55 protein-coding genes and 1 pseudogene (1 of these 56 running past the window's edge) are annotated in these 56,651 nt (G+C 71.7%); 22 read left to right on the top strand and 34 right to left on the bottom strand.

The window, feature by feature from the left end:
* Positions 1–220 (top strand): hypothetical protein (locus Aut01nite_RS00470; RefSeq protein WP_204037382.1); only part of this gene is annotated, 220 nt, incomplete at its 5' end.
* Positions 221–244: 24 nt separating this feature from the next.
* Here the strand turns inward: Aut01nite_RS00470 and Aut01nite_RS00475 are convergent.
* Entirely contained in the window at positions 245–670 is a 426-nt protein-coding gene (locus tag Aut01nite_RS00475) for an Hsp20/alpha crystallin family protein (protein WP_043527114.1), read from the bottom strand.
* 558 nt (positions 671–1,228) lie between these two features.
* On the opposite strand from Aut01nite_RS00475, the gene Aut01nite_RS00480 reads away from it, so the two are divergent.
* Positions 1,229–1,801 (top strand): thymidine kinase, encoded by a 573-nt coding sequence (locus Aut01nite_RS00480; RefSeq protein WP_236642793.1) that lies wholly within the window; start codon positions 1,229–1,231, stop codon positions 1,799–1,801.
* 56 nt (positions 1,802–1,857) lie between these two features.
* Here Aut01nite_RS00480 and Aut01nite_RS00485 read toward each other — a convergent pair whose 3' ends face one another.
* On the bottom strand, positions 1,858–2,523 hold the full coding sequence (locus tag Aut01nite_RS00485) for a hypothetical protein (protein ID WP_152628816.1): 666 nt from the start codon (positions 2,521–2,523) through the stop codon (positions 1,858–1,860).
* A gap of 133 nt (positions 2,524–2,656) precedes the next feature.
* Here Aut01nite_RS00485 and Aut01nite_RS00490 point away from each other — a divergent pair, with 133 nt between their 5' ends.
* Positions 2,657–3,574, top strand: coding sequence for a TAXI family TRAP transporter solute-binding subunit (locus Aut01nite_RS00490; protein ID WP_373871428.1), 918 nt, complete (start codon positions 2,657–2,659; stop codon positions 3,572–3,574).
* A gap of 28 nt (positions 3,575–3,602) precedes the next feature.
* On the opposite strand, the gene Aut01nite_RS00495 is transcribed toward Aut01nite_RS00490, so the two are convergent.
* The 6 genes from Aut01nite_RS00495 to Aut01nite_RS00520 all read right to left on the bottom strand — a co-directional run bounded on the left by Aut01nite_RS00495 (position 3,603) and on the right by Aut01nite_RS00520 (position 10,314).
* A complete protein-coding gene (locus Aut01nite_RS00495; protein WP_043527003.1) occupies positions 3,603–4,961 on the bottom strand; it encodes a sensor histidine kinase in 1,359 nt (452 codons plus the stop codon).
* Between the two features lie 26 nt (positions 4,962–4,987).
* Positions 4,988–5,647: a response regulator transcription factor gene (locus Aut01nite_RS00500; RefSeq protein ID WP_043527005.1), complete on the bottom strand. Its 660-nt coding sequence runs from the start codon at positions 5,645–5,647 to the stop codon at positions 4,988–4,990.
* A gap of 91 nt (positions 5,648–5,738) precedes the next feature.
* On the bottom strand, positions 5,739–6,893 hold the full coding sequence (locus Aut01nite_RS00505) for an SGNH/GDSL hydrolase family protein (protein WP_043527007.1): 1,155 nt from the start codon (positions 6,891–6,893) through the stop codon (positions 5,739–5,741).
* A gap of 198 nt (positions 6,894–7,091) precedes the next feature.
* On the bottom strand, positions 7,092–7,658 hold the full coding sequence (locus tag Aut01nite_RS00510; RefSeq protein WP_043527009.1) for a copper resistance CopC family protein: 567 nt from the start codon (positions 7,656–7,658) through the stop codon (positions 7,092–7,094).
* Positions 7,655–8,257 (bottom strand): copper chaperone PCu(A)C, encoded by a 603-nt coding sequence (locus tag Aut01nite_RS00515; RefSeq protein WP_043527011.1) that lies wholly within the window; start codon positions 8,255–8,257, stop codon positions 7,655–7,657. The genes Aut01nite_RS00510 and Aut01nite_RS00515 overlap by 4 nt, the downstream gene beginning before the upstream one ends.
* Before the next feature lie 80 nt (positions 8,258–8,337).
* A complete protein-coding gene (locus Aut01nite_RS00520; protein ID WP_052163963.1) occupies positions 8,338–10,314 on the bottom strand; it encodes a bifunctional copper resistance protein CopD/cytochrome c oxidase assembly protein in 1,977 nt (658 codons plus the stop codon).
* A 413-nt stretch (positions 10,315–10,727) separates the two neighbouring features.
* Between Aut01nite_RS00520 and Aut01nite_RS00525 the strand changes: the two genes are divergently transcribed.
* The 6 genes from Aut01nite_RS00525 to Aut01nite_RS00545 all read left to right on the top strand — a co-directional run bounded on the left by Aut01nite_RS00525 (position 10,728) and on the right by Aut01nite_RS00545 (position 16,097).
* Positions 10,728–11,726 (top strand): glycoside hydrolase family 26 protein, encoded by a 999-nt coding sequence (locus Aut01nite_RS00525; RefSeq protein WP_043527013.1) that lies wholly within the window; start codon positions 10,728–10,730, stop codon positions 11,724–11,726.
* 514 nt (positions 11,727–12,240) lie between these two features.
* Entirely contained in the window at positions 12,241–12,366 is a 126-nt protein-coding gene (locus Aut01nite_RS44175) for a hypothetical protein (RefSeq protein ID WP_268871714.1), read from the top strand.
* Positions 12,367–12,533: 167 nt separating this feature from the next.
* The gene (locus tag Aut01nite_RS00530; RefSeq protein ID WP_043527015.1) at positions 12,534–12,863 is read left to right on the top strand and encodes a hypothetical protein; all 330 of its coding nucleotides are present in this window, start codon (positions 12,534–12,536) and stop codon (positions 12,861–12,863) included.
* A gap of 92 nt (positions 12,864–12,955) precedes the next feature.
* On the top strand, positions 12,956–14,182 hold the full coding sequence (locus tag Aut01nite_RS00535; RefSeq protein ID WP_043527017.1) for an AGE family epimerase/isomerase: 1,227 nt from the start codon (positions 12,956–12,958) through the stop codon (positions 14,180–14,182).
* Complete coding sequence (locus tag Aut01nite_RS00540; protein ID WP_043527018.1) at positions 14,179–15,087, top strand: carbohydrate kinase family protein; 909 nt, start codon at positions 14,179–14,181, stop codon at positions 15,085–15,087. Before Aut01nite_RS00535 ends, Aut01nite_RS00540 begins: the two co-directional genes overlap by 4 nt.
* On the top strand, positions 15,084–16,097 hold the full coding sequence (locus Aut01nite_RS00545) for a CE1 family esterase (RefSeq protein ID WP_052163940.1): 1,014 nt from the start codon (positions 15,084–15,086) through the stop codon (positions 16,095–16,097). Before Aut01nite_RS00540 ends, Aut01nite_RS00545 begins: the two co-directional genes overlap by 4 nt.
* Positions 16,098–16,276: 179 nt before the next feature.
* Here the strand turns inward: Aut01nite_RS00545 and Aut01nite_RS00550 are convergent, their stop codons facing one another.
* The 10 genes from Aut01nite_RS00550 to Aut01nite_RS00595 form a co-directional block, all read right to left on the bottom strand.
* A complete protein-coding gene (locus Aut01nite_RS00550; protein WP_043527020.1) occupies positions 16,277–16,687 on the bottom strand; it encodes an arsenate reductase ArsC in 411 nt (136 codons plus the stop codon).
* A 35-nt stretch (positions 16,688–16,722) separates the two neighbouring features.
* Positions 16,723–17,451 (bottom strand): aquaporin, encoded by a 729-nt coding sequence (locus tag Aut01nite_RS00555; protein WP_043527022.1) that lies wholly within the window; start codon positions 17,449–17,451, stop codon positions 16,723–16,725.
* A 69-nt stretch (positions 17,452–17,520) separates the two neighbouring features.
* Positions 17,521–18,210, bottom strand: a complete 690-nt coding sequence (locus Aut01nite_RS00560; protein WP_043527023.1) for an arsenate reductase/protein-tyrosine-phosphatase family protein — start codon at positions 18,208–18,210, stop codon at positions 17,521–17,523.
* Between the two features lie 171 nt (positions 18,211–18,381).
* Positions 18,382–18,873, bottom strand: a complete 492-nt coding sequence (locus tag Aut01nite_RS00565; RefSeq protein WP_043527125.1) for an SRPBCC family protein — start codon at positions 18,871–18,873, stop codon at positions 18,382–18,384.
* A 267-nt stretch (positions 18,874–19,140) separates the two neighbouring features.
* Complete coding sequence (locus Aut01nite_RS00570; RefSeq protein ID WP_043527025.1) at positions 19,141–19,644, bottom strand: DUF2716 domain-containing protein; 504 nt, start codon at positions 19,642–19,644, stop codon at positions 19,141–19,143.
* A 105-nt stretch (positions 19,645–19,749) separates the two neighbouring features.
* A complete protein-coding gene (locus Aut01nite_RS00575) occupies positions 19,750–22,197 on the bottom strand; it encodes a cellulase family glycosylhydrolase (RefSeq protein ID WP_052163941.1) in 2,448 nt (815 codons plus the stop codon).
* A complete protein-coding gene (locus Aut01nite_RS00580; protein ID WP_043527027.1) occupies positions 22,194–24,629 on the bottom strand; it encodes a glycoside hydrolase family 2 protein in 2,436 nt (811 codons plus the stop codon). The genes Aut01nite_RS00575 and Aut01nite_RS00580 overlap by 4 nt, the downstream gene beginning before the upstream one ends.
* On the bottom strand, positions 24,626–25,447 hold the full coding sequence (locus tag Aut01nite_RS00585; protein WP_083999256.1) for a carbohydrate ABC transporter permease: 822 nt from the start codon (positions 25,445–25,447) through the stop codon (positions 24,626–24,628). The genes Aut01nite_RS00580 and Aut01nite_RS00585 overlap by 4 nt, the downstream gene beginning before the upstream one ends.
* A complete protein-coding gene (locus tag Aut01nite_RS00590) occupies positions 25,444–26,379 on the bottom strand; it encodes a carbohydrate ABC transporter permease (protein ID WP_043527029.1) in 936 nt (311 codons plus the stop codon). Before Aut01nite_RS00590 ends, Aut01nite_RS00585 begins: the two co-directional genes overlap by 4 nt.
* Complete coding sequence (locus tag Aut01nite_RS00595; protein ID WP_043527030.1) at positions 26,376–27,689, bottom strand: ABC transporter substrate-binding protein; 1,314 nt, start codon at positions 27,687–27,689, stop codon at positions 26,376–26,378. The genes Aut01nite_RS00590 and Aut01nite_RS00595 overlap by 4 nt, the downstream gene beginning before the upstream one ends.
* Positions 27,690–27,839: 150 nt before the next feature.
* Here Aut01nite_RS00595 and Aut01nite_RS43135 point away from each other — a divergent pair, with 150 nt between their 5' ends.
* Together Aut01nite_RS43135 and Aut01nite_RS43140 are read left to right on the top strand one after the other, a co-directional pair.
* A complete protein-coding gene (locus Aut01nite_RS43135) occupies positions 27,840–29,024 on the top strand; it encodes an ROK family protein (RefSeq protein ID WP_052163942.1) in 1,185 nt (394 codons plus the stop codon).
* Positions 29,021–29,860 carry a LacI family DNA-binding transcriptional regulator gene (locus Aut01nite_RS43140; RefSeq protein ID WP_043527032.1) on the top strand — a complete coding sequence of 280 codons (840 nt, stop codon included), beginning with the start codon at positions 29,021–29,023 and terminating at the stop codon, positions 29,858–29,860. The genes Aut01nite_RS43135 and Aut01nite_RS43140 overlap by 4 nt, the downstream gene beginning before the upstream one ends.
* Here the strand turns inward: Aut01nite_RS43140 and Aut01nite_RS00605 are convergent, their stop codons facing one another.
* The 4 genes from Aut01nite_RS00605 to Aut01nite_RS00620 form a co-directional block, all read right to left on the bottom strand.
* Positions 29,861–31,219 (bottom strand): GNAT family N-acetyltransferase, encoded by a 1,359-nt coding sequence (locus Aut01nite_RS00605; RefSeq protein WP_043527034.1) that lies wholly within the window; start codon positions 31,217–31,219, stop codon positions 29,861–29,863.
* A 19-nt stretch (positions 31,220–31,238) separates the two neighbouring features.
* Positions 31,239–31,622 carry a hypothetical protein gene (locus Aut01nite_RS00610; RefSeq protein ID WP_052163943.1) on the bottom strand — a complete coding sequence of 128 codons (384 nt, stop codon included), beginning with the start codon at positions 31,620–31,622 and terminating at the stop codon, positions 31,239–31,241.
* A complete protein-coding gene (locus Aut01nite_RS00615) occupies positions 31,615–32,091 on the bottom strand; it encodes a MarR family winged helix-turn-helix transcriptional regulator (protein ID WP_043527036.1) in 477 nt (158 codons plus the stop codon). The genes Aut01nite_RS00610 and Aut01nite_RS00615 overlap by 8 nt, the downstream gene beginning before the upstream one ends.
* 372 nt (positions 32,092–32,463) lie before the next feature.
* Positions 32,464–33,852: an SGNH/GDSL hydrolase family protein gene (locus Aut01nite_RS00620; RefSeq protein WP_161790667.1), complete on the bottom strand. Its 1,389-nt coding sequence runs from the start codon at positions 33,850–33,852 to the stop codon at positions 32,464–32,466.
* Positions 33,853–33,980: 128 nt separating this feature from the next.
* Between Aut01nite_RS00620 and Aut01nite_RS00625 the strand changes: the two genes are divergently transcribed.
* Positions 33,981–34,448 (top strand): hypothetical protein, encoded by a 468-nt coding sequence (locus Aut01nite_RS00625; RefSeq protein ID WP_043527040.1) that lies wholly within the window; start codon positions 33,981–33,983, stop codon positions 34,446–34,448.
* A gap of 6 nt (positions 34,449–34,454) precedes the next feature.
* Here the strand turns inward: Aut01nite_RS00625 and Aut01nite_RS00630 are convergent, their stop codons facing one another.
* The 6 genes from Aut01nite_RS00630 to Aut01nite_RS00655 form a co-directional block, all read right to left on the bottom strand.
* Positions 34,455–34,715, bottom strand: a complete 261-nt coding sequence (locus Aut01nite_RS00630) for a hypothetical protein (RefSeq protein WP_043527042.1) — start codon at positions 34,713–34,715, stop codon at positions 34,455–34,457.
* Between the two features lie 165 nt (positions 34,716–34,880).
* On the bottom strand, positions 34,881–36,791 hold the full coding sequence (locus Aut01nite_RS00635) for an EAL domain-containing protein (protein ID WP_052163944.1): 1,911 nt from the start codon (positions 36,789–36,791) through the stop codon (positions 34,881–34,883).
* Positions 36,778–37,401: an RNA polymerase sigma factor gene (locus Aut01nite_RS00640; RefSeq protein ID WP_236642797.1), complete on the bottom strand. Its 624-nt coding sequence runs from the start codon at positions 37,399–37,401 to the stop codon at positions 36,778–36,780. Before Aut01nite_RS00640 ends, Aut01nite_RS00635 begins: the two co-directional genes overlap by 14 nt.
* A complete protein-coding gene (locus Aut01nite_RS00645) occupies positions 37,398–37,682 on the bottom strand; it encodes a hypothetical protein (protein WP_236642798.1) in 285 nt (94 codons plus the stop codon). Before Aut01nite_RS00645 ends, Aut01nite_RS00640 begins: the two co-directional genes overlap by 4 nt.
* A 301-nt stretch (positions 37,683–37,983) precedes the next feature.
* Entirely contained in the window at positions 37,984–39,321 is a 1,338-nt protein-coding gene (locus Aut01nite_RS00650) for an FAD-binding oxidoreductase (RefSeq protein WP_052163946.1), read from the bottom strand.
* Positions 39,322–39,416: 95 nt separating this feature from the next.
* Positions 39,417–40,673 carry a PP2C family protein-serine/threonine phosphatase gene (locus Aut01nite_RS00655; RefSeq protein ID WP_043527044.1) on the bottom strand — a complete coding sequence of 419 codons (1,257 nt, stop codon included), beginning with the start codon at positions 40,671–40,673 and terminating at the stop codon, positions 39,417–39,419.
* A gap of 260 nt (positions 40,674–40,933) precedes the next feature.
* On the opposite strand from Aut01nite_RS00655, the gene cspE reads away from it, so the two are divergent.
* From cspE to Aut01nite_RS00685, 7 genes and pseudogenes are all read left to right on the top strand, one after another.
* Complete coding sequence (gene cspE / locus Aut01nite_RS00660) at positions 40,934–41,137, top strand: transcription antiterminator/RNA stability regulator CspE (RefSeq protein ID WP_014447834.1); 204 nt, start codon at positions 40,934–40,936, stop codon at positions 41,135–41,137.
* Positions 41,138–41,261: 124 nt separating this feature from the next.
* Positions 41,262–41,543: a hypothetical protein gene (locus Aut01nite_RS00665; protein ID WP_043527047.1), complete on the top strand. Its 282-nt coding sequence runs from the start codon at positions 41,262–41,264 to the stop codon at positions 41,541–41,543.
* A gap of 41 nt (positions 41,544–41,584) precedes the next feature.
* Positions 41,585–42,235: a hypothetical protein gene (locus Aut01nite_RS00670; protein ID WP_204037384.1), complete on the top strand. Its 651-nt coding sequence runs from the start codon at positions 41,585–41,587 to the stop codon at positions 42,233–42,235.
* A gap of 20 nt (positions 42,236–42,255) precedes the next feature.
* Positions 42,256–42,402, top strand: a pseudogene (locus Aut01nite_RS44705) (MmyB family transcriptional regulator); the annotation flags it as partial.
* Positions 42,403–42,586: 184 nt separating this feature from the next.
* Entirely contained in the window at positions 42,587–42,874 is a 288-nt protein-coding gene (locus Aut01nite_RS00675; protein WP_043527139.1) for a hypothetical protein, read from the top strand.
* Entirely contained in the window at positions 42,871–44,271 is a 1,401-nt protein-coding gene (locus tag Aut01nite_RS00680) for a hypothetical protein (protein ID WP_083999260.1), read from the top strand. The genes Aut01nite_RS00675 and Aut01nite_RS00680 overlap by 4 nt, the downstream gene beginning before the upstream one ends.
* A complete protein-coding gene (locus Aut01nite_RS00685) occupies positions 44,255–44,833 on the top strand; it encodes a hypothetical protein (protein ID WP_043527050.1) in 579 nt (192 codons plus the stop codon). Before Aut01nite_RS00680 ends, Aut01nite_RS00685 begins: the two co-directional genes overlap by 17 nt.
* 3 nt (positions 44,834–44,836) lie before the next feature.
* Here the strand turns inward: Aut01nite_RS00685 and Aut01nite_RS00690 are convergent, their stop codons facing one another.
* Entirely contained in the window at positions 44,837–45,535 is a 699-nt protein-coding gene (locus tag Aut01nite_RS00690; protein ID WP_152628819.1) for a VHL beta domain-containing protein, read from the bottom strand.
* Positions 45,536–46,125: 590 nt separating this feature from the next.
* Here Aut01nite_RS00690 and Aut01nite_RS00695 point away from each other — a divergent pair.
* The 3 genes from Aut01nite_RS00695 to Aut01nite_RS00705 all read left to right on the top strand — a co-directional run bounded on the left by Aut01nite_RS00695 (position 46,126) and on the right by Aut01nite_RS00705 (position 48,312).
* Positions 46,126–46,674: a hypothetical protein gene (locus tag Aut01nite_RS00695; protein ID WP_052163947.1), complete on the top strand. Its 549-nt coding sequence runs from the start codon at positions 46,126–46,128 to the stop codon at positions 46,672–46,674.
* A gap of 67 nt (positions 46,675–46,741) precedes the next feature.
* Complete coding sequence (locus tag Aut01nite_RS00700; protein WP_236642800.1) at positions 46,742–47,635, top strand: SDR family NAD(P)-dependent oxidoreductase; 894 nt, start codon at positions 46,742–46,744, stop codon at positions 47,633–47,635.
* A 74-nt stretch (positions 47,636–47,709) separates the two neighbouring features.
* Positions 47,710–48,312: a TetR/AcrR family transcriptional regulator gene (locus Aut01nite_RS00705; RefSeq protein ID WP_043527053.1), complete on the top strand. Its 603-nt coding sequence runs from the start codon at positions 47,710–47,712 to the stop codon at positions 48,310–48,312.
* A gap of 205 nt (positions 48,313–48,517) precedes the next feature.
* Here the strand turns inward: Aut01nite_RS00705 and Aut01nite_RS00710 are convergent, their stop codons facing one another.
* The 5 genes from Aut01nite_RS00710 to Aut01nite_RS00730 all read right to left on the bottom strand — a co-directional run.
* Positions 48,518–49,894, bottom strand: a complete 1,377-nt coding sequence (locus Aut01nite_RS00710; RefSeq protein ID WP_152628820.1) for a glycoside hydrolase family 43 protein — start codon at positions 49,892–49,894, stop codon at positions 48,518–48,520.
* On the bottom strand, positions 49,894–51,513 hold the full coding sequence (locus tag Aut01nite_RS00715; protein ID WP_043527057.1) for a glycoside hydrolase family 27 protein: 1,620 nt from the start codon (positions 51,511–51,513) through the stop codon (positions 49,894–49,896). Before Aut01nite_RS00715 ends, Aut01nite_RS00710 begins: the two co-directional genes overlap by 1 nt.
* A 183-nt stretch (positions 51,514–51,696) precedes the next feature.
* Positions 51,697–53,751, bottom strand: a complete 2,055-nt coding sequence (locus Aut01nite_RS00720; protein WP_204037393.1) for a family 43 glycosylhydrolase — start codon at positions 53,749–53,751, stop codon at positions 51,697–51,699.
* A 157-nt stretch (positions 53,752–53,908) separates the two neighbouring features.
* Entirely contained in the window at positions 53,909–55,588 is a 1,680-nt protein-coding gene (locus Aut01nite_RS00725; RefSeq protein WP_239124585.1) for a sigma-70 family RNA polymerase sigma factor, read from the bottom strand.
* 13 nt (positions 55,589–55,601) lie between these two features.
* Positions 55,602–56,651 carry the 3' portion of a ricin-type beta-trefoil lectin domain protein gene (locus tag Aut01nite_RS00730; protein ID WP_373871425.1) on the bottom strand. 24 nt of this gene lie beyond the right edge of the window, so only the last 1,050 of its 1,074 coding nucleotides appear in the window; its start codon lies beyond the right edge, outside the window; its stop codon occupies positions 55,602–55,604.

Genomic DNA, 56,651 nt, shown 5'->3' on the forward strand with positions numbered 1-56,651 from the left:
GGCACGGCGCGATGCGGCACGGCGCGATGCGGCACGGCGCGATGCGGCACGGCGCGATGCGGCACGGCGCGATGCGGCGCGACTGTGCGAGATGCGGGCCGGGGAGACCCTCGCGGCCGTCGACCCGGTGGTTCCGCGGCCGCAGCCGGCCGGCGAGCCGGGGTTCCGTCTGCCGCGGCCGTCCGCGCCGCTCCGGTTCCCGGCGCGGGCCACGAGGTGATCACCGGCCCGCCGGTGGCCGCGGTCAGCCCTTGATCTGCTTACGGCCGCTGTCGCCGGAGCCGATGGCGATCCGGCGGGGCTTCGCCTTGGCGGAGACGGGGATCTCGAGGGTCAACACCCCGTTGTCGTACGTGGCCTTCAGGCTCTCGCTGTCCAGGGTGTCGCCGAGGAACAGCTGGCGGCTGAACACTCCCATGGGCCGTTCGCTGATCACGGTCTCGACGCCGTCCTTGGTCAGGCGGTGGCGCTGGGCGCGGACCTGTAGCACGTTGCGCTCGACGGTGAGGTCGATCGAGCCGGGGTCGACGCCGGGCAGGTCGAAGTAGACGTAGAAGGTGTCGCCTTCGCGTTCGGCGTCGACGTGCATCACCGCGGGCCGGTTGGTGGTGCCGGTGAACTGCTCGAACATGCGGTCGAGGTCGCGGAACGGGTCGGTGCGCAGAAGCATGGTCAATCTCCTCCTCGGTGCTCCTTCACCAGGCTTGATCGTCCGGGGATCCCTTCGGCAGGGGCCGGATCCGCTACCTCCGGATTAGCACTCTCACCCGGCGAGTGCAAGAGCCGATAGCAGGATCGCTCACGTTCTGGAGGATGGCGGGGACCCGGCGATGGGCGGGCCTGGGGAAAGCGTCCGGGCGGCGGCGCCCGAACCGGTACACCGCCGCCCCGGTGCGCATTCGGGAGGCTTGGCGGCCCGCGACGGTACCGGTCGACCGCAGCCGGTCGGCTGCCGCCAGCGATTCGCACGGACCGGTCGGCCGCAGCCGGTCGGCTGCCGCCAGCGACTCGCACGGACCGACCGGCGGCAGCAGGCCCGCGCGGGCCGGCCGCGCCACCGGCGATCTGCGGGCGATGTGGCGCAGCCACGAGCCCGGGCGACCCCGGCGGGTCAGCCCGCAGCGGGCTCCGCCTACCGTGTCCCGCCGACCGCCTGGCGGCCCGCCACGGGACCTTGTGACACCCGTACCCTCGCAAGATCTTCACCCTGCGTGCCGCGGACCGGGAGGTGGATGGCAAGGTCTTCCGGGTGGACCTGACCGTGATTCTCGGCCCGATGAAGGGCGGCAAGTCGCTGGAGATGATCAGCCTGCTGTCGCCGTTGCAGCACGCCGGCATCCCGCATCGCATCTACCAGTCGACGCGGCACGGGCGCGACACCGCCGTCACCTCACGGTCCGGCGGCAGCCTGCAGACGGTGAAGGTGCAGTCGCTGGCCGGGGCCGCGGACGGGGACGTGCAGTGGATCGGCGTGGACGAGATCCACATGTTCACCGTCGACGACATCGCGGTGCTCGGGGTGGCGGTGCGGCGCGGGATCAAGGTCGTCGTCGCCGGGATCGACCTGGACCATCGGGGGCAGATGTTCGCGCCGGTGCGGGCCCTGCTGGAGCTCGCCCCGGAACGGGTCATCCACCGGCGGGCGGTGTGTGACGTCTGCTTCTCCCTCGACGCCACCCACACCCAGGTCCTGGAGCACGGCAAGCCGATGATCCGGGAGCTCGCGCCGTCGACGGCGCTGCCCGACGACGGCACCTACTCCTACGAGGCCCGCTGCCGGCGCTGCGTCGTCCTGCCCTGACGGCGAGGCAGTGCGCGCTCCGGATGGAGCGCGCACTGCGTACCCCCGAGAAACCGTCAGACCAGGGAGGAATCGCGCAACCGCAAGCGGGGCGGGGTGGCCGGGAGCATGTCGGCGGCGTCGGTGGGGACCGTGACGATCACGCAGGAGCTGCGCCGGGTCACGTCGGCGGTGACGCCGAGCAGCCGGGCCGCGCGGACCAGCACCGCCGCGATCTCCTGGTCACGGATCGTCACCGACAGCACGTGCCGGCGGCGGCGGTGACCGGCGGCGAGCATCGCCGCCCGCCAGGCCGCCTGCGCCATGGTGAGCCGCTGGGTGTGCCGGGGCGAGGAGGCGCCGAGCGGTTCGGCGCCGAGCAGCGCCTGCCGGCCCTGCCGCCAGGCGGCGTCCAGCATCCGGGTGGTGGCCAGGCGCTGCGACTCGTGCACGTGGACCCGCTGCACGTGGTAGCGGCGGCGTTCCCCGCCGGAGCGGGTGTCCCGCCAGGTCATGCAGCCGAGGCCGGTGAGCAGGAACTCCAGGCGCTCGGCCGGGTCCTCACGGTCGAACTCGGCGAGCGCCTCACCGGCGCGCGGCACCGGGCGGATCTCGGAGGGGCGCTGGGCGCGGACGGTGTCCACGCATTCGACGAGGCAGGCGGATTCGAAGGCGGCCGGCAGGGCGCCGGCGAGCACGACGCCGCGGGCCGCGGCGGGGTCGAGCGTCGCAGTGCGGTCCATCGGCTTCTCCCCTTTCACAGGTATCCCGACAACTTCGCCGATCGGCCGTTCGGCCGGTACACCCACGGCGCAGACTTGAGGGAAACTTGCGCGGACCGGGCCGTCCCGCGTGGGGAAAACTAGGGTGACGCGAATCAGCCGCCGTGCCGCACTCGCCGGGCTGACCGCATCACTGCTGGTCACCGGCTGTGGTGACGGCACTGCGCAGCGCCGCCGGGTGCGGATCGCCACCGGCAGCCCGACCGCCGTCTACTACGCGATCGGCACCGCGCTGGGCCGGATCATCGAGGAGGAGCTGCCGGACGTCGACGTCGATGTGCTGGCGACGGCGGCGTCGGCGGAGAACCTGTTCCTGGTCGAGCAGAAGGCCGCGGAGATCGGTTTCAGTCAGGCGGACGTGCTGGTGACCGCCGGCATCGCGAAGCCCCGGGTGGCGGCGTTGGCCCGGGTCTACGACGACCTGCTGCACCTGGTGGTCCGCGCGGACAGCCCGATCCTGTCGCTGGAGGACCTGCGGGGGCGGCGGGTGTCGGTCGGCGCCCGCGGTTCCGGCACCACGGTGACCGTCGACCGGCTGCTGGCGGTGGCCGCGATGGGTCAGGCGGTGCAGCGGCGCCACCTCAGCCTCGACGATTCGATCGCGGCGTTGAAGACCCGGCAGATCGACGCGTTCTTCTTCTCCGGCGGGCTGCCGGTCGCCGGGATCGAGCGGTTGCGCACCGTCGTCGGCACCCGCCTGGTGGACCTGTCGAAATGGGTGGGTGACCTGCGGCGCGTCTACAGCGACGTGTACGTGGTCCGGGACGTTCCGACCTCGGCGTACACGCTGCCGGCGGTGGCCACCGTCGCGGTGCCGAACCTGCTCGTCGCGCCGGAGTCGATGGCCGAGGACCTGGCCTACGATCTGACCCGGCTGCTGATGGAACGGCGGGCGGTGCTGGCGTCCGCGCACCCGGCGGCGGAACGACTGGACCCGCGGACGGCGATCGCCACCCTGCCGGTGCCGCTGCACCCGGGTGCGGCCCGCTATTACCGCTCGGTCAAGCCGTGAACCAGAGGGCCGCGTCCAGGCCGCTCGGTCAAGCCGTGAACCAGAGGGCCGCGTCCAGGCCGCCGGCCGGGGCGGGGGCCAGGGTGAACCGGCCGCCGGACGCCTCCACCAGCGCCGTCACGATGGACAGGCCCAGGCCGGCGCCGTCGACGTTCTGCGCGTCGGGGGCGCGCCAGAACCGGGCGGTGGCCTGACGGCATTGCTCCTCGGTCATGCCGGGGCCGGTGTCGCGGACCGTCACCTCGACGCCGTCGTCGCGGGCGGTGACCGTCACCTCCACCTGCCCGCCGGCGGGGGTGAACTTGAGCGCGTTGTCGATCAGCGCGTCCAGCGCCTGATCGAGAGCGGTCGCCACGAACCGGGCGGGCAGCGGCCCGTCCGGCAGCCGGCTCAGCAGTTTCACCTCGCGCCGCTCGGCCAGCGGCCGCCACGCCTCCACCCGCGCCCGGGTCACCTCGACGGTGTCGGCCCGGCGCATCGTGTGCCGGCCGCGTTCGGCCTGGGCCAGGGCGAGCAGCCCGTCGAGGACGTCGGCGAGCCGGTCGGTCTCCTCCAGGGCGGTCTCCCGGTCGACGCGCAGCTCCTCGTCGTCGATGCGGCTGCCCAGGTCCTCGATGCGCAGCCGCAGCACGGTCAGCGGGTTGCGCAGCTGGTGGCTGGCGTGCGCGACGAACGAGCGCTGCCGTTCCATCGCCTCGGCGACCGCGTCGGCCATCTCGTTGAAACTCGCCGACATGCGCCGCAGCTCCGGCGGGCCCATGCCGGGCGGGACGCGGGCGGCGCTGTCGCCCGCCGCGATCTCGTGGGCGGCCGCGTCGAGCCGGGTCACCGGTCTGAGCACCCAGCCGGCGAGGCGGTGGGCGGTGGTCACGCAGGCCGCCACCGCGAGCATCCCGCCCATGGCGAGGATCAGCCACACCGACAGGACGGCGCGCCGGTTGCGGTCGGCCGGGGAGACGGTGAGGACCACGCCGAGTACGGCTCCGCCGTCACTGACCGGCACCGCGACCACCAGCGGATCGTCCGTCCACGGCCACAGGGTCCGCGGCATGCCGACCTGGTGCCCGGCCATCGCCCCGCGGATCGCCGGTCCGGGGTTCTCCGGGGCGTCGCCGTGGATGCTCAGCGGCCGCTGGTCCTGGTCGACGAGCATCGAGCCGATCCCGTACAGCTCGTGGTAGCGGCTCAGTTCATCGGCGACGGTGGCCAGGTCACCGCTGCGGACGGCGGCCGCGGCCAGGGACGCGAACCGGGTCGCGTCGGCGAGCCGGTCGGCGACGGCCCGGTCGGTCTCCCGGCTGGCGACGGTGACGGCCAGGGGCACCTCGAGGGCGAGCAGCACCATGCACAGCAGCAGCAGGTAGGTGATGACCAGCCGCCTCTGCACGGCACCTCCCCGTCACGTCGCCGAAATCAGCCGGCGCGCAAACGGTAGCCCACCCCCCGGACGGTTTGAACCAGGCCGGGGTCGCCGAGCTTGGTGCGCAGCGACGCCACGTGCACTTCCAGGGTGTGTTTTCCCGACCAGGTGGTCTGCCAGACGTCCAGCATGATGCGTTCCCGGCTGAGCGCGACTCCCGGCTGGCGGGCCAGCGAGGCGAGGATGTCGAACTCCTTGCGGGTCAGGTTCGCCGCCACGCCGGAGACCTCCACGGTCCGCGCGGCGAGATCGATGCGCAGCGGCCCGACCTCGGTGACGGACGCGGGCACCGGCGTCTGGCGCACGGTCCGGCGCAGCAGCGCCTCGATCCGGGCGTGCAGCTCCGCCATCGAGAACGGTTTGACCACGTAGTCGTCGGCGCCGGTGCGCAGGCCGGTGACCCGGTCGAGCTCCTCGCCGCGGGCGGTCACCGCGATGATGCCGAGATGTTCGTTGCGGGCCCGCAGCGCCCGGCACACGTCGAGGCCGTCACCGTCGGGCAGGTTCAGATCGAGCAGCACGAGATCGCAGGGGGCCGCCTCGAGCGCCGCGGTGGCGGTGGCCGCGTGCTCCACCGCGTAACCGCGTTTCTGCAGCATCGTGGTCATCACCGCGCTCACCCGGCGGTCGTCCTCCACGAGCAGTATCCGCATCCGGTCATCCGCCCATTCGCTTGATCGACGGCAGAACGGTAGTCGGCGAATGTTTCCACCGTCCACTTCTCCCAGATTGGCCCTTGACGCCTCAGGGCGCAATGAAGCCGGCCAGGGCGTCGGCGGTGAACGCGGCGCCCTTGTCGGTGGTGTGCAGCAGGTCGTCGCAGTACAGGCCGTGAGCGTTGTCGATCGACGGGGGCAACTGGCAGGCCGCCAGGTCGAAGTAGGCCACCCCGCTGCCGCCGCCCGGACCGCCGGTGTCCTGCGCCGCGATCTCCTGCCAGGCCCGGGTGAACACGGCGAAATCCTGCTCGGGCTGCCCGGCGACCACCCGGGGCGAACCGTAGACGACGAACGACGGATCGGTGCCGGCCGACGACCGTACCGCGTCGATGATCTTCTTGAGGTTGTCCTTCATCTCCGCGGCCGGCACGTCGATGCGCCAGTCGTTGACGCCCAGCTGCAGGATCACCAGGTGCGGCCGGATCGACGCCAGCCGCGGCGCCCACCCCGGCACGTGCCTGGCGAAGTCGCCGCTGGTGCGGCCACCCTGCCCGCCGTTGAAGACCTGGATGCCGCGGTCCTCGTCACCGTCGAACGTCGCGAACCCGTGCACCGCGCTGGTCCCGGTGACGTTGGTGACCACGATCCGGTGCTCGCCGCGGGCCAGGGTCCCCGACGTCCACCGGGCGTCCCGGTCCACCTTCCCGGCGGCGGTGGCGACCACCGGCGCCACCGTCGTGCCGTCGATCTCCACGGCGAACGAGCCGCCACCCGGCACGGCCGAGAACCACACCTGCACGCTGGTGCCGGTGAACGTGTGAGCGGCGCTCTGCCCGGCCCGGTCCATCGCCCACGTCTTCAGGCCCCAGCCGGCGGTCTTCACCCTCGTCCCGCCGCCGGTCAGAGTGACCGGCCAGTCCCGCGGCACGCCCCACGCCGCCACGTAGTTGCCGCCGCCGGGCGCGCCGGCCACCGGGAACGCGGCCCGCAGGTTGTCGGCGAGCACCTCCGGGTAGCCGCGGCCGTGGCGGGTCACGCCGACACCCTCGCTGGTGGAGGATCCCAGCACGGCCACCACGGCCGGGGCGTAACGCCGGTTGGCCAGCGCGGCGTGCCAGGTCAGCAGGGGGACGACGGCGGACGGGCCGGCGGCGCGCGCCGACTCGGCCGCGACCGCGGCGACGGCGACGCCGCCGGCCAGAAGGCCACCCGCCCGGATGAAGGTACGGCGATCGGTCACGGCTACCCCTCTGACACGAGTACGGCAGGTCCCCCGCCCGCCTGCCGTCATGCTGGCACCTGAGGTCCAGCGTGACCGATCGCGCCGTCACCATGCGGGTGACGCATCCACGGGTGACGCTCGGTCAGGGGGTTCGGTCCAGCATGCTCATCGCCAGCGCGGGCGCGCAGGTGAGGATTGCCGCACGCGCCTATCTGATCAGTGGCTCGCCCGGCCGGCGGGCCGGCGGCCGGCGAGATACCGCCGGCCGGCCACCGTGACCAGGACCACTCCCCCGGCGCCGGCGCCGAGCAGCAGTCCGGTCGAACCGCCGCCGGTGGACGCCGAAGCGTCCGCCGCGGCGGTGGACGTCGGCGCCGGAGCGGCGGCGGGCAGGTTCGGGTCGGCCAGGGTGAACGGGTACGAGCCCTGGACCGTGTGCCCGTCGACCGACACCACCCGGTACGCCACCGTGTAGACGCCGTTGGTCAGCGGCGCGGTGAGCGTGACCGTGCCGCGCACGTCGTCGACGGCCACCGGGGTGGCGGCGACCCGCTGCCGGTCCGGGCCGCTGACGACGATCGTGGTGAAGTCCGGGCTGAGCCGCTCGCTGAACTTCAGCGTCACGGTGGCCGGCGCGACGGTCAGGACGGCGCCGCCGGCCGGTTCGGCGAAGGTGAGCCGCGCGTGCGCCCAGGCCGGGGTGCCCGTCCCCAGGACCATCAGGGCGGCCGCGACCGCGACGAGCAGGCGGCGCCCGCCCGTCGCGGGAGACTGCGAGGTCACGGCTTGCCGCTGCCCATCGGCATGCCGGAGGCCGGCATCTCCGAACCGTGGCCCGGGGCGTAGCTCTCACCGGCGCCGGCGAACGGCTTGGCGATCGCGGTGAACGTCACCGGCGCGCCGGCGGCGAGCGTGAGGGTGAACGTCACCTCGTCACCGGCCTTGATCTCGGCGGCCGGCTTCATCAGCATCAGGTGGTCGCCGCCGGGAGCCAACTCGTGGGTGCCGCCCTCCGCGATGACGAGGCCACCCTCCTTCTCCCGCATGACCATCTTGCCGTCCTGCACGGCCATCTCGTGCAACTCCATCGGCGACACCGGCGACGCGACGCCGGTCACCGTGACGTCGGCGCCGGTGCCGTTGACGAGCGTCCCGAACGCGGCAGTCATCTCGCCCGCCTTGCCGGCCTTGACCCACGGGTCCTTGATCGTCAGCGTCGCGGCCGCGGTGGCCGACGGCGCCGGGCCCGGTGCCGTCGCGCTGCCGGTGGTGGTGGTCCCGTCGCCGCCGCACCCGGTCAGCGTGCCGGCGGCCAGGGCGCCGGCCAGCAGGATCGACGCCACGGTGCGCCGACGGGAACCGGAGAGGAAGGTGAGTCGCATGATTCTCGTTTCGTTCGAGGGTCGGATGTGCACCGGTCCGGCCCGCAGGCCCGGCCGGTTCCCGGCGACGCCGGAAGTCCTCATCTCTTCCGCGCCGCGGCGAGGAAGGCGTTGTAGCGGGCCAGATCGTCCTCGTCGCCGTGCCGGTCGGCGCGGTCGGCGGCCCGATCCAGGCGAGCCTGTTCGCGCTCGTCGGAGCGGATCCACTGGCGGACCAGCACCAACATGACGATCACCGCGGGGATCTCGCCGAACGCCCAGGCCAGGGCGGCGCCGAGCCGCTGATCGGCGAGCAGCGGCCCGGCCCACGGCGGATGGACGGCGGTGTACCAGCCGGCGGCGATCACGGTGGTGGACTGCAGCAGCACGAACCCGAAGAAGGCGTGCGACACCATCGCCAGGAAGTGCACGACCGTCAGCATCGCCGGAGGGATCCGGCGGCGGCCCGGGTCGGCGCCGATCAGCACCCAGAACAGCAGGTATCCGGCGAGCACGAAGTGCACCAGCATGGCCAGATGACCGAGGTGGTAGCGCATCAGCGTGCCGAGCAGGTCGCCCATGTAGAGGCCGTACAGGCTGGACACGTAGATGCCGAGAGCGACCAGCGGGTGACTGAGCAGCCGCACGGCACGGCTGTGCAGGACCAGCAGCAGCCACTCCCGGGCGCCGCGGACCTGCGGGTCGGCCGGGCGGCGCAGCGCACGCAGCGCGAGAGTCACCGGGGCGCCGCCGACGAGCAGGATCGGCACCACCATCGACAGGACCATGTGCTGCACCATGTGGACGCTGAACAGCACGTAGGCGTACCGGGCCACGCCCAGGCCGGTGATCGCGGCCAGCAGCAGCATCCCGGCGACCCACGAGAGCGTCCGGCTGACCGGCCAGCCGTGCCCGGCCCGGCGCATCCGGCGGACCCCCGCCAGGTAGACGAGGACCCCGACGGCGACGACGGTCAGGAAGAACATGTCCGGCAGCGGCCCGCCGAGCAGCCGGGCGGCGGTCATCGGGGCCGGCATGCCGAAACCGAGCAGCTCCACCAGCGGATCCGGCCCGGCCACCTCCCGCGGCACCGGGGTGGGGCTGCGCGACAACGCCACCGCCAGCCCGGCGGCCGCGGCGAGGACGATCAGCTCACCGGCGGCCAGCCGCAGGAAGGCCCACGGCGCTCCGGCACGCAGCGCCGGCAGGGTGCGGGTGCGATGCGCCACCCCGATCACCCCGACGATCACGAGCGCGAGAACCTTGAGGAGTACGAGTACGCCGTACCGTGAACCGGACAACGCCGGGAGGCCGCCCAGCCGCACCGCCGCGCTGACCGCGCCACTGATCGCCGTCGCCGTGAAACACGCCAGCGCCAGCCGGCTGTAACGGGCGGCCGTGTCGGCGAAGCGCCGGTGCCGGCGCACCAGCAACAGACCCGCCAGCCCGCCCGTCCACAGGGACGCCGCCAGGATGTGCAGTGCCAGCCCGGTCACCGCGACCTGATGGTCACCGGCGCCGGCGGCGTGCCCGGTGAACGCCGGCGGCAGCAGGGCCGCGGCCGCCAGTACGGCGGTGACGGCGGCCAGGCCGCGTGACACCCCGGCCCGGCTCAGGATCGCCACCGTCACCGCCGGCCCGGCCTGCAGCAGCAGCGCCTGCCCCTGGTCGATCGAGAGCGCGAAGCTGAGGACCGCCTGGCCGCTGAGCCGCCGCACCGGCAGGCCCAGCACGTCGGAGACGGTGAACACGATCAGCATGGCCGACGCGGCCGCCCAGGCCAGGGCCAGGACGGTGACCCGGCGCAGCAGCAGCCAGCCGTGCGCGGACACGCTGCGGCCGTCGCCGGGCAGCAGGAACGCCGCGGTCACGGTCAGTCCGGCGGTCAGCACGCCGAGCAGGTTCGCCAGCATCCGCACGACCGGCAGCGCCCACCCGGTGAACGCGCCCGGGCCCGGGATGCCCGGCAGCGTGGTGCTGTCGACGGCGCCGCCGAACCGTGACGCCGCCACCAGGGCCAGCACTGCCGTGGCCGCGGCGGTCAGCGCCAGGGCCGGGGTTCTCAGGGCACTTCGCACATGATGATCAGTCGGCCGCCGGGCCGCTGTGGTTCCCGGCGTGATCGGCGCCTCCGCCACGGCCACCCGGATCCGGACCACGACCCGGGCGACTACAGTGCCGGCGCCGCGGTGCCCGGGAAAGCCGATGCGAGACCGGCCCCGCCACCGCTGCCGTCCGCCCACGGGCCCGCCGTGCGGAGCGGCCCCTTGCTGCTCCGGTCCCTGGCCGTCCTGCCCCGCGGGGCTGGGCGAGGTCGGCACCGGCCCTCCGCAACGCTGAAGTCAGCTTTATTCTGTTCTTAGATTATTAATCTAATGTTGACACGTCGGCTCGGGTGCTCTCATGCTGGGCGGGACATCACGCTCCGTCATCCACCTCCACCGATGGAGGGCGGGGCGCCCACCGGAATCCGTCCCCCACGGAGGCCCACGTGAAACCGTCCCGCCCGACCTGGGCTCTCGGCGCCGCGCTCGTCCTGCTCGGCGCCGCCGTCGCCCACCATCCCGCGAAAGCCGAGGCGTTCCCGCCGAGCTCCCGGTCAGCCGTGATCAACTATCTGCGGTCGATCACCGGCGCCTCGATCGTGTCCGGCCAGCACAACAAGGAGCCGGCCACCGCACCGGACCAGTACACCGGGCAGGCGTACTCGGTGACCGGCCAGTGGCCCGGCCTCTGGGGCGGCGAGATGATGTTCCGTGCCGCCGACCAGGCCGGCCGGCAGCGCGTCGTCGACCAGGCGAAGGCCCAGTGGGCGGCCGGTTCGCTGGTCGCGCTGACCTGGCACGCCTGCTCCCCCACCGTCGCCGCCACCTGCGAGTTCGAGGGCGGCGTCAAGACCCGGATCAGTGACGCCCAGTTCCAGCAGGTCGTCACGGGCGGCACCGCGCTCAACAGCACCTGGCGCAGCCGGATGGCCGCGGTCGTGCCCTACCTGCGCCAGCTCAAGGACGCGGGCGTGCCGGTGCTGTGGCGCCCGTTCCACGAGATGAACGAGACGTGGAACTGGTGGGGCGGCCGGCCCGGCGCGAACGGCGGTGCGAAGATCTTCCAGCAGATGAAGGACTACTTCGACAGCCAGGGCCTGGACAACCTGATCTGGGTGTGGAACGTGCAGGACAACCCGGCCGGTGGATGGTCGGCCTACTACCCCGGCGCCGGATACGCCGACGTCGTGAGCCTCGACGTCTGGTACAAGAGCCACCCGTCGTCGTCGGACTACTCCCAGATGCAGTCGATCGCGGGCGGCAAGCCGATCGCGATCGCCGAGATGGGCAAGGTGCCGAACGCCTCCCTGCTGACCGGCCAGCCGCGGTGGGCGTACTTCATGGTCTGGTCCGAGCAGTTGCGCGGCAACAACTCCAACGCCGAGATCCAGGCGGCGTACTTCCACGCCCGCGTGCTGAACCGCGGCGAGGTCCGCGTCGGCTGACCACCGCCGCCGGGCCGGACGAATCGGGCCCGGCGGCCGCTACACCCCCGCAAGGGATCCGGGATCCGCGCGAGGCAGCCGCGGATCTGCCGTGACGACCCGGTCCGGACCCGCGCGGGGTAGCCGCGGATCGCCGCAACCGCGCGCTCGGTGCCGGCGTCACGATCGGGTCGTCAGTACTGCTACGGCGGATCCCGGCGTGGCGCGGGTCCGTGCCGGTTCGGTTCGTCCGGCTGGTCGTGGGTGCTGTCTCAGCAGCGCTGAGCCAGCACCCACGACCAGCCGAGGGGTGACCGCAACGGCATGCATGAGTGGCACCGGGGGCGGTCGTGAGGCGACGCCTGCCGTGGCCGCCGCGAGTCACGGGACCCCACGTGGCCCGTACCGAAGCAGGGTGTGAGAGAACCTCCGCGGACCGGAAGCAGACAACCGCCGTAGCGGTGTCAGGCGACATCGTGGCTCTTCTGCTCGGCTTCACCCGCATGCCGGCCCGGCCCGCGGTGGAACCGCACCGGTGAAGCCGACATGGCTGCCCGCCATAGCCTCCGGCGAGAACGAGGACGAGGACGGCCTGGGGAACCCGGCCCGCCACCAGGATCGCCTGCGTGACCAGCGCCCCACTGACGGCGAGGTCGGGTAGGGAGCCGCGGAATCGATCTTGAGAGTGCGCCCGGGACGCCGTAAGCTCTGTTTTGAGCGACTGCTCAAAACGGATACTTCGAGCAGGATCGGCGGCACGGGCGCATGACGGTCAGCAGAACGCGGAACCCTCGAACCCGGCTGATGGTGGGCGGGCCGCGACGTGCGATGGCGGCGCTGGCGCCCGCCTACGGTGTCGTCTTCGGGGCAGCGCTGATCCTGAAGCTCGGCGAGCCATGGTGGGCCGCCATCGCCGTCCCGTTCGTGCTGGTCAGCGCCATCCCGCTGCTGACTCGCGGTTCACGGGCGTTCAACGGCGCCTGCTATACGGCGATCGCGCTGCTGGCCTGCGCCGGCTGCTTCGGCGGGGTGCTGTTCCTGCCGGCAGCGCTGCCGCTGCTGTTCGCCACGCCGCCCGCACTGGGCGCGCCGCTACCGCAAGCATGCGTGGCCGCGGTTCTCGCCGTCACGGGCGTCACGGTTCTGAACCTCTTCTGATGCTCCACGCCCACCCCTTCGATCCCCCTGGATTAAATTAATTAAGTAATCTAGGGTCGCTCTGACGTCATCGTACGAAGGAGCATCCGTCCTTGAGTCCCTGGGCCGCACCCCCCACCGACGCCACCTGGCTCGCCGAGGAGACCGATCGCCTGTTCGCGTTCGGCCGGCGCTTCCCCCACCCGCTCGGCGGCGCCGCCTGGCTCACCACCGACGGCACACCCGACCTGGGCAAGCCGCGCCACACCTGGATCACCGCGCGGATGGCCCACGTCTACAGCCTCGGCCACCTGCTCGGCGTACCCGGCGCCGGCCACCTGGCCGACGTGGCCCTGGCCGGTCTCACCGGCGTGCTGCACGACCCGGACCACGGCGGCTGGCACCCCGCGATCACCTCCGACGGCCGTCCGGAGCCCGGCAAGTCCTGCTACGACCACACCTTCGTGGTCCTCGCCGCGTCGTCGGCCACGCTCGCCGGCCGGCCCGGGGCGCCGGAGCTGCTCACCGACGCCCTCGACGTTCTCGACAAGCGGTTCTGGAACCACGACGACGAGATGTTCGCCGACCGGTGGGACACCCCGTGGAGCCGGCTCGACGACTATCGCGGGCTCAACGCCAACATGCACGCGGTCGAGGCGATGCTCGCCGCCCACGACGCCACCGGAGACGCCGAACACCTGCGGCGGGCCCTCGCCGTCACGAAACGCGCCGTCGTCTGGGGACGGCAGCACGGCTGGCGGCTCCCGGAACACTTCGACGCCGGCTGGCAGCCCCGGCCGGACTACCACCACGACCGGCGGCACGATCCGTTCCAACCGTTCGGCGCCACCGTCGGGCACGCCCTGGAATGGTCGCGGCTCATCCTGCACCTCGAGGCGGCCCTCGGCCCGGACGCCGGCGACTGGCTGCTGCCGGCCGCGAAAGCCCTGTTCGACCGGGCCGTCCAGGACGGCTGGGCGGTCGACGGCGCGCCGGGGTTCGTCTACACCACCGACTGGGACGGCGCCCCGGTCGTACGCCAGCGCATGCACTGGGTCGCCGCCGAGGCGATCGCCGCAGCCGCCGCCCTGCACGCCCGCACCGGCGACGAGCGCTACACCGCATGGTTCCGGATCTGGTGCGCCTACGTCCGCGAGCATGTCGCCGACCCGGCACACGGCTCCTGGTGGCACGAACTCGACCCGGCCAACCAGCCCGCCGCCACCACCTGGCCCGGGAAACCCGACCTGTACCACGCCGTCCAGGCGATGCTGCTGCCCCGCGTCCCGCTGGCGCCCGGCCTCGCCGCGTCCTGCGCCCGGATCGGAGCAGCCCGGTGACCCGTTTCCTGGTGGTCGGCGAGACCATCCTCGACGTCATCGGCACTCCCCCGGAGCAGCGTGAACTGCCCGGCGGCAGTCCCGCCAACGTGGCCGTCGGGCTCGGCCGGCTCGGCCACGACGTGGCCCTGTGGACCCACGTCGGCGCCGACCCGGCCGGCGCCCTGCTGCGCGGCCACCTCACCGCCTCCCGGGTCACGCTGCCGGCCGCCGCCGCCGGAGTGAGCTCGCGGGCGATCGCCGAACTCGCCGCCGACGGCTCGGCACGCTACGAGTTCGCCGTCGAGTGGCCCCGCTGGCCGGACGGCCCGGCACCGGACGCCGACGCCGACCATCTGCACACCGGCTCGATCGCCGCGCTGATGCCGCCGGGCGCCGACGACGTCGTCGCCCTGGTACGCGAACGCCGCCCCGGCACGACCGTCAGCTACGACCCGAACATCCGGCCGTCGCTGGTCGGCCCGGCAGGCGAATGCCGTACCCGGGTGGAGGAGATCGTCGCCGCCGCCGACGTCGTCAAGGCGAGCGACGAGGACCTCGCCTGGCTCTACCCCGGCGCCTCCCCCGCCGACATCGCACGGCGATGGCTCGCCCTCGGTCCCGCCCTGGTCGCGGTGACCCTCGGCGCGGACGGCGCCTTCGCCGTCGCCGGCGGCCGGCACGTGACGGTGGCACCCGTCCCGGTCACCGTCGCCGACACCGTCGGTGCCGGTGACGCGTTCATGTCCGGCCTGCTCGACGGGCTGCACCGCCGGGACCTCCTCGGCGCGGCGGCACGGCCGGACCTGTACGCCATCGGCGCCCCCCGACTGCACGAGGTGCTCTCGCATGCGGCCCTGATCGCGGCGATCACCGTGTCGCGTCCCGGCGCCGCCCCACCCACCAGAGAGGAACTGCCCGCATGAGACGGCTGTCCCGAACCGTGATCGGCGCGCTCACCGCGCTGTCGGCCTGCGCCGTGGCCACCCCGGCGTCGGCCGCGCCCGCCTCCTGCAGCCGTGCCGTGGGACCCGGCGAGCACACCGTGCCGGTCACCTTCGAGGGCCGGGAGTATCCGGTGAACGTCTACGTCCCCGCCGGCGCCCGCGCCACCGAGCGGCTCCCGATCGTCCTGAACCTGCACGGCACACAGAGCACCGGCAGCGGCCAGCTCGCCTACAGCGGCATGCGACCGGCCGCCGACGCCGGACGCTATCTGGTGGTCGCCCCGGACGGCGCCATCCCGGCCGCCGCCGGGTTCGCCTGGAACGTACCGGGCGTGGGCACCCCACCCGTCGGCGCCCGCGACGACGTCGCCTACCTCGACCACGTCATCGGCACCGCCGCCGGAACACTGTGCGGCGACCCCGCCCGGATCTACGGCACCGGGTACTCCGGCGGAGGCCGGATGCTGTCGGCGTTCGCCTGTCACCGCCCGCAAGCCCTGGCCGCGATCGCCCCGGTGGCCGGTCTGCGCGCCGGGCGCCCGGACCCTTCCGACCCCACCGGACCAGACCCCTCCTCCTGTACGCCGGCCCGCGGCGTCCCCGTGCTCACCTTCCACGGCGAGCAGGACCGGACCAACCCGTACCAGGGCGGCGGCTCCGCGTACTGGGGCTACTCCGTGCCGGCCGCCCAGCAGCGCTGGGCCCGGATCGACGACTGCCTGCCCCGGCCGCTGACCATCCGGATCAGCCGAACCGTCACGAAGACCTCCTACCTGGGCTGCTCCGGCGGCGCCGCAGTGACCCTTTACACCGTCGCCGACGGCGGCCACACCTGGCCCGGAACCACGATCGACAACGGCAACGGCACGGTCACCCACGACATCAGCGCCAACCAGGTGATGTGGCGCTTCTTCCAGCAATACCGGATCCCCCGCCGGCCTACCGCGTGGCGGCATGCTGTACCGGATGCCGATGCTGGACGCCGCTGACCGGCGGGCCGCCGGGGAGGTCGACACGATGTACGCCGAGCTTCGCAGGCATCTGCGAAGCAAGCCCCGAGGGGAGGGCCAGCCGCGACGGAGCCTGTTCGCCGCAGCGATCCAGGGCTCCAACACCATCGAGAACATCACGATCAGCAGTGCGGACGCCCGGGCCCTGGCGGCGACGGTCAGGAGGCCGGGAGCAGATCGGCGACCAGAGCCTCGATGCGGGTCCTGATCTCGTCACGGATCGGGCGGACCGCGTCGACGCCCTGGCCGGCCGGGTCGTCGAGTTTCCAGTCCTCGTACCGTTTGCCGGGGAAGACCGGGCAGGCGTCGCCGCAGCCCATGGTGATGATCACGTCGGACTCCTCGGCAGCGTCCCAGGTGAGCTTGGTGGGGGTCTGGCCGGTGATGTCGATGCCGACCTCCTTCATCGCCTCGACCGCGGCGGGATTGATCGTCTCGGCCGGCGCGGAGCCGGCGGAGCGGACCTCGACGCGGTCGCCGGCGAGGTGCCGCAGCCAGCCGGCGGCCATCTGGGAACGGCCGGCGTTGTGGACGCAGACGAACAGGACGGTGGGCTTGATGTCGCTCATGGGGTTCCTCGCGAGGTAGGGCGGATACGCGGTGGTCAGGTGGTGGCGGCGGGATGCTCGACGACGATGTCGTCCGCTGCCTGTCCGGTGCCGGGGTACAGAGCGGTGACCAGGCCGACGCCGACGAGCAGGCCGACGATCTGGAAGGCGACGAAGCCGGGGACCGAGGCCGGGGCGATGCCGGCGAAGGTGTCGGTGAAGGCACGGCCGACGGTGACGGCCGGGTTGGCGAAGCTGGTGCTGCTGGTGAACCAGTAGGCGGCGCCGATGTAGGCGCCGACCGCGGCCGGCGCCACCGAGGCGCGGCCGGACCGGCCGAGCGCGAAGATCAGCAGCAGCAGTCCGGTGGTGGCGACGACCTCGCCGAGCCACAGGTGGCCGGCGGCACGATCCTTGGTGGCGAGGGTGACCGGGGCGAGGTCGAACATCAGGTTCGCCAGGATCGAGCCGCTGATCGCGCCCAGCGTCTGCGCGACGGCGTATCCGGCCAGTTCGGCACCGCTGAGACCGGTGCGGGTGCGCCGCCCGAGCCACCAGTCGGCGGCGGAGACGACCGGGTTGAAGTGGGCGCCGGAGACCGGCCCGAAGGTGAGGATCAGCGCGGCGAGCGCGAGAGCGGTGGCGACCGAGTTCTCCAGCAACTGCAGGCCGACGTCGTCCGGCGACAGGGTGGCGGCCATGATGCCGGAGCCGACGACGGTGGTGACCAGCAGCGCGGTGCCGAGGAACTCGGCCAGCAGCCGCCGGGGTGCGGGGATGGGCATGGGGTACGGCTCCGGTCGTGGAAGGCGGGCAGGACGGGGTCCTGCCCGGGCGGGAGGGTCCGGGTCCGGTCAGCTCCGGCCGGGGACCGGCGGCACGATCGGGGCGATCCGTTCGATGCGGCCGGCCAGGTCGGTGTACGCGGCTTCGAACGCGTCGTCGGTGTCCACGCGTGCCGGGTCGGGCACCGACCAGTGCAGCTCGGGCCGGACCGGGCCGGTGAGGTCCTCGTGTGCGCTGTCGCAGACCGCGATGACCAGGTCGCCGGCGTGCACGACGTCGCTGACGTGCGCGGTGCCCGCCGGGTCGAGGCGCAGCCCGTGCCGGTGGGCGACGGCGACGGCACGGGGATGCACGCGGGCGGCGGGCCTGGTCCCGGCGGAGGCGGCCCGCCTGCCGATCCGGTCCCGCCACAGCGCGGCGGCCAGTTGGGAGCGGGCCGAGTTGTGGGTGCAGACGAAAACCACGCGCCCGGTGTCACGCAGCGGTGGCGGTGTCAGCGCGGTCAGGGCGCCGGGCCGCAGTCGAAGGTAGGTGCGGCGCCGGTCGCCCTCGGAGCGGATCCGCACGATCAGGCCGGCTTCGTGCAGAACCTTCACGTGGTGGGCCACCAGGTTGGTGGGCATGCCCAGGTCGGCGCCGATCTCGCCGGGCGAGGCGTCGCCGAGGGTGAGCGCGTCGACGATCGCCAGCCGGGCCGGGTCGCCGAGCGCGGCGTGGATGCGTGCCCTCGCCCGCACCGAGGAAGTCTCGACGTTCATTGACTCAATACTTGCTGACCTTTCATGCCGCGTCAAATCCGCCGCCGGCTCCTCGACGGCCGGCAGCGCGGAGAGCCGGCGCATTCTCGCCGCCCGGGGCGGACGCGATCATCGACTGCAGGCGGGTGCGGGCCGGTTCAGATCTGCGCCGCACGGCGGGCGCGGGCCGGTTCAGCTCTGCGCGTCGCGGACGTCGATGCTCTGCTCGGCGAACGCCTTGAAGTCCTGCATGTGCTGTGACGACTGCTTACGGAAGGCGCCGGGCATCACGAGGCCCATCAGCCGCATCAGCACGCCGCTGAACCGGTATTCGTTCTCGCTGACCCAGAGCGTCGACTCCGGGCCGGCTTCCGTCAGCCGCTCACGCGCCGCGCTCCACATGCCCTTGGCGACGATCTCCCGCTCGAAGAAGACGACGCTCTCCGCCGGAATCCCGTGCAGGTCCGCCGGTTCCCGGCGGGTGATGGTCTCGGTGCCCTCCATCTCCTGCCCTCCCGTCCGCATCACGACGCGCGACCGGGTGCCGACCTGTCCGTGCATTCCGTTCAGCGGCTCGTGCAGCACCAGGCCGCGCAACCACTTCGGCAGGTGAACCGGATCGGCGAGCAGTTGAGCCACCCGCTCCCGCGGCTGGGCGATCTCGATGGAGACGGTGTATCTCATGGCACTCCAGATCTCCCGGGTGACCGACAGGCCCATGTTGTCACGCCGCGAAGGCCCAGGAGCCGCCAGCGGAGCGGCCGATCTTGCCCGGCTGGCTCTCCCTGCCGCCTCAAGCCCGTCCGTGAGAACCAGCCGGGGTCATCCGGCTGGTTGGCAGGGACGTCTCAACTGCCTGAGAGAGCAGTGAGGACCAGCCGGAAGTAGCCGGTGCCGGGGCTGCCCGCTCGTCGAGGGAGAAGCCCGGGCACCATTCCCGCTGCGGGGCTGTCATGAGGCGGAACGGCGGATCGGGAGCCAGCCGGCGAGCAACGGAACCAACCGCGGCATCAACCGTGGGCCGAAGACGCAGAGCGTTCGCTCCCAGGGATGCCCGAAGGTGCCTTCGGTCATGTCCTCGGTGAGGAAGACGTAGAAGTCCCCGTTGGGGAAGACATCGATGGGTGGGATCTCGTCCTCGGCGACAGCGCGGCGGTGCGGCCAGTACCAATGGCTGACGTGCTGCCAGTCCAGCGCCAGCAGCCGCTCGCCGGCGGGAAACGCCTGGGTCATCGCGAAGAGGGCGACGGCGTTGACGGCGGCCTGCCCGGCCGCGAACGTCACCGGGGAATCGGTGAACAGTGGACTGAGGTCGAAGGTGACGGAGGGAATCGGTTCCAGGATCCGCGACCCGGGTTTCTGGTGCCGCGCCCCGAACTCGAATCTGGCGTCGAAGGGACCCCAGAAATCCTCGTAGCGCTCGTTGGCGATCTCTTCCCAGACCGGTTCATTCACTACCGGATCTTATCGACGAGGGTCGGTTCAGGCCGCCGCCTCGGGAGACGGCAGCCCGCGCCGGGAGACGGCAGCCTGAACCGGGAGACGGCGGCCCGTAACGGGTCAGGGAGCGGGGTACGCCCGGACGGTGTGGACGATCAGGGCGCCGTCGGTTGCGCCGCCCAGGTAGAAGGAGAGCTGGGTGAACCTCCGCAGGTCGAGGACGCCACTGCCGGCCCACGGGGGTGGCGCGAAGGCCGTGAACGGGATCCGGACGACGCCGGACGGGCCTCCGGCGGGGAGGGTGTGTTCCCAGTAGGCGCCGTCGGCGACGAACTGGACGGTGACGGTGGCCTCGGTTCCGGAACGGTCCAGCCGGACTTCGATGCCGTGCTGCCCCCACAGGTCCAGGGGCGTGGTGAAGGTACGGGTGACGCCGGCGTAACCGGACGCGCCGGCGGTGACGTCGAGGTGCATCCCGCCGTCCACCAGCGAGGGGACGATCAGGTCACCGCCCGGGTTGCGGACGTAGGCGGCGCTGAGCGCGGCGCTGTCGGCGTAGCCGGAGAAGTCGTCGATCACGGCCGGGGCGGTGGGCAGCGCCCGGGTGGTGAAGGTGGCGACCGGGGTGCTGGTGGCGCCACGGGCGTTGGTGGCCCGTACCGCCCAGAAGTAGGTCGTCGCGGGGTCGAGGTTCTCGGTCGTGGTGTAGGTGGTGGCGGTCAGCCCGGTTGCGGTGATCACCGGATCGCTCAGGTCGGCCTGCTCCGACACGGTGATCGTGTAGTAGCCGGTGCCGGCAGCGGAAGCCCAGGTGAAGGTGTGGGCGCCGATCACGCCGGTGGCGCCGGCCGCCGGGGTCAGCGTCGTGAACGCGGCGGGTGCTCCGCTGACCGGCGCCGGGTCGGCGGACCGCAGGGTCGCCTGGCGGATGCCGGTGTGGCGGCCGTTCCAGACGACGCGCACATGATCGGCGGCCGGGGTGACGGCGGTGATCGTGGAGCCGTCGGTACGGACGCGGATCGTGCGCCACACCGTTCCATCGGCGGAGACCTGCACGGTGACGTCGCCACGGTGGGCCGCCTGCACCTCGAGACGCACCGTGCGCAGGCCCGCCCGGTGCCAGCTGATCGAGGCGGGACCGTTCGCTGCGGCGCGAACGACGGCGTCGGGCTGGATCTCGGCGTTGGTGTGGCCGGACGTGAGAGCGAAGTCCTCCAGCGGGTCGGTGAGGACGACCTCGCGGCTACCGATGTGGACCGGCTCGGACGCGGCGCCGCCGGCCGGCACGACCCGGTACCAGAGGTCGCCGGGTGCGGCCGCATCGATCCACGGGGTGTCGCCGTCGGTGAGCAGGCCGTCGTGGGCGGGCCGCCAGGGGCCGCGTTCGGTGCGGGCGCGTTCCACCCGGTAGCCGGCGGCGGCGGCCGCGCCCCGCCACGCCACGACGTCGAAGCCGCCGCGCTTGCTGATCTCGGTGATCAGCGGGACGCCGACGGGGCGGCGGGCGATCGGGGCGCCGAGGGCTTCGGCGTACGCGATCTGCGCCCGAACCGCCGCGGCCATCCGCTCGCCGTCGCCGGGATAGTGGAACGTGAACCCGTCGTCGTGCTGGACGAACCCGTGGCGGTCGTGGTGGCCGAACAGTGACCAGGACAGCATCCCGGTGACGTTGCGGTCGGCGACCAGCGGGGTGAGCAGGTCGCCGCCGGCCGCGGTGGACGCGTACTCGCCGGCGATGTAGACCTTCCCGGCCGCGGTGACGGTGGCCGCGTCCGCCTGCACCTTCGCCACGGTCGGCGGGTAGTAGTGCACGTCGACGATGTCGACGTCGGGGGCGGCCAGGGTGTCGGGGTCGATGTCGAAGCGGCGGCCCGCGGCGATCAGCTGGCGGGGCGCCCACCCGGAGAACATCGCGGCGTTCGTGGTGATCCAGTCGAGTGTCATGCCTTCGAGCTCGTTGCCGAGTTCCCACGCCATGATGGTCGGGTCGTCGATGTAGCGCTTGCCGGTGAGCGGGTTGACATGACTCATCACATGCCAGACGTACGCCTGGAAGTCGGCGATGGCCCGCGGGTCGGTGTAGAAGGCGGCGTCGGGCAGCCCGTACGGCTTGGTGAAGTCGGCGTGCCCGCCGTGATAGTAGGCCCAGTTGTCGGTGAGCGGCAGGATCAGCCGGACGCCGATCCGGCCGGCGTGCGCGATCGCGTAGTCGATGGTGTGGAACGCGTCGTCGTTGTACCCGGCCTCCTTCGACGGCAGCAGCGTCTTCGGGTGCCCGGTGGAGGTGAGCATGTGCGACCGGACCACGGTCAGGCCCATCGCTTCCGCGGTGTCCAGGGCGTTGCCGATCCGGAAGTACGTCGGGTAGTCGATGCCGCCGACGTTCTCGTCCAGGCCCAGCCAGTACAGGTTGGTGCCGGCGAAGCGGAACGGTCGGCCGCCGAGCAGCAGCCGGGCGCCGTCGCGGGTGACGAAACGGCGGGCGTCGCCGGAGGCGAGAGCCGGGGTGGGCAGGGCTGCGGACGCGGCGGCGAGGGAGAAGGCGGCTATCGCGGTTCTGCGTCTCATGAGGGTCGGTTCTCCCGGAGGACGGAGGCGAGGTCGGTGAGGACCCACGGATCCTTGACCGAGCGGGGGTCGAGGTCGATCGGGGCGCGGACGTGCAGGGTGGTGGACTCGCCGGGCAGCAGGGTGACGAAACCCTGGTCGGTGACCGCGTCGGGGTGGATGCGGTCGGCTTGCAGCAGGATGTCGCGGGCCAGGCCGGCGGCGTTCACGTGGACGTCCAGGCCGCCGGGGACCGATGAAGCGGTGACGGTCAGGTCGGGGTCGCCGAGGTGGTGGTCGGCGGCGAACCAGAGGGCCCGCCGACCGTCGAGGGTCGCCACCAGCACGTCGCCGCCGTTGATCGGGACCAGGGTCACCGACCGGGGCGCGACCTCGACCTCTTCCGCACCGATGTGCAGCAGCGTGCCGGAGGAGTCACGGGACTCCACGGAAAGGGATCCGGTCCACGGTTCCGGGTGGTCGTTCAGGACGGCCACGACGAGGCGGCCGTCGCGGGGCTGGATGGTCAGGGCCCGGTCGGCGTGCACGTCTCGCAGCGCGAAGTAGAGCGGCTTGTACCGGCCGGCGCCGTCGATGGCGGCCCACGAGGTGACCGGCCACAGGTCGTTGAGCTGCCAGAGGATGGTGCCGGCGGTGTGCGGCCAGTGTGAGCGCCAGTGCTCGACGCCGGTACGGATGGCGCGGACCTGGTTGAGCTGGGTCAGATAATGCCAGGCCTCGGTGGACGCCGGCGCCGGGAAGTGGGGTTCCAGGCCGCGGGCGAGTTTGCCGTTGCCGTCCTCGGCCTTCTGGTGGTGCAGCACGCCGGGTGAGTCCGGCAGCATCGGGTCGTCGGAGACGGCGTCACGCAGCGTGGTCCAGGCGGGTGGCGCCTGCCAGCCGAACTCGGACACGAACCGTGGCGCCGAGTCGCGGTAGTTGCCGTAGTCCTCCCGGTTCCACACCTCCCAGGAGTGGAAGGTCTGATGGTCGGGGCTGTTCGGGGCGTGCTCCCACGAGCCGGACCAGGGGCTGCCGGCCTGGTAGGGGCGGGTCGGGTCGAGCTCGGCGACGATCGCGGGCAGCGTCTGGAGGTAGTACTTCTCGCCCCAGCTCTCGCCACCGCCGGGCTCGGCGGCCCAGTTCATGGCGTCGTGCAGCCACAGGTTCTCGTTGTTGCCGTTCCAGGTGATCAGGCTGGGGTGCGGGGACAGGCGGGTCACGTTCTCCCGGGCCTCGGCGACCACCTCGGAGAAGATCGGCTCGTCCTCGGGGTAGCAGGCGCAGGCGAACAGGAAGTCCTGCCACACCAGCAGGCCGAGCTCGTCGCACAGCTCGTAGAAGGCGCGGTCCTCGTAGATGCCGCCGCCCCAGACGCGGACCAGGTTGACCCCGGCGGCGACGGCTTCGCGCAGCCGCTTCTCGTAGCGGGCGCGGGTCATCCGGGACGGGAAGATGTCGTCGGGGATCCAGTTGACGCCCTTGGCCAGGACCGGTTCGCCGTTGACCTCGATGACGAAGCGGGTGCCGGCGTCGTCGGCGCCGCGATCGATGGTGACGGTGCGGAATCCGGTGTGCCGACGCCAGCGGTCCAGCTCCTGATCGCCGTCGAGAAGCACGACCGTCAGCTCGTACAGGGCGGGAGGACCGTAGCCGCGGGGCGACCACGCGGCGATGCCGTCGACGGGGATCCGGGCACGGAGGGAGGTCTGATCGGCGGGCACGTCGACGACGGTCAGCTCACGGCCGTCGAGGAGGACCTGCGCGCGGAGCGCGCGGTCACGGGTGCGTTCGACATCGACGGTCAGGTCCAGGTCTCCCCCACCATCGCGGTACGTGGCCAGCGGTCGTACCGTGGCGAGCCGGGCGGTGCTCCACCCCTCGAGGCGCACCGGCCGCCAGATACCGGCCGTGACCAGGGTGGGTCCCCAGTCCCAGCCGAAGCTGCACGCCATCTTGCGCACGAACGGGAACGGCTCCGGGTAGCAGTTCGGCTTCGGCCCGACCAGCGCCTCGACCCGGGCCGCCTCGGTGTAGGCGGAGGTGAGGTAGACGCTGAGCGGCAGCGACGCCCCGGCAGTAGCGTCGGCCGGGTCCCTGTCAGCGGCAGCGGTGCCGAGCTGGGAGGTCACGTCGAAGCGGTAGGAGCGGTGCATGTTGCGGGTCTCGCCGAGCACCCGGCCGCCGAGCTCGACACGGGCGACCGTGTCGAGGCCGTCGAAGACCAGGTCGATGCGGTCGTGGGCGGGCCCGTCCCAGGTGAGGTCGCGCTGGTAGGTCCAGTCCTGGCGGCCCACCCAGGCGACGGCGTGCTCGTTGTCGCCGAAGAACGGGTCGGGGATCCGGCCGGCGGCGAGCAGGTCGGTGTGCACGCACCCGGGGACCTCGGCGGGGAGGTCGACGTCGGTGCCGCGCAGGTTCCACGTACCGGAGAGGTCCTGGATGTCGATCATTTCGTTGCTCCCGCGGTGATGCCGTTGTAGATGAAGCGCTGCAAGAACAGGAAGATCACCACGGTGGGAATGATGACGATCATGGTGCAGGCGGCGATGGTCTCCCACTGCGCCCCGAACGGGCCCTTGAACTTGAACAGGGCCGTGGAGACGACGTTGAGCTCTGGTGATCGCATGTAGAGGAAGGGGATGTAGAACTCGTTGTAGACCGCGATCCCCTTGATGATCACGACCGTGGCGATGGCCGGCTTCATCAGCGGCAGGATCACCCGGCGGTAGATGGTGAACCGGGAGGCGCCGTCGATCATCGCGGCCTGGTCCAGGCTGGCCGGGATCGACTGCATGAACTGCAGGAAGATGTAGATCGAGATGATGTCGGTGCCCATGAACAGCACGATCGCCGACCACGGGGTGTTGACCAGGCCCATCGACTTGACGATCTGATAGGTCGCCACCTGGGTGGTGACGCCCGGCACCAGCGCCGCGACCAGGAACGCGCCCAGGATCAGGCGCTTGAAACGAAATGCGAAACGATTGATGGCGTACGCCGCCAGCGTGCCCACCAGGACCGTGCCGGCTAGAGACACGGCGAGGATCAGCGTGGTGTTCAGGAACCCGCGCAGCATCTGCCCGTCGGTCCAGGCGGTGGCGAAGTTGGCGAGGTTGAGCCAGTTCTCCGGCGGGGTGAGGGGGCCGGTGGCGTCGTACTCCTGGCGGGTCTTGAACGAGGCGAACAGGACCACCAGGAGCGGGATGAGCACCATCACCGACGCGCCCACCAGGGAGGCGTACTTGGCGGTGCGGGCCACGAGTCTCATGTCAGGCTCACCTCTTCGTCGGGCAGGACCTTGCGCTGGATCCAGGTGAGGATGAGGACGAACACCAGCAGGGCGACCGCCATGGCCGAGGCCAGGCCGATCTGCCGGAACTGGAAGGCCGTCTCGTAGGCCTGGACGACGAACGTGCGGGTGCCGTTCGCACCGCCGGTCATGATGAACGGGATCTCGAAGACGGCGAGACTGCCGGAGATCGCCAGGATGAAGGAGAGGCTGATGATCCGCCGGATGCCCGGCGCGATGATGTGCCGGAACTGGTGCCACCGGTTCGCGCCGTCGATCTCCGCGGCCTCGTAGATCTCGCCCGGGATCGACTGGATCGCGCCGAGGAACAGCACGAAGTTGAGGCCGGTGAACCGCCACACCGACGTACCCGCCAGGGAGATGTTGGCGATGTCCGGGTCGCCGAGCCAGTGCCGGGTGTGCTCACCGAGCCCGACCAGCCGCAGCACCGTGTCGAGGGTGCCGTCGGGCTGGAACAGGTAGAGGAACACGAAGCCGACGGCGACGCTGTTGAGCAGGTACGGGAAGAACAGGATGCCCTTGAACAGGTTCCGGAAGCGGGTGTCGAACGACAGGATCACCGCGAAGTACAGGGCGATCGCGATCTGGGCGAACGACGCGGCGAAGTAGTAGAGGCTGATCAGGAAGACCCGCCGGTACCGCTCGTCGGTGAACACCCGCACGTAGTTGTCGAGGCCGGCCGGCTCCATCGTCGGGGACAGGCCGTCCCACCGGTGGAAGCTGTAGAAGATCATGTTGCCGACCGGCACGTACGTGAACGTGACGAGCAGGATCAGCGCGGGCGCGACGTACAGCCAGGGGCTCTGCCAGAACCGGCGGCGGGTGAGCCGGCCGGTCGCCCGGCGCGCCGCGCTGGCGGGCCGGGCGCCGTCGATGACCTGACTGGTCACTTCATGACCCGCTGCTGCGCCTCGCTCCACCGCTTGTTGAGCTCGGCGAAGTACGAGTCCTTGGTGCCCTTGGCCGCGCCGCGGGCGATGTCGACCAGCTTCTGCCGGTAGATGTCGCCCTTCAGGTCGATCTCGGACTCCTTGATGATCTGGTCCTCCTTGCCGGCGTTCGTGACGGCGGCCGGGGCCTCGATCAGCTCGACGCCGGCGTCGGTGAACCTCTGCAGGCCCGGGGGCAGCGGCTGGTTCAGGGCGGCCGGGATGGCCTGCTGGCCGGCGGACCAGCCGGACTCGTTGACGTACCAGTCCAGGAAGGCCTTGGCGGTGGCCTTGTTCTTCGAGGCCTTGCTGACCGCGGCGAGCTTGTCGCCGTCGGTGGCGGCGTGGAACCTGCCGCCGACCTGGTACGGGAACGGCCAGAACGCGATGTCGTCCGGGTTCACGCCGGCCGTCCTGGCGGCGTCCTGGACCTGCGGGACCGCCCAGGAGCCGAGCAGCATGCTGGCCGTCTTGCCGGTCGCCAGCATCGGCTTGGAGGACTCCCAGTTGGTGGTCAGCGGGTCCGGCTCACTGAGCTTCCGGTTCACCACGTCGAACAGCAGGCCGTCGGTGAGGTACTGGATCTTGCCGGGCTGCCACGGGTTCGCGTCGGCCGGGAACTTCTCGTTGATCTCCGGGTCGGCGAGGACGGCGCGGTGGGTGTTCCACTCGCTCAGCGGCCAGCCGTCCTTGTAGTTGGTGTAGTACGGGATCGCGTCGGTCTTCTCGGCCACCGCCGTGAGCCCGGCCAGGAACTCCTCCGGGGTCTTCGGCGGCACGGTGATGCCGGCCTGCGCCCAGATCCGCTTGTTGACGACGAAGCCCTTGGCGACGCCGCCCAACGACAGCCCGTACCCCTTGCCCTCGAAGACGCCGGGGGCGGTGAACCGGTACTCGGCCTTGAGCTCCTCGGCGGTGCCGAGCGGCTCGAAGAACCGCGGGTACTGGTCGAGGGCGACGGCGGTGGGGATCAGCAGCACGTCGCCGTAGTCGCCGCTGCCGAGCTGGGTGGTGACGTCCTCCTCGTAGTTGGTCACGCCCTCGAAGGTGACCTTCGTGCCCGGGTACTTGGCCTCGAACTTCTTGGCCAGCTCCGGCAGCGTGGTGTTGACCAGGTCGGTCCGGTTGGTCAGAACCGTGATGTCGCCCTTGACCTCGCCGGAGAAGTCGCCGGACGCCGCGGTGTCGCCGCCGGCGCCACCGGTGCAACCGGCCAGCAGAGCAAGCGCCGTAACCGCGCCGACGCCGAGGAAACGCCTTCTATTGATCATGGAAGCACCTGTTCGATAGATCGACTGCGGTGAGCTCGTTGAGGCCACAGCATGGTGCTGCCGTTACGGCAGTGTCAAGGTTAGATTACTAATTTATTTTAGGTATGCTGCTGGTGAAGCGACCCCGGACGAGGCGGAGACACCAGCGGCATGGCACGTCGAGAAACCCCCGCGGCAGGCCCCGGAAGCCGCGCCCTGATCGTCGACGTCGTGCGGTCCGCGGTGACCATCAGCCGCGGCGAACTCGCCGCGCTGACCGGCCTCACCCAGCCGTCCATCTCCAACATCGTGCGCGACCTGATGACCGACGGCATCGTCCACGAGATCGGCCAGGCCGGCTCCGCCCACGGCCGGCCCCGCAGACTCATCGCCATCAACCCGGCCAGCCGGTTCGGCGTCGGTTTCCACCTCGGCCCGGAGACGCTCACCTGCGTCGCCGTCGACGTCACCGGCGGCGTGGTGGGCCGCGAGGTCGTGCCCCGCGCGCCGGGCGAGATCCGGCCCGCCGACCGGCTCGCCCGGCGGTTCACCGACTTCACCCGCTGCCTCGACCTGCCGCCCGAGCGCGTCGAGGGCCTCGCGATCGTCGCGCCGACCGTGGTGCCCGGCCGGCCCGACACCGCCGCCGCGCTGACCGGGCTGCGCGCCGAAGTGGCCGAACGGATCGGCGTTCCCGTCCTGGTGGAGAACGACGCCGCGGCGGCCGCCCTCGGCGAGTTCTGGAGCCGCCGGGTGTCCCGCGAGCAGGCTTTCGGCTGCGTGTACCTGTCCACCGGCATCGGCGCCGGCATCGTCTTCGGCGGCGCGCTGTACCGCGGGGCGAGCTTCGACGCCGGCGAACTCAGCCACGTCTCCATCGACTACGCCGGCCGCCCCTGCCCGTGCGGCAACCTCGGCTGCGTCGAGCAGTACGCGTCGACGGCCGCCACCGTGACCGCGGCCCGCGACGACCCCGGGCTGCGGGCACGGCTCTCCCTCGACGGCAGCGAGGCTGCTGCGTACGACGCGATCGCCCGGGCCGCGGTCAACGGCGACCCGGAGGCGTACGCCGTCCTCGACCGGGCCGCCGAACACCTCAGCATGGCCGCCACCTCCATGGTCAACCTGCTGGACCTGGGCCGGCTGGTGCTCACCGGCCCCGGCGTCGCCCTGGCCGGCTCGATCTACGCCCGCCGGATGCGCGCCCACCTGGAACGCACGGCCCACGCCCGGCACCGGCACACCCTGACCGTGGAACTGTCCGCCCAGCCCCGCGACGCCGCCGGCATCGGCGCCGCCGTCCTCGTCGTCCAGGCCGCGGTCGCCCCCGACCACACCCCCGGAGGAGACCGGTGACCCAGGAACCGCAGCGCGTCGGGCTGGTGCTGACCCGGCCGTCGCAGGTGCTCGGCGAAGAGCCCTTCTACCACGAGTTCATCGAGGGACTCGAACGCGTACTCACCCCGGCCGGTGTGTCCCTGCTGGTCAAAGTGGTCACCGATCGGGCCGCCGAGAGCGCCACCTACGAGTCGTGGGCCGCCCGGGAACTGGTCGGCGGCGTGATCCTCGTCGACCTCGTGCCCGGCGACGACCGGGTCGCCCAGGTGAGCCGGCTCGGCATCCCGGCAGTCGTCCTCGGCGACCCGTCCACCGCCGACGGGCTGCCGACCGTCTGGACCGACGACGCCGGATTCGGCCGTGACGCGGTCCGGTACCTGGCCGGCCGCGGCCACACCGTCATCGGGCACGTCACCGGGACGATGACGTTCGCCCACACCCAACTGCGCCGCGGCGGGATCGAAGCCGAAGCCGCCGACCGCGGCCTCACCCTGATCACCGCCGAAGGCGACTACTCGCAGGAGTCGGGGTGGGCGGCCACCGCGGCCGTGCTGGCCGCCCGCCCCGGCCGGCCCACCGCGATCGTCTACGACAACGACATCATGGCGGTCGCCGGCCTCGCGGCGATCAGGGAGCACGGGGTACGTGTTCCGGCGGACGTGGGCGTGGTGGCCTGGGACGACTCCGCCCAGTGCCAGCTCACCGTCCCGGCCCTGTCGGCGATGAGCCACGACGTCGGCCGCATCGGCGAACTCAGCGGCAACGCCGTCCTCGCCGCGATGCGCGACCCGACCGCCCACACCGTCTACGAGGCGCCGAAGGCCCAGATCGTCGAACGCGACAGCACCCGGTAGTCAGGTCCGTGGCCACAGCGCGACCGGGACCCGCGGAAACGCCGCCGTCAGGAAGTGCCCGGTGAGGTGGTCCCGCGGCAGAAGGTCCGGCCAGGTCTCCAGCGCCTCCGGCAGGCTCCGGTGACCGAACGCCAACTGCAGCAGCGCGCCCGGCGGGATCGCGGCGTGCGTCCGCGGGTCGGTGGACGGGCTGACCGCGCCGGGCACGGCCGTCACGGACGTGAGCCGGCCACCGCGGAACTCCAGCCGGGCGGCGCGGCCGTACATGTCGATCGTCATCACCGGCTCGGGCCAGCGCAAGCCCGCGGCATCCCATCGGTCGCGCAGCAGCGGCCGCAGCCGCGCCAGCAGGCCGGCCGGGTCGCCGGTGCGGAGGTACCAGCCGCGGGGCCGCCTCGGCGTCCCGGGCGGCCCGAGTCGCACCAGCGGGTGACGGGGATCGAGCAGCGGCCGCACCGCGGTGAACGGCCGCTCCGGTGGCGCCGCGTGCTGCCGGCCGACATGGCCCAGATGGGCGTACATGACCGGGGCGGCGCGCACCCAGTCGGCCGGTTCCCGGCAGGCGGCCGCCACCACGATCAACTCCCCCGCCGCGGACAGCCGCGCACCGTGCACCAGGTAGCCACCCACCCGCCCGTCCCGGACGACGACCGCGACCGTACGCCGGGCGATGTCCGCGTCCCGCCGGCCGCCGATCTCGTAGCGCCACACCGCCGCGTCCCTCGGGCAACTCCAGGCGTCGCCGCCGGTGAGCCGGCCGTCGATGGCGGCGAGGGCGTCCGTGTCGGCGACGGTCGCCGGCCGCGCCGTCCACCCGCCGGGCTGATCGTGCGCCACCGCGGCGACCTCCGGCGCGGTGGCGGGCACCGTCGCGGCGACCTCCGGCGCGACCGCGGTGACCGTCGCGGCGCCGTCGCCGGCCAGCGCGTACTCGTAGCCCAGGCGCCGGTAGAAGTACGGGATGCCCTCGATCATCTGCACCGGCACGCCGTCCGCCGCGTATCGCTGATGAAGTGCGGCGAACAGCCTCTCGGTGAGCCGGTTCCCGCGATGCGGCGGCGCCGTGCCGACCAGTTCCACCTGGGCGACCGGCAGCCGCAGACCCGCCAGGCTCCAATCCTGGCGCAGCCCGGCCAGGCCGGCCACCACCCGGCCGGTGGCCGCGTCCTCGGCGACCAGGAAATCGCCGGGCGTGACGCTCGGGTGACCGTCCATCAGATCCTCGACCCAGGCAGCGATACCCGGGTGCGGGCTGCCACCGGTGGCCGGTTGCAGCTGCACCGAAGCTTGCAGACGGGCGACCTCGACGATGTCGGAGGCCCGTCCGGACCGGATCGTGTAGCGGCCGTCGTCGCTCATGCCTGTTCTCATCGCCTCGTCAGCCGTGGTGGCGGGTGTGCTCGCCGGCGGGAGACGCCGACGGGGCCGGGTGGGGATGTTGCGGCTCGCCCGCGCCGGAGCGTAGTGCCGGGCCGATGAGCAGCGTGGACACCGCGAACATGGCGGCGAACGCGGCGATCGCGAGGCCCGGAGCCGCCCAGCCGCCGAACCGGCGGCGCAGCCGCAGCAGCATGGGCAGCATCGCGGCCAGCCCGAGCGCACCGAACAGCACGGCGCCGCCGAGCCCGGCCAGCAAGGCCGTGCCGGCGAACAGTCCGGCATGGTGCAGCAGGTGCGGCGCCGCGCCCGTCGCGGCGCCGAGCACCGCTCCGAGGCTCCAGCGGCGCCGACCGGCCGGCTCGCCGCCACGGACCTCAACCACGTGCCGTCTCGTTGACCTCGAGCGGCGTGGGCTGCCCGGCGGCCTCGACCAGGGTGGTCAGCGCCTCGATGACCTGCGGACGTTTCTCCGCCGGGATGTTGCGCAGCAGCGCGGTGAACCGGGCCGCGCGGGCCACCGCCAGCTCGCCGGCGGCACGGCTGCCGTCCGCGGTCAGCTCCAGCCACACCAGCCGGGCGTCACCGGCGCGGTCGGCGCGCCGCACCCAGCCCCGGCCGATCAACTGGTTCACCATCCGGCTGACCGTGCTCTTCTCCAGCCGCAGCCGCTTCCCCAGCTCCCCCTGGGTCAGCGGGCCGTCCCGGTCCAGCTCGCTGACGGCATGCGCCTCCGACGCGGGAACCGGTGTGCCGCAAGGCGTGCGGTCCGGCTGGTGCAATCCGAACGCCCGCACGAAAGCGGCGATCCGTCCCTGCAGCACGAGCGCCTGATCGAAGTCGTCTCCCCGCATGGTTCGACCATACAACCAATTGGTTCGATCATACAACCATGTCGAGCCGGCGCCGCCTCGACCTCGGCCGCCGGGCCCACCCGCTTCAGCACCTCTCGACTTCGACCGGCGGTGCCGCCCGCCTCAACGCCCCTCAACTTCGGACCGGCCGGCCCCGCCCGCTCCAGCGCCCGCTCGACCTCGGACCGGCCGGCCCCGCCCGCTCGACCTCGGACCGCCGGCCCCCGCTCCAGCGCATCCAACGGCGAGCCCGCCCCGTACCGGCTGTCGCCGCTGACCTTGTACGGGCCGGGTGGGCCGAACCGAGCGCCGGCTCGGCACCATCCACGCGGGGAGGTGAACCGGAGTCGGCCGCCCCCGGCCCCTGCCTGATTAGAGCCAGGCACGGACTCCGGCCGCCGGTTTCGGAGTCTCGCCGCCGTACCGGGAGGCCGTCACGAAGTAGTTCTTGCACGGCTCGAAGATGAACTCCTGCGTCCAGCTCGTCTTGCCGCCGAGCATGAACTGCTGGAGGGTGTACGACGAGATGGCCGGTGGGACGCTGCCGCAGCCCGAGGCACCGTAGACGTTGTAGTCGTCGGCTCCCGCGACCGCATCCCAGTGGACGGTCACCGTGTACGGCTCGGCGGGGTTGGTCGTCACCCAGAACCGCGGGGCGGTAAGCGCCCGGACGGTGGCCGTCGCGGTCGCCGACGCGCCGCTGGTGTGGCTGTCGCCTCGCCGGGTGCGCACGTAGAACTGCATGGTGTGCCCGGCCGGCAGCAGGTCGGCGGTCCAGCTGTCCGCGCCGATGTTGTAGATGCCCTTGGTGAACGGCGCGCCGGCGGTCGCGTCCCGCTGCCAGAACTCGTAGTCGGTGGCGCCGAAGACGTGCGACCAGCTCACCTTGATCTTGTCGCCGACCGGCACGGCGGTGATCGACGTGGGCGCGCCCGGCTTGAGCGGCGCGGGCAGGCTGGTGGGGATCGGGGCCGGGGCGCCGCCCAACCCGAAGGAGCTGTTGAGGGTGGCCGCGAACGCGTTCGCGATCACGTACTCCCCGCGGATGTTGGGGTGCAGACCGTCGTAGGCGTCCCGGTTCTCGTCGAACGGGCTGTCGATGTCCACCACCCGGATCGGTGAGATGTCGCTGGACAGCTGCGGCACCCGGGCGGCGAGCATCGCGTTGTAGTTGGTGATCTTCTGTGGCAGGTCCGGGTGCACCTCCAGTGGGGTGCGGTGCAGGACGTTGGCGACCAGGATGCGGACGTCCGGCTTCGCCGCGCGGGCGTGGTAGACGAACCACTCGAAGTCGTTGAGCAGCCCGGCCGGTTCGTTGACACCCCAGCCGAGGTCGTTGAAGCCGAGCTCGACCAGCAGGTAGTCCGGCTGGTAGGTGGACACGTGACCGCCCACCACGTCCTTGGCCTGGTGCATCTGCCAGCCCCACTGGGCCAGGTTGGCGCTGTCGAAACTGATGCCGGGACGGTACGCGCCGGTATGCGAGCCGCCGCCGTCGAACTCGGCCGGCACCTTCGTGGTGCCGGTCCACGGTCCGACGAAATCGGCCCCCGTCCCGCTCAGATGGGTGGCCAGCCGGTACCGCCAGGTGTAGTCGCCCTCGATCCCCTGGCTGATGGAGTCCCCCACCACCATCAGCTTGGGCGCCGCCGCCTGCGCCGCGCTGCCGTGGACCAGCACCAGCAGGTTGGCCAGCAACGTCATCGCGACGAGCGCCACCAGGGAGCGCGCCGGCCGCCTCCCCCGTTTGTCAAAGCTCATGCGCCCGAGGATGCCAGTGAGATTCATTCATGTAAACAAATGATTTCGGGTACGCCGTGCGCGCCCGATCCCGGAGCCATCTACGATCTTCACCGACCGTGTACGGCGTCCCGGGTGGAGGATCAGCGATGGCGCAGGAGACCGTCGGCACACCCCGTGCCGTGCAGATGGTCGCGGCCGGTGTGGCGCTGCTCGGCATCCTCAACATCGTCCGGCTCGTCGTGCAGACCGCGCTGACGTTCACCGGCGGCGGGTGGCCCACCGGCGGACGCACCATGTTCCTGGCGCTCAACGCGATCCCGTTGGCGCTCTCGGTGTTCTACGTGTTCCTGGCCTTTCAACTGACCCGGGGCCGGTCGTGGGCCTGGATCGCGGCGATCGTGCTGGCCACGCTCACCACGGTCGTCGGCGCGTTCATGCTGCTCATCGCGCTGCTCGGCGGCAGCTCCCCGCTCCTCGGGCTGGCCATGTTCGCCGTACCCCTCGCCGTTCTGCTGGGTTTGACCGTGCCCCGCCCGGTGCGCGCCTTCTTCGCCCGCAAACCGGCACCCGCGCCGCGTCCCCCGCACCCCGCGCCCGGCCCCTGGACGCCCTGACGTCCCCTACCGGGTGCGGATCGTCTCGGCGAGATGGGTCTCCAACCTACTCGCGGCCCCCCACAGGTAGAAGGACGGGCGACCCCGATGGAGGCCGTCACGGTAGCGGCCGACACCGTCGACGGTGCGGCGGTCGCCGAGAAGCGGCATCTGCAGTTCGGCGGCCTTCCGCATCAGCTCGACGGCCGGCAGCCGGGTCCGGTCCTCGGCGCTGACGCGGACGGCCCTCCTGGTACCGGCGCCCGGCCCGAACGCGCGCAGGTACACCTCGGGGGCGGCGAGAACGGACCGGTCCGTCGCGAACGCCGCCGCGAACGAGGTCAGGTCGGTTGCGGTCGACGGCCAGGCGATCCCTGATCGGCGTACGACGGCGAAGCGTCAGGAACGACCTTCGCCCGGTCGAGGCCGTCGACCGGGCTGAGGAAGCGCTGCTCACCCCAGGGCCGTACGCGGTTCCGGTAGCCACAGTTCCATCTCGATCGTGTTCTCCGGCGCCTGGAGGCTCGCCGCGAACGGGACCGGCCGGCCGAGTCGGTAGCCCTGCGCGAAGTCCACTCCGTACTCGCGCAGCAAGTCGATCGTCCGCTGATCCGGGACGCATTCGGCGGCGACACGGATGCCGAGGGCGTGGCACAGTTCCACGAGTTTGGAGACGAGGGCCTGGTCCGGCGGCGACTGGCTCAGGTCGACGACGAAGACGCCGTCGATCTTGACCAGGTCCACCGGCAGGTGCTTGAGGTAGGCGAGGGCGGCGTACCCGGTGCCGAAGTCGTCGAGCGCGAGTTGGCAGCCGATCTCACGGATGCCCGTGGCGAACGCCAGGGCCTCGTTGCGGTTCTCGATCAGCGCGGTCTCGGTGATCTCGAACGTCAGGCACTCGGGATCCACCTGGTGCCGGTGGATCGCCTCGGTCACGAAGGCGAGCAGGCCGGGGTCGGCGAGGGACTTCCCGGAAAGGTTGATCTGGTAGTGGGATGTCTGCGCGCCTTGGCCGATCAGCTCGAGGGCGTGGTCGACGACCCACTTGTCCACAGCGAGGATCTCACCGAAACGCTCAGCGACATCGAGGAACCCCCACGGGGCGACCGGGTCGCCGGTATGTCCCCGTACCCGGAGCAGGATCTCGTGCCGGGTGATCTGGTTGAGGCCGAGGTCGACGATGGGCTGGGCGTAGAGCAGGAACGAGTTGGCCGCCACCGCTCGCTGGACCCGCGTTCGGCAGCGGGCCGCCCGTTCCCGGCTCTGCTCCGGCCGGCGCATGACATTGACGGCGTCGCCTCTGCGGCGTGCCTCTCGAGCCGCGTCCTCGGCATCGACCAGCAGCTCGAATCCGGTGGCGGTCGCACCGGCGCCGAAGCGGACGATGCCGGCCCAGGCGTTGAGGCGCAGGGCGGTCTCCTGAGCGGTGAACAGGTGGCGGCGCAGTCGCTCGACGATCCGTGCCACGAGCGATTCGGCCGGCGCCGTGCCGTCCCACGGCGAGGTGATGAGCACACCCCAGAGGCCGGGTCCGACGATGCCGCAGGGCACGTCCGTTCCGGCCGCGATGCGCAGCAGGGCAGCGATGTCGGAGTTCAGCCGGTCGTTGGCCTCGTCGGTGACGGCGCCGACAAGGCGGGTGGCGGGTTGGGTCGCCACGACGACGAGAGCACCGTCGGTCGTACGCCTCGCCCTGTCGATCTCCTCGGTGAAGTAACCGCGTGTCGGCAGGCCGGTCAGGAAGTCCCGTGCGGCGAGATCGGCGCGCATCATCTCGTTGCGGGTGGCGAGTCGACGACGTTCCTGGCGAGCCAGCTCCAGGGCGGTGACGTCCTCGCCGGTGGCGGCGATGCCCGACGGGACCCCGGCCGTCGTCAGGATCTCGATGTGGCAGTGCACGTAGCGGATACTGCCGCCCGGGTGGACGACCCGGAAGGTGACCTCGCCGGGACGCTGCTGCGCCCACGCCGTCTCCACGGCGTCGCGAACCGTCGCGACGTCGCCCGGATGCACCAGCTCAGCCAGCGTCTCCACCGGCGTCAGGTGCAGCATCCCCGGCGCGTATCCGAAGATCATGGCCATTTCGTCGGACCATGCGAGGAGGTCGGCGCCGCCACCCGCACCCGTGGTCCAGGTGATGGTGCCCCGCTTCGCCAGTTGTGCGGCCCGCGCGATCCGGGTCACTTCGTCGACTCGGCCGGTGAGCGGGTCGGTGGGGTCGGTGTCGACGAGAATCGGGTAGCCCTCGGCGAGTGAGAGGTCGTACTCGGCCTGGACTCTCCGGGCCAGTCGCCGGGCACGCGCGAGCTCCAGCGGACTCGGCTGATGGGTCCCGGCCAGCTGCAGGATGTCATCGAGGTCCATGAGCACCTCCTGGACGCCGGCCGGTGTCCGGGTGCACGAACCCGGCGGCTTCGGCGAGCTGCCGCAGCCTGCTCTTGGCCGCGGCCTTGTAGCTGCGGACACTGATGTCGGCCAGGCCGAGGAGGCGGGCGATGTCCTCGTTGGAGAAGCCCTCACGGTCCATCTGGAACACTTCCGCGTGCCGCGGCGGCAGCTGGTGCAGCCAGCCGCGCAGGAGGTCCTGGGCCTCCCATGCGTCGGCGGGGCCGGGTTGCGGCACGGGCGGCAGATTCTCGGGCGCTCCCGCCGCTTCCCGCTGACGCCTGCTCTGCTCGTTGAGAATCTTGTTCCGCGCGACGATCACGATCCAGCCCGCCGGTTCGACGTAGTCCCTGATCTTCGGCCACTGCACCCTGCCCTGCAGGTAGGCCTCGTGCAGGGCGTCCTCGACCAGTTCCCGGTCGAAGCACCACGCGCGCAGGCCTCGTTCCACGATGTGGTAGCTGTTCTCGGTGAAGACGAGGAACTCCTCGGCGTACATCGCCTGGAGACGCGCCTCCTCCGCCTTCGCCGCCTCGTGCTCGTCAGCAGGCTCCGGCATCAGGGCCGCGGAGCCGTTCGTCACGCTCACGCCGCCTCCTCACCGTCGTTGCCGAGCAGCGGCTCCCGGCCGCCGAACTCCACTTCGCGGTGCCCGTCACGGTCACGCTCCACGATGCGAACGACGCCACGGTGCCGCTCCGCGAGCCCCATCAGCCCCGTGGCACGGGCGGCGACCCGTGCGGAGGCTTCGCGCTCGGCGTGCAACCGCGTCCGGTGGGCGAGATAAGCCCGAATCAGTCCCGCCAGCACCCCCGCCGCCACCACCATGGCGATGATCAGCGCTCCGTAGTCGGATGGTGGTCCCGCCATCACTTCGCTCATTGCATCCCCCAGTCGGTACCAGCTTGGCGATTGACTGTCCGTGAGGGAACCCGAATGTAGATGGCACACTGTCCACATTCTTCACCATGATCGTTGATCAAGCTTTTCATCGGCTCATACGCCTGAAAGTAGTGCCTGACACACAGAGTGCGAGCACAGAGATCAAACAACCGTACGAACCCGAACGGCTACGCTGTGTACAGTGCGGCCTGGGATCGGGGCTCATGACGGCACCTCGACAAAAGGTGACTATCGGTGAGATCTACCGAGGCGCGAGCGGACGCGGCGGTCAGTCGACGAGGGCGGGGACGGCCGAGAACACGTTGTCGGGGTCGTACCGTCGCTTGAGGGTCAGCAGACGGCCGAGGTTCGGGCCGTAGGAATCCCGGGCCCGCTCGTCCTCCGCGGGGCCCAGCAGGTTCGGGTAGCCGCCGGGCAGCGCGCCCTCGTCGAGCGCCGCCGCCACCGTGTCGGCCCACCCCGCGCAACGGTCCGCCTTCTGGCCGGGCGGCCACACCGCGATGATCTCCGCCACCTGATGCGGGGTGCGCAGCGCGAACGCTGTCGCCGCGGGATCGACCCGGGCCGCCGCGCCGTGGAACCTGTTGACGATCAGCGCCGAGTACGGCGACGGCAGCGCCTCCGCGCCGGCCATGAGGGCCCGCACGACAGCGGGGTCGACCGTGCGGAACCAGCGGCTGCGCAGCAGGTAGTGGTTGCGGTCGGAGACGTTGCCGTCGAACATGGCGAGAGCCGACGGGTACGGCATCGGGCCGACCTGATCGACCACCGGATGACCCAGCGACCGCAGCCGCGTCACCCAGCGCTCCCCCGCGGACAGGTCGGTGCCGCAGTAGAACGGGCAGAGGAACGGTGTCGCCCGCCCGTCCGGGCCGGGCAGGAACCCGGTCATCACGGTCAGCTCGTCCGGGGCGTCGGCCACCACCTCGGCGTACCCGGACAGCACCGCGGCCGCCTCCGCCGGCGGGAACATGAGCATGCCGGCGAGGATGAGCGGAAGCTCGTACAGGCGGAAACGCATTCGGGTGACCACCCCGAAGTTGCCGCCCCCGCCGCGCAGCGCCCACAAGAGATCGGGTCCCGCCGTCACGGTGCTGCCGTCGGCGAGGATCACCTCCGCACCGAGCAGGTTGTCCAGAGCCAGACCGGCACTGCCGATCAGCGCGCCGTACCCACCGGCGGAGGTGAGCCCGGCCAGCCCGACCGAACTGACCACCCCGGTCGCGGCGGCCAGACCGCGCGGGGTCGCGGCGGCCAGCAGGTCGGCGGTGAGCGCGCCGCCCTGGACGGTCGCCTCCCGCGCGGCCGGGTCGACACGCACACCGCGCATCCGGGTCAGATCGACGACCAGGCCGCCGTCACGGATGGCCCGGCCGGCCCAGTCGTGCCCGCCGACGCGTACCGACAGAGGCAGACCGGCGTCCCGCGCCGCGCCGACCGCACGTGCCACCTCCGTCGCGTCGGCGCAGACCGCGACCATCGCCGGCCGGCGATCCACGTCGGCGTTCCAGACCCGCCGGGCGGCGGGATAGTCGTCGTCCCGCGGCGTCAGCAGACGCTTGCCGAGGTACGGGCGCAGCAGGTCGGCAGCGGTTTCGGCGCGCATGGCGGGCTCCTGCGGAGACGAGGCTATGGCCCGGCGACCGTACCCCCGACGGCAGGTGAGACGCCGTCACCAATACGACTTCTTCATCGGTGTGGTCAGCGGCAGTCGGCGGAGGTGGCGGCGGACACGTCGGCGCCCCCGTCACTGCGACGAGGCCGGCCGTGGTGGCCGTGCCAGTCGATGATCAGCAGGGTGGCGTCGTCCTCGAGAGTGGGCCCGGCCACGGCGAGGACCCCGTCGGCCAGGGCCCGTACGGCCTCGCGCGGATGCAGGGCGTGCAGTCCCCGGAGGCGGGCCGTCAGGTCGAGGGCGGCGGCCCGGCGTTCGTGCATGCCGTCGGTGACGATCACCAGCCGGTCGCCGGGCCGCAGCGTGACCGCGCCCCCACGGGCCCTCCGGCCGGGGAACATGCCGAGAGCGAGGCTGCGGGGCAGGGCCAGCTCCCGGGGGCTGCCGTCGCGGATCAGGATGGGCGGCACGTGCCCGGCGTTGACCATGTCGCATGTCCCGGTGTTCAGGTCGAGGCGGCCGAGGACGGCGGTCAGGAACGCCCCGCGGACCGGGGCGTGCTCGGCGATCGCGGCGCCGGCCCGGTCGGCCTGTTCGGTGAGGCTGTGCCCGGCCCGGCGGGAGTTGCGCAGGCTCCCCACGCCGAGGGTGGCGATCAGGGCGCTGGTCACGCCGTGGCCCATGGCGTCGGTGACGCTGAAATGCAGGGTGTCGCGGGCCAGGCTGTAGTCGAAGGTGTCCCCGCCGATGCTCGCCGACGGTTCCAGCCAGCCGGACAGGGTGAACGAGCCGCCTTCGCAGGTGAAGGCGGCCGGCAGCAGCCGGCGCTGGATCTCGGCGGAGAGGCTGAACGGGGTGGTGCGCTGTCCCCACTCGAACAGGTCGGTGTGGCGGCGGTTGGCGATCACCACGAACGCCAGCGCATGAGCGGTCCGTACGATCTCGGCCAGCGCCTGCGGTGTCGGCTCCGCGGGCATCGTTATCTCCAGCAGGCCGATCACCTCCCCGCGTTCGGTGACCGGGGCCAGGACGGTCCAGGTCGTGTCGCCGCTCACCACCTGGACGGTCTGGGTGCGGAGCGCCTCCTCCTGAGGGCCGCCGTCGAAGGGGACCACTGTCGCGACCTCGCCGCCGTCCCGCCGGCCGTTCGCCGCACTGTCGAACGGGACGTGCGCGAGCCGGACCAGGGCCCGGCCGCTGAGGTCGGTGATGAGGAAGGAGATGGTGCGGGCGTGCAGGGCGGCGCCGAGTTCCCTGGTCACGGCCTCGACAGCGTTCACGGGCGTCGCGTCCTCGGCCGCCGCCAGCATCCCGGACAGCGCCACTTCGACCGACGGATCCATACCGGGCAGCATACGAAATCGCGGGTGTGGCCTCGCGACACCGACCGGGTACCCGACCACTGTCGGGACGGCCGGCCGATCACGTGCTATGTTGGTCCCGTTGCAGTTTTGATTTCCGTAGACGTTTTCGGGCGCCTGATGGGTTTGTCAAACCATCCAGGCGCTTTTTCGTTTTTCGTGTCGTTTCGACGCGGGTGATCAACGCGGCGGCATATGAGTCCGCACAGTGCGGTCTCGGAACGGCCTGCGAAGGAGCAGACATGACTACTGGCACCGTGAAGTGGTTCAACGCCGACAAGGGTTTCGGCTTCATCAGCCCGGACGACGGCGGCGCTGACGTCTTCGCCCACTTCTCCGCGATCGCGACGAGCGGCTACCGCAGTCTCGAGGAGAACCAGAAGGTCGAGTTCGACATCACCCAGGGCCAGAAGGGCCCGCAGGCGGAGAACATCCGCCCGCTCTGATGGACGCGCGCCGAACGGCCGTCCGCTGATCTCAGCGGACTGCCGTTCGGCGTTACCCACGCCGCCGCCAGGCTCGACAGCCGCAGCCACGGTCACACCGTGCGGCACCCTGGAGGAGATCACCATGACAACCACCTATTCGGGTCCCGCGAAGCTGATCCTGATCGACGGCGCATGCATCTCGGGCATGGCCTCGCTCAGCACCAACCAGCGTGGCGGGATCAACGGCTGGGGCGGCACGTTCCGTCCCGACGAGATCACGACGGACCTTCGCAACGCGGGCGAAGGGCTGCAGCTGGAACTGCCCTATGATCGCGTCGGAGCGGTCGCGGTCACCGGCATGCGCAAGCTTCTCGCCACGCAGCTGCTGATGTCCTTGAAGGGCGACGGCCCCGTGCCGTTCTGATGCGGCGCGAGTCGAGCATTCCGCTCTCACCACGTTCATCGATGTGGCGCGATGTCTTCGTTCCCGGCCACATGGTGGCCAGCGACGGATTCACTGCCGAGGTCGGTGGCATGGTCGAGATGCCTCTGTCGCTGTACTGCCGGTACCGCACCCGGCTGAGCGCAGATGACGACCGCCGGCCGGCGGCGAGTTCCATCCCCGGTGATCACCGGCACCCGGAGACCCGCAGCGTCCATGACCTCGTCGGCCGGGCTGTCGCCATGGAGAGCACCGTCTGGACCGCCGGGTGGATGCTCGACGTCGACGGGCTCGGCATCTATGTCAGCGAGGCGGACACCGGGCCGTCGCCCGGTTCGTCGGCCTTCGAGGTGTACCGGGAAGCCGGCTCGGATCCGGCCGCGCCCGTTCCCGAGCCGGGCACGTGGACGCGTGTGCGTGGCCAGCTCAGCATCGCTGAACCGTACGAGACCGGGGCCTACGAACCCGAGGCGGAACTGCTGCGCCACGCCGTACGGACATGGCTCGTCCACCGCATCGTCCGTCTGGACGGCAGATCCGGCAGCGGCGGTCTCCCCCAGGGGCGAGGCGAGGACGTCACGGTCGTCCAGCACACCGGCCTCCGCTACAGCGCCGCCTGGAGCACCCTCGGCTACCTCCTCGACCTGGAACACGCCGACCACGAAGGACCATGATCGCCTTCTGAAGCGGTGACATCGTCCGTGGCCGGCGCCTCCGACAGCGTCCTGGACGCCCTGGCACGCGCACCGGGGTCAAGCAGTTCCGCCACCCGGTCGTCGGCGAGTTCGGCCTGAATTTCGAGACGATGCAGCTGACGGCCGACCCCGGCCTGTCGATGACCCTGCTCAGCGCCCCGGGGATCCGCAGCCGGCGATGCCGTGCGGCTGTTGGCGAGTTGGCCCGCGCCCAGGCTCCGGCGTCCTCCGAGCCCCGGTCACGCCGTCACCGCCCGGATCGGTGCAGCGGCCTCTGCGGATCTTTAGTACCGTGCCGGATGGCCGATGTGGAGGGTGGCGATCACGGACGTGAGCGGATTCGAGCTTCAGATCGGTCAGCTGCGGCGTGCCGCCGAGGCGGCGGGATCCGCGGCGGACCAGGCCCGGACGGTGCACCCGGGCGCCGGCCTGGGGGCGATCGCGACGGCGTTGCCGGGTGGGGTGGCGGCGACCGGCGCGCCCGCGCTGGCGTCGGTGTTCGACGAGCGTGCGGGGAAGTGGGCCGGCGACATCGACCGGTGGAGCGCATCGGTCGTGGCGGCCGCGACGGACTACTCCGCCAGTGACGACGCCGCGAAGAAGGCGTTCGGCGGATGACGGCGGGTTACGACGACGTCCGCAGGTGGAACGCCGGGCCGTTGGATTCGCTGGCCACCGATCTGCGTGCCCGGCAGGACGAGCTCGTCGGGCTGCAGGACGAGCTCGACGATGCGGGACGGTTGCCGGACTGGCACGGGCCCGCGGGTGAGAGCGCCCGCCGTTCGCTGGCCGGCACCCGTGAGGAGGCGGAGATCCTGGTCGCGGAGCTGTCCGCCGTCGAACGGGCTCTGCACACCGCGGCCGACGACGTGCTGGCGCTGACCCGGCGGGTCGCCGACAACGACTCCCTCGCCGGCACCTATCAGTTCCACATCACCGGCAGCGGTGCGATCGTGGACCACAAGCCCGCCGACCCGCCGCCGACGTCCCGGTTCGAGGCTGAGGAACGCATCGAGGCGCACCGTCACCGCGAAGGTGTCAGGGCCCGGCTGGAGCAGGAGACCGCGGCGATCCTCACCGCGGCGAACCGCATCGACACCTCCTTGGCCCGGGTGCTGCAACTCGCCCGGGACCGCAAGATCAGCGACCATGAGGCGACCACCCTGGCCGGCGCCAGGAAGGGCGGCGCGATCGACGCCGGGGTGGTCGAGATGGAGCAGGCGCTGCGCGACGCCGGCCTGCTGACCGGGCCCGCCCCGACCGGTTTCTACCGGCAGTGGCTGGAGAACGCGGTGCGCCGGGGCGTGCCGGTCGAGACGATCACGACGATCGCCGCCGATCATCACGTCACGCCGGAGGCTTTCACGGTCCTCGACGGGATGGAGGAGATCCGCGAGGACGAGGACGGCGACGGGATCTTCAAGTCGTACTTCCTGATGCCCACCGACGTCAGCGGGGACGACGCGGCCCAGGCGGTGCGGATGACCTACCTGCTGAACGCGGGCACCGACTACGGCGCCGGAGGCGAGAAGACCGATTTCACCCCGACGCCGTACGGGTCGGGCGAACTGCAGCGGATCATCGACCGGCAGAAGGCGAACTCCTGGAGCTACGACGAGGATGTGGGGTTCGTCCACGGCAACGGCGGGCGGCTGGTGACCACACCGAACGGCATGATGATGGGCCTGGGCGGCAACATCGTGCAGGACCCGTTCAGCCAGAAGGGCGGGACGGCGTGGGGCGACACGTTCATGGTCAACATCGACGACCCGGACGACGCCGCGCAGCAGCTCCGCACGATGGTGACGTCGGGCCACGCCTGGTACTCCGGCGACGACGGCCCCCACCAGGGAAGACTCGACCTGGATCGGCTGCTGCACCACGAGGAGCGCCACTCCGGGCAGTGGGCGCGTGAGGGCCATGCCGGCTACATCTCCTCCTACCTGTGGGAGCAGATCACCGGTGGCAACGAGACCGAGGAAGACGCGGGGCTTTCCGATGGCGGATATCACTAGAGGGGTACGCGCCGCCTGCGCCGCCCTGCTCGTGGCGACGGCGGCCGCGGCCTGCGACACCGAGGCGCCGTTCGCGCCACCGCTGCCGGTGGCGGCCGGGTTCCGGGTCGACGACGGCGTCCTGAGACTGTGGACGGGCACCCCGTGCCAGGGCGTCATCCGCCTGCGGCTGGTCTTCGACGTCGGCACCGCGGAGAGCGCGGAGCAGGTGTGGACGGCGCCGCAGCCGGGCGTGCCGGTGGAGCGCATGGACCTGCTGACCGCCGGCGGGGGTTCCGCTCCGGACACCGGCGGGCCTCTCCGGGTGGAGACACCACTGCCCGCGGCGTACGACTGGACCAAGGCCGCATGGATCAACTTCTCCGTCGACGGGCCGCAGGCGTACGGGGCCCGGGTGGACGTCGCCGAGGTGCTGCGCGAGTCTGCGGAGCATCCGCCGGAGAGCTACCTGTTCGGTCAGAGCGGCTGGATGAGCCCGGCGGACGTGCGGCGCGAGAACCAGCGATCGTTCCTGACCGTCTGCGCCCCGGTCACGGCTGCCTCGGCGCCGCCGACGAGGTGAGAGTCAGGTGATCGTCGCCTGGGCGGGCCGGCTCGCGGGCAGGACGATGGTCAGGGCGCGGCCCGTCAGGTCGGTGATCACCCACGGGTGGCTGACGAACGTCGGCTGCCGGCGTGAGGCGCCGCTGCCGAGGACCGCATAACGCTCCCTGGTCCCCTGGTAGTCGAGCCAGTAGAGGACGACGGGTTCGTCGCGGCCGTTGACGAATTGGATCGCGGTGCCGTGGTCGTGGACGAGGGACCGCACCTCGCCTTCCTGCTGTGCCGGGACGACGGTGACGTGGACCGTGGCGGACGGGCTCGGCCGGGTTCCGAGCGTCGCGGCGGCGGACAGTCGCTGCAACGGCTCCGGCGGGCGTGTGGTGGCCGCGGCGTCCACCGAGGGGGTCGCGGACCCGGCGGTGGGCCCGGCGGGCCGGCTAGGCTCCGGCACGGCGGGTGATGCCGCATCGGCGCGGAACTCGGCCGGACGGGCGCCGGGCTGCAGCAGGATCGTGACGACCAGGAGGGACGCGGCGCCGGTGAGGCCCATGGCGACCAGCCGGCGCCGCGACGACCGGAGGACCCGGCGCCGGGGCTCCGCCGGCCCGCCGACGGTTTCCGGCTCCCGGGCGGCGACCGCCGGCTCGCGGTGAGCCGGCACGACCGGGCCGGTCCGGTGGCGCAGTCCCGGGCGGGGCTTCGTGTCCGGTATGTCGGGCACCCATCGGCCGATACGCAGCCCGGGATCACGCGTGGAATCGTCGGCGGGCGTCACGATGCGTACTCGAACAAGATGGACCTCGGGTCGATGTCAGCGGACGGGCTCTGCATTAAGTCACACGGTCGACAGAATCGTCAACGGGGGTATCTCGTGGATTGTCGCCGACCGCGACGAAAAGGCCGCGAAGTTCGTTTTGATCGATTCAAACGAACGGCCTTCCCCACCATACTCCGAACCGATGCCCATTCTCTGTCACGCACACCACGGCATGCCTGCCGACGGCGTTGATCCGGAGTCCTGCCCACCGCGTTATTCCTGTTGGTGGGGCTGACAGCAGCGACAACCGCCGTTCCGCGCCCCCGTTCGCCGAGGTCACCCGACCGGGGCACGACGACCTTTCCGCACACGATCCGGGAGCCACGACAGTGAAGCCGAGGACCGACACCCGCGACAGTGACGAAACCGTCGGTTCGCAACGCGCGGGAACGCGTACATCGCATATCAAAAAGAAAGCTTCATTTAACGCGACAGATATTCGTGACGTGGTTTTCAGTCCGGCGACTTACCGTCGGCGCGGCTATGACGGCGACGTGGTCGACGCATTCCTGTCCGCGGCGCACGCGGAATTCGCCCGCCTGCAGGCGGAGAACCGGACGATGCGGGAGCGACTGCGGCCGGACGGTCCCTCGGTGGACGACCTCGCTGAGCGACTCGAGCGGCTCACCTCGGAACTGACGGCGAGCGAGCGGCGCCGTCGCGACCTCCGGGCGGAGCCGGCCCACGCCCGGGCCGCGCCACCGGCCACGGCGCCGGGAGAGTTCGTCGCCATCGCGCAGCAGTTCGCCGACTCCTACGTCGGTGATGCCGCGCGCGAGGCCGGCGCGCTGCGGAACACCGCCCGCGGCACAGCGGACCGGATCCTCAGCGAGGCCCACCTGCCGGCCTCGACCATCGACAGTGACGCGCGGGCAGGCCATCACGAGGCGATCGGCAGACTCTCGGGCGACCGGGCCGCCGCGCTGGTGGAGATCGAGCGACTCAACGAGCAGGTGGACGTCCTCCACGATGCGCTCCGGGTGCGGATGACGCGGGAGGTGCCCCGGATCCCTCCCGCTCCGGACGCTGGGCAGCAGCCCTGACACTGGCTTTTCGCGACAGAACGTCGTAATGTTTACGACAGGTAGTCGCATAAAGGAGTATGACGTCGTGACGAAGCAGGCAAGGAACACGGGTACAGGCGGCGAGACCCAGAAGCTGGTCGTCGTCACCGGAGCCTCCACGGGCATGGGCGCGGCAGCCGCCCGCGAACTGGCTCGCCGGGGATTCCACGTGCTGGCCGGGGTGCGACGCGATCGCGACGGCGACGCCATCCGGGCGGCCGGCATCGAACCGGTCATCCTCGACATCACCGAGTCCGAGCACGTGAGCGCACTCGCCGCCCGGGTCGCCGCGGACCCCCGCGAGTTGCACGCGCTCGTCAACAACGCCGGCATCCAGGTGAACGGGCCGGTCGAAGCCTTGCCCCTGGAGCAGTGGCGGTGGGTGTTCGAAGTCAACCTGTTCGGCCACATCGCCGTCACGCAGGCACTCCTGCCGGCCCTGTTGCGCGGTAGGGGCCGAGTGATCAACATCAGCTCGATCGGTGGCCGGGCCGCCATGGCCACCTACGGCGCGTACGCCGGCGCGAAATTCGCCCTGGAAGCGGTCAGCGACTCGTTGCGCCGGGAGGTCGCGCCGCTGGGCGTACGCGTGGTCGTGGTCGAGCCCGGCGGCGTCCGCACGGAGATGGCCGCCCGCGGGGTCGCGGCGGCGAACGACGTGGCCGCGCGGATGACACCGGAACAGGCCGAGCGCTACGGCGGTCTGGTCCAGGCGAACAACGCCTTGATGACCTCGGGCACCGCATCGGGCCTGACCGCCGATGCCGCCGCCCGGGTCATCGTGAAGGCCGTGACGACCCGCAGGCCGCGCGCCCGCTACACCGCCGGCCGGGACGCCGCCATGATCATCCCCCTGACCCGGATACTGTCCGACCGCACGCTCGACCGGATTCTCGCCGCCAACCTGCGCCGCCATTACCCGAAGCAAGCCACCGCGTAGTCACCGACCGCCCTTGCGCGCCAGGGCACGACACGCCCGGCGGGCACGGAACCCCATCGAAGGAGGATGATCGGATGCCGCGTATCCGGGGAGTCAACCTCGAGGAGCACCACGAACTGGTGTGGGCCGACCTCGCCGAGGCGATACGGCAATTGCTGCTCGAACGCGACTACGACTCGATCAACATGGGCCACATCGCCGCCCGGGCCGGCCTCGCGCGCAACACCCTGTACAACTATGCGCCCGACAAGAGCACCCTGGTCATGGCGTTGACCGAGCGTAGAGGCCGGCCCACGGTCGAGCGGGTGACCGCCATCGCCGCGCGTTCCGCGGAGCCGGCAGCGCAGCGCATGCTGAAGATCATCCAGGAGGTGTTGGCGGCGTTCACGGACCCGGCCATGCACTTGATGTTCCGGCCGGGCACCCGCATGCCGGCCGCCGACGGGCCCCGGAAACCGGACAACCCGTTCCACGCCATCGTGGTCGGAGTGGAACACGTCGTCCGGGACGGGATTGCGCGCGGCGAATTCCGCGACGTCGGCGACCCGCACCTCACCGTGGAACTGCTGTCCGGTGTCATGCGCGCCGGCGCGGAACGTATCGGCCGGGATCCGGCCGCCTTCGCGGTCACGGTCCGCGCCGCACAAGAGATGATCCTCGCCTCCCTGGCCGCTTAGCCAGACGGTCGAGGTGATCGCGACAGCAGCATCAGATCGGCCCCCGGAAGCATGTGCACCACCGATCGTGTTCGCGGGCGGGCCGACGACGCCACCATCCTGGCCGGGCTCGTCGCCCCCACCACGGTCAGGCCGATCAGGTTGACGGCGCTCATCCGCGTTCGGCCGCCTTCACCAGCACCGGCGGCGCCGGGCCGGGAGGCGGTCAGGACGTCTCCTTGCCGACGGCGGCTCCGGCGAACTGCCACCAGTCGACGTTGAACAGGTAGCCGCTGCCGCCGGTGAAGCGCAGGTACAGGTCCCGGGTGCCGGTGGCGCCACTGACCGGGCAGGTGACGGTGGTCCAGTTCTGCCAGCCGCCGGTGCCCGGGGCCGTGCACGTTCCGGCGACCGGGCCGGTGAGGCTGCCGAGCCGCAGTTCGATGCGGCCGCCGGCGGCCGCGGACGCGACCCGGGCCGAGAACGAGGTCGCTCCGGCGCCGAAGGCGACCCCCTTGACCTTGATGTAGTCACCGTTGTCGAGGTAGCCGACGTTCATGCCGCCGGCGCCGGACCGCTCCGTCTCCACGCCGGAGCTCCAGGCGATGGTCTCGGCCTCCTGCCGCACGTACGGATGGAGCGTTCCGGTCTGCGGCGCCCCGGCGCTGGTCATGGTGATCGTCGGCAGGGTGCCGTCGGCGTTGTAGGTGAACTTCTCCACGGCGACCGAGCGGGTGAATCCGCCGCCGCCGGGCAGCGCGCCGTTGTGGTAGAAGAAGTACGATCCGCCGTTGAAGTCGATGACGCCGGCGTGGTTGGTGAAGCTGCCGCCCTGGGTGGGCATGACGGTTCCGCGGTACGTCCACGGGCCGGTCGGTGTCGGCGCGGTGGAGTAACCGATGAACTCCGAGCAGCACCGGGCGGCGAACACGTTGTAGTAGAGCCCGTTGCGTTTGTAGACCCAGGGGCCTTCCTCGTACAGCGTGGGCCGGTTGGGGTCGCCCGTGCGGGCGCCGAATCCGGCGGTGGTCAGCGGGATCCGGTTGACGCCGCCGGAGTAGCTGATCATGTCGGGGTTCAGCCGCACGTACCAGAGGTTGGGGTTGCCCCAGTAGAGGTAGGCCTGGCCGTCGTCGTCGACGAGCACGTGCGGGTCGATCTCGCCGTTCTCGGCCAGCGGCCGGCCGAGCGCGTCGGTGAACGGCCCGGTCGGGCTGGTGGCGACGCCGACGCCGATGGCCATCCGCCCGGTGGACCGGTTCTTGACCGGTACGTACCAGTAGAACTTCCCGTTGCGTGCGACCACGTGTCCGGCCCACGCGTCGGCACTGGCCCAACTGAAGGTGGCCAGGCTCATCGGGGAGCCGTGGTCGGTCCAGTTGACCATGTCGGCCGACGAGTAGACCCGCCATTCCCTCATCGTGAAGTAGGTGGAGTCGTCCTCGTCGTGGCCGGTGTAGAGGTACACGCGCCCGTTGTGGACCATCGGCGCGGGGTCGGCGGTGTAGATGGTCTGCACGATCGGGTTGTCGGCCTGCGCGGCGGACGGGACGGCCAGGCCGGCGCACACCAGCGCGGCGGCCCACAGGAGTCTTCTCAGCATCAGACCCGGCTCCATCGCTGGTTGGCGGCGCCGGTGCAGGTCCACAGCAGGACGACCGTGCCGTTGGCGGTCAGGTTGCGGTCGACGTCCAGGCAGAGACCGGAGGCGGCGCCGCGGACCGTGCCGTCGCCGTTGAGCGTCCACTGCTGGTTGGCGCCGCCGTTGCAGTCCCAGAGCTGCGCCTTGGAGCCGGCTGTCGCGCCGAGCGGCGCGTCCAGGCACTTGCCCACCGCCTGCAGGGTCTGCCCGGCACGGGTCCAGCGCTGGTTGGCGCCGCCGTTGCAGTCCCAGACGACCGGCTGGGTGCCGTTGGCGGTGGCCCCGTTCGGGACGTCGAGGCAGCGGCTCGAGGCGGCGCTGACGAACGTGGTGGTGGCCGGTGGCGTGCTGGTTCCCCCGCTGACCCGGTGGACCACGGTGCCGTGGGCGGGGACGGCGGCGCTGATGGCGCCGGTCGTGGTCGTCGTCGCACCGGTCCAGGCGTCCTGCAGGGTGAAGGAGCCGCCGGACTTGCCGATCGCCGCGGCGGTGGTCGACATCGTCGTGGTGGAGCCGCCCGCATTGAACAGGGCGACCGCCACGTCACCGTTGGCGAGCCGCTTGGCCAGCACCCGGCGCGTCCCGTCGTACGAGATCTGGGTCGCCTGCAGGCCGAGGGTGTCCTGGTTGACGGCGATGAGCCGGGGGTTCTTCAGGATGGTCTGGGTGGCCGCGCTCATCGAGCGCAGGTCGTTGCCGGCGATCAGCGGGGAGGCCATCATCGCCCACAGCGCGAAGTGGCTGCGCTGTTCGGTGTCGGTCATGCCGGTGCGGCCGACCTCCATCATGTCGGGGTCGTTGAAGGCTCCGGGCCGGGCGTACCCGGCCAGCGGCACGGTGACGTCGACGATGTTCTTGACGCCCATCGGGTAGCCGTTGGTCTGCCCGGTGTCCCAGGCGTTGGTGATGTCCTCGGTGGTGCGCCACATGTTCGCCACGTCGCCCCAGTCGCGCTGCGGGCCGGTCTTCTCGTGGATGCTGTTCGAGTTGATGCTGTAGACGATCGGGCGGCCGGTGGCGGCGAGCGCGTCACGCATCCGGGCGAACGTGGCGACCTGGTCGTTGATCGTGCCGGTCGGGGAACACCAGTCGTACTTGAGGAAGTCGACGCCCCACGCGGCGAACTGCCGGGCGTCCTGCGCCTCGTGGCCCTGGCTGCCGGTGGCCCCGGGGTAGCTGCCGAAGTACTGCGCGCAGGTCCGGTCGAGCGGCGCCTGATAGATGCCGAACTTCAGGCCGCGGGCGTGGATGTAGTCGCCGAGGGCCCGCATGCCGCTGGGGAACCGGGTCGGATCGCCCTGCAGGTTGCCGGCGGCGTCCCGGTTGGGGTTCATCCAGCAGTCGTCGACGACGACGTACTGGTAGCCCAGGTCCCGCATACCGCTGGTGACCATGGCGTCGGCCATGCCGCGGATCAGTGTCTCGTTGATGTTGCAGCCGAAGGTGTTCCAGCTGTTCCAGCCCATCGGTGGGGTACGGGCCGTGCCGTTGTCCAGCGCCTGCGCGGCGGTACCCGGCAGGACGGTCGCGGTGCCGGCCATCAGGAGGACCGCTGCGATCAGGGACTTCAGTCTCTTCATTTTCGCCTCATCCAGGGCTGGTGGGGATGGTTCGGGGGACGCGTACGGAGAGAGGAGAGGGTCGTGCCGGCCCGGTGTGCTCGCCCCCAGAACGAGCGCACCGGGCCGGCTCCCCACCGCCGGATCAGGTTCGTGGGCCGCCCGTCACCGCCGGCGGGGCGAGCAGGCCGTGGGCTTCCACGGTCAGGGGGTGGTCAGGTCGAAGCGGCTGATCGTGACGGCGCCGCCCAGCGCCCGGGTGGCGTGGTTGAAGATGCCGAAGCGGTAGCCCATGAAGAACTGCCAGGCGTTGTTGAGGGTGAACGCCGGTCCGAGCCTGGTGAACGTGCTGCCGTCGGTGCTGTAGGAGAACGTCGCGGTCCGTCCCGCGCCGGGCCGGATGTCGGCGCTGACCCGCAGCCAGATCCGGCCGCCGCCGACGGGCGCGCCGGCGGCCTCGGTGCCGGTGCCGGTGGTGGCCCAGGCGGTGTTCATGGTGAGCCCGTTGGTCATCGACACCCGGGTGGCGCCGTTGTCCTTGCGGATGCCGATCCAGGCCGAGGAGTCACGCAGCATGGCCAGGCCGGCCCGGTCGCCGTCGGCCATCCGGGAGTAGTCCAGCTCGATGGTGGCGGTGGAGGACGGCCCCTGGATGCGGTGGGTGAGCGTGTTGCGGGCGTTGTACAGGTCGTCAGTCACCGTCGCGGTGGACAGCCGCAGTCCGTTGCCGACGCTGAACCGGCTGGTGTCGGGGTTGTGGTTCCACTCCCAGCGCGGTCCGAGCGGGCCGGCGGTGAAGGTGTCCGGGCCGGTCATCGGCCGGACGGTCTTCGCGGTGGTGATGTTCGGCTTCGGGTACGTGCTCCCCCACCGACCGGCGACGGTGGTCAGCACCGGCCAGTCGTTGCTCCAGGTGATCGGGGCCAGGGTCGGCACCCGGCCGCCGGGGTAGGCGTCGGTGAACGCCATGTACCACCAGTCGCCGTTCTGGGTCTGCACGAGCCCGCCCTGATGCGGCACGCCGCCCCCGGAGATCGGCCCGGGAAGATCGAGGAGGACCTGCCTCTGCTCGTACGGTCCCCACGGGCTCGTCGACCGCAGGACGTACTGGCCGTTCGCAGGCCGGGTCAGCCAGATGTAGTAGTAGTTGCCGCGCTTGTACATCCGCGCGCCTTCGAGGGTGCCGATGCTCGACGGTGTCGTGTAGACGGTCTGCGACCGGACCTGTGAGGTGAGGTCAGCCGACAGCTGGGCGACACTGATCGTGCCGTTGCCGTACGCCACGTACGGGGTGTCGTTGTCGAACAGCAGTCCGGCGTCGTAGTAGCAGTTGTTGATCCGCGCCTTCTTCGACCACGCGCCGTCGACCGCCGTAGCGGTGTAGACGTAGGTGCGGTTGAACTCGGTGCAGCCCAGCCAGTAGTAGGTGCCGTTGCTGGGCCGGTAGTTGAACGCCGACGCCCAGATGCCCTTGACGTAGGCCCGGCCGCCGGTGAGGTCGTAGACGCCGGAGTCGAAGTCCAGTCGGGGCACCGAGTGCCCCGCGTACTCCCAGTTGACCAGGTCGTAGGAGCGCAGGATCGGGGCGCCCGGCGAGTAGTGCATGGTCGAGGCCGAGTAGTAGTAGGCGTCGCCGACCCGGATGATGTCGCCGTCGGCGAAGTCCTGCCAGACCACCGGGTTGGTGAAGGTCCCGGTGGGCGGGGTCCCGCCGCCGACCTTGACCAGCTGCCACTGCTGGTTGGCGCCGTTCCAGTCGCTGTACTGCACGATGTTCGCCCCGTCGGCGGTGGACGCGCCCTGCACCTCGACGGCCTTGCCGCTGTTGCGGTTGATCAGCTGGATGTAGCCGTCGACGTCCTGGACGCTGAACTGCTGGTTGGTGGTGTTGTTGTCGGTCCACTGCACGATCGCGCCGCCGTCGGCGGTCGACAGGTTGTACACGTCGAGGACCTTGCCGGAGTGCTTCGACTTGAGCCGGTAGAAGCCGCCGCCGGAGTCGACGAACTGCCACTGCTGCTGCGCCTGGTCGTTGCGGGTCCACTGGGTGATCCGCGCGCCGTCACTGGTGGACAGGTTGTAGACGTCGAGGGCCTTGCCGCTGGTGCGGTTGACCAGCACGTACGACGCGCTGGTGTCGATCGTCGCGGCGGCGGCCGCGACGGGGAAGGCGAGGGCCAGCGCCGCGCTCAGGACGGCGGTCAGGGCTGCGGCGAGCAGCCGCCACGGCCGGCGGGGATCGGGGGAACCAGCCCTCATCTTCCACTCCTCGATTCGGATGCACCGGCGCCTATGGGAGCGCTCACATTCGTTAATTCGATATTGCCAGAGCGTTTCCGGCGTTTCAATTCCTTGACCACTCGACCGGTGCGGGCCGTCCGCGATAACGATTCCTCACCGGATTCCTCGAATCCGCTCAACCGGCGAGCGCCGCGCGCGCCCGGAAGGAGACGTCGGCATGGAACGCGACCGTGCCGTCGAACCGGTCCACCCACAACTCGTCGCCGCGATGCCGCAGGAACCATCCGGGATAGTTGGACGATTCCAGGACGATCGAACCGGCGAACCGGCCGGCGCCGGGGCAGAACGTGGCGTCCCCGCGGAACAGTGCGGAGCCGTCGCCTGCGTCGACGCGGACCCGCCACGACGAATGCCGCAGGTACCCGCCGCCGGCCGCGCGGAACGAGAAGCACCGCGGGTCGCCGAGACCCGCCACCGCGTGGACGCTGGCCTGCCGCCGGGCGGTCACCGGGTCGCCGGCGGCCACCCGGGTCAGCCGGCCGTAGCCGCCGGCGGCCGTGACGAACCGCCCGGCCGCGTTCGCCGCCTCCAGCGACACCGGCCCGGTGCGCAGGACGCCGGTTCCCGCCGCGGACGCCTCCGCACCTGCGGCCGGCGCGGAGGTCGGCACGGAGGCCGGCGCGTGTGCGGCCGACGCGGAGGCCGGGACCGGGGCTCCGATCGGGGCCGTCCGCAGGGTCCGCGCGACCGGTGGCGGCGGGGTCGCCGGGCCGGACAGACCGACCGCGCCCGCGGTGACACCGGCGGCCAGCGTGGCGGCGGCGGTCGCGGCCACCACCGGATGGGCGGCGGCAAGCGAGGCCAGTTGCAGGAGCACGCCGACCTGGCCCGCCGCAGCCGACGCGGTCGATGCGCCCGCCGCAGCCGATGCGGTCGCCGCGGCCGATGCGGTCGCCGCAGCCGATGCGGTCGCCGCGGCCGACGCGGTCGATGCGCCCGCCGCAGCCGATGCGGTCGATGCGCCCGCCGCAGCCGACGCCCCGGACAGGGCCGCCCCGGTGCCGCTCTCGGCCAGCACCACCGCGGTCAGGGCCGCGGGTGCCGGCAGCAGCGCCAGCCCGGCCAGCAGCCGTTCGGTGGGCACCAGGGCACCGGCCGCCCGGGCGCAGACCGGGCAGTCGCGGACGTGGCGGGCCAGGCGTTTGCGCCACCGCGGTCCGGGTGTCCCGGTCCAGCCCGCCAGCTCGGCGTCCAGCCGTGGACAGCGGGGCCGGGCGTCCAGCGCCACCTGGATCGCCCGGCTCAGCTCCAGTTGGGCGCGCATGCGCTGGATGCGCACGCCGGCGTGCATCGTGGTGATGCCGAGCGCCTCGGCGAGCTCGGCGCGGGACAGCCGCCCGGCCACCTCCAGCCACCACAGCGACAGCAGCGCCCGGTCGTCCGGGTCCAGCCAGCGCCCGGCCCGCTGCACCTGGCGGCGCTGGCCGGACAGCTCGAGGCGCAGGCCGGTGACGTCCTCGAAGCGGGCCCCGGCATCCGGCGTCTCCACGGCGTCGCCGAGCGGCACGACCCGTGCGGCCTCCCGGCCCCGCCGGTGCCGATGGGTGCTGATCTGGCGCAACGCGATCGCCGCCAGCCAGGGACGGAAGCTGTCCGGCGAGCGCAGCGACGACAGCTGCCGCAGCGCCCGCACCATCACGTCCTGCGCGACGTCGTCGACGTCCGGATCCCCGTCCATGGCCTGCCGCACGATCGCGTAGACCATCGGCAGGTGCGTCGCGACCAGCTCGTCCAATGCGTGACGGTCACCGGCCTGGGCGGCCCGAACCAGGCCGGGACCGCCGACCCGGGTCACCACGGGCTCGGCATCAGGCCCGGCTCCACCGCTGGTTGGCGGCGGCGGTGCAGGTCCAGAGCGCGACCGCGGCGCCGTTGGCGGTGGCCGCGCCGGAGACGTCCAGGCACAGGCCCGATTGCGCGTTGCGGATCGTGGAGCCCGAGGTGAACGCCCACCGCTGGTTGGCCGCGCCGCTGCAGTCCCACAGCTGGACCTTGCTGCCGGCCACCGCGCCGGTGGGTGAGTCGAGGCACTTGCCGACCGCGCGCATGGTCTGGCCGTCGTAGGTCCATCGCTGGTTGGCGGCGCCGCTGCAGTCCCAGATGATCGGCTGGGTGCCGTTGGCGGTGCTGCCGTTCGGGACGTCCAGGCAGCGCCCCGACGCGGCGCCGACCAGCGCGGTGCCGGTGCCGGTGACCGGATCCCCGATCGACCCGCCGACCGAGCGCAGCGCCGCGTACCAGGTGGCGGCCATCTTGTCGTAGCCGCCGGCGGTCGGATGGATGCCGTCGATCAGATCCGCGGTGGTGAGCGCGGCGTGCATGTCGACCAGGTGGAATCGAGGACCCTTGCCGCGGACGATGCCGGGGAGAGCGGCGTTGAAGGTACGGACGGCGGCCGCCTGCCCCGGGTTGGCCAGCGGGATGATGGTGGCCACGAAGACGTCTGCCGAGGGCGCCGCCGTCGCGATGCGATCGAGCAGGGTGGACATCCGCGCCGGGGCGCCGGCCACGTTGAAATTCTGCAGGATGTCGTTGGTGCCGATGTGCAGCAGCACGGTGCGCGGCGTGGTGGAGCGCAGCCAGCCGCTGACGTTGGCGTCGATCTGGTCGATGCGCCATCCCGGGTGGCCCTCGTGGTCGTGGTCGCCCAGGGCGGCCGGCCCGTTGAACTGGGATCCCACCAGATCCACTCGGTAGCCCGCGGTGGCCGTCCGCTGCCAGAGGCCGATCCGGTACCCGCCCGGCACCTGGGTGCCCTCGGTGATGGAGTCGCCGAGCGGCATGACCCGGGTCCCGCCGTTGGATTCGGCGGCGGCCGCGGCGCCGGCCTGGACCACGACACCGGCGGCGGCCAGGGC

This window comes from Actinoplanes utahensis (assembly GCF_016862455.1).
GTDB lineage: Bacteria > Actinomycetota > Actinomycetes > Mycobacteriales > Micromonosporaceae > Actinoplanes > Actinoplanes utahensis.

Coding starts and splice junctions, on each gene's coding strand:
- Aut01nite_RS00475 (WP_043527114.1), bottom strand. CDS start 670: ATGCTTCTGCGCACCGACCCGTTCCGCGACCTCGACCGCATGTTCGAG.
- Aut01nite_RS00485 (WP_152628816.1), bottom strand. CDS start 2,523: ATGGACCGCACTGCGACGCTCGACCCCGCCGCGGCCCGCGGCGTCGTG.
- Aut01nite_RS00500 (WP_043527005.1), bottom strand. CDS start 5,647: ATGCGGATACTGCTCGTGGAGGACGACCGCCGGGTGAGCGCGGTGATG.
- Aut01nite_RS00515 (WP_043527011.1), bottom strand. CDS start 8,257: ATGCGACTCACCTTCCTCTCCGGTTCCCGTCGGCGCACCGTGGCGTCG.
- Aut01nite_RS00530 (WP_043527015.1), top strand. CDS start 12,534: ATGGCGGCGCTGGCGCCCGCCTACGGTGTCGTCTTCGGGGCAGCGCTG.
- Aut01nite_RS00545 (WP_052163940.1), top strand. CDS start 15,084: ATGAGACGGCTGTCCCGAACCGTGATCGGCGCGCTCACCGCGCTGTCG.
- Aut01nite_RS00550 (WP_043527020.1), bottom strand. CDS start 16,687: ATGAGCGACATCAAGCCCACCGTCCTGTTCGTCTGCGTCCACAACGCC.
- Aut01nite_RS00555 (WP_043527022.1), bottom strand. CDS start 17,451: ATGCCCATCCCCGCACCCCGGCGGCTGCTGGCCGAGTTCCTCGGCACC.
- Aut01nite_RS00560 (WP_043527023.1), bottom strand. CDS start 18,210: ATGAACGTCGAGACTTCCTCGGTGCGGGCGAGGGCACGCATCCACGCC.
- Aut01nite_RS00565 (WP_043527125.1), bottom strand. CDS start 18,873: ATGAGATACACCGTCTCCATCGAGATCGCCCAGCCGCGGGAGCGGGTG.
- Aut01nite_RS00575 (WP_052163941.1), bottom strand. CDS start 22,197: ATGAGACGCAGAACCGCGATAGCCGCCTTCTCCCTCGCCGCCGCGTCC.
- Aut01nite_RS00580 (WP_043527027.1), bottom strand. CDS start 24,629: ATGATCGACATCCAGGACCTCTCCGGTACGTGGAACCTGCGCGGCACC.
- Aut01nite_RS00585 (WP_083999256.1), bottom strand. CDS start 25,447: ATGAGACTCGTGGCCCGCACCGCCAAGTACGCCTCCCTGGTGGGCGCG.
- Aut01nite_RS00595 (WP_043527030.1), bottom strand. CDS start 27,689: ATGATCAATAGAAGGCGTTTCCTCGGCGTCGGCGCGGTTACGGCGCTT.
- Aut01nite_RS43135 (WP_052163942.1), top strand. CDS start 27,840: ATGGCACGTCGAGAAACCCCCGCGGCAGGCCCCGGAAGCCGCGCCCTG.
- Aut01nite_RS00605 (WP_043527034.1), bottom strand. CDS start 31,219: ATGAGCGACGACGGCCGCTACACGATCCGGTCCGGACGGGCCTCCGAC.
- Aut01nite_RS00615 (WP_043527036.1), bottom strand. CDS start 32,091: ATGCGGGGAGACGACTTCGATCAGGCGCTCGTGCTGCAGGGACGGATC.
- Aut01nite_RS00620 (WP_161790667.1), bottom strand. CDS start 33,852: ATGAGCTTTGACAAACGGGGGAGGCGGCCGGCGCGCTCCCTGGTGGCG.
- Aut01nite_RS00625 (WP_043527040.1), top strand. CDS start 33,981: ATGGCGCAGGAGACCGTCGGCACACCCCGTGCCGTGCAGATGGTCGCG.
- Aut01nite_RS00635 (WP_052163944.1), bottom strand. CDS start 36,791: ATGGACCTCGATGACATCCTGCAGCTGGCCGGGACCCATCAGCCGAGT.
- Aut01nite_RS00645 (WP_236642798.1), bottom strand. CDS start 37,682: ATGGCGGGACCACCATCCGACTACGGAGCGCTGATCATCGCCATGGTG.
- Aut01nite_RS00650 (WP_052163946.1), bottom strand. CDS start 39,321: ATGCGCGCCGAAACCGCTGCCGACCTGCTGCGCCCGTACCTCGGCAAG.
- Aut01nite_RS00655 (WP_043527044.1), bottom strand. CDS start 40,673: ATGGATCCGTCGGTCGAAGTGGCGCTGTCCGGGATGCTGGCGGCGGCC.
- cspE (WP_014447834.1), top strand. CDS start 40,934: ATGACTACTGGCACCGTGAAGTGGTTCAACGCCGACAAGGGTTTCGGC.
- Aut01nite_RS00665 (WP_043527047.1), top strand. CDS start 41,262: ATGACAACCACCTATTCGGGTCCCGCGAAGCTGATCCTGATCGACGGC.
- Aut01nite_RS00670 (WP_204037384.1), top strand. CDS start 41,585: ATGTGGCGCGATGTCTTCGTTCCCGGCCACATGGTGGCCAGCGACGGA.
- Aut01nite_RS00680 (WP_083999260.1), top strand. CDS start 42,871: ATGACGGCGGGTTACGACGACGTCCGCAGGTGGAACGCCGGGCCGTTG.
- Aut01nite_RS00685 (WP_043527050.1), top strand. CDS start 44,255: ATGGCGGATATCACTAGAGGGGTACGCGCCGCCTGCGCCGCCCTGCTC.
- Aut01nite_RS00705 (WP_043527053.1), top strand. CDS start 47,710: ATGCCGCGTATCCGGGGAGTCAACCTCGAGGAGCACCACGAACTGGTG.
- Aut01nite_RS00710 (WP_152628820.1), bottom strand. CDS start 49,894: ATGCTGAGAAGACTCCTGTGGGCCGCCGCGCTGGTGTGCGCCGGCCTG.
- Aut01nite_RS00715 (WP_043527057.1), bottom strand. CDS start 51,513: ATGAAGAGACTGAAGTCCCTGATCGCAGCGGTCCTCCTGATGGCCGGC.
- Aut01nite_RS00720 (WP_204037393.1), bottom strand. CDS start 53,751: ATGAGGGCTGGTTCCCCCGATCCCCGCCGGCCGTGGCGGCTGCTCGCC.